Source organism: Duganella guangzhouensis (assembly GCF_009674535.1).
Classification (GTDB): Bacteria; Pseudomonadota; Gammaproteobacteria; order Burkholderiales; family Burkholderiaceae_D; genus Rugamonas; species Rugamonas guangzhouensis.
Genome location: NZ_WKJK01000003.1, coordinates 346,029 through 401,339, shown reverse-complemented (window position 1 = coordinate 401,339; position 55,311 = coordinate 346,029). Strand labels below are relative to the sequence as shown.

The following is a 55,311-nucleotide window of genomic DNA, read 5'->3' as shown; positions in this document are numbered from 1 at the left end:
GGCCAAAGGTCAGGAACACCCAGCACACGAAGATCACCACCATGCCGACCAGCGTCATGCACCACCAGGTGAAGAAGCAGGCCGACAGCACGGTCGCTTGCAGGCCGCGCTCGAACAGGAAGCCGAGTCCGAAGTCGAAGGTGGCCATGATGCTCCAGCGCCGCAGGTAGACCGGCAGGTAGCGGCTCATGTATTTGTTGTGCTGCAGCGCGGCGTGGCGCTCGAACAGGTTGCGCGCGGCGCTGACGTCGCGGAACAGCCAGTCGAAGAAGATGAAGCGGTACAACAGGGTGCGGAACGGCATCTCCGGCCGCGCCGGCGAGGATGGTGGTGGATCTGGCTGCTGGGTGTGCTGTGTCATGATCGCTCCCGCGGGGCGTGAACCGCTATGCCGATGATGCCATCATGACTGAACTCGCTGGCGCACGCCAGCCTGCAACGTTGTCGTCGCTCATAAACTGTTGCGATTTGGGATGCCGGCGCGCGACCGCGCCATGTTTTATACTCCAGCTTCCCGCATCCACCCGAAGGCGTCATTTTGGACCATCCCCTGGCATCGCTGAGCCGCTCAGCGCTGGAACAGCAACTCGCGCGCAGCAGTCTGCAGCGGCAAGCCTTGTTCGAGGCGATTGATGATGGCTTTTGCATCATTCAGTTCATCGATGGCCCGGACGGGCCGCTGTCGGATTATCTGCACGTCGAGGCCAATTCGGGCTATCAGCGCCACACCGGCATCGGTAACATCGTCGGCAAGCGCTTGCGCGAGATCGAGCCGGACAACGCGCAGACCTGGCTGGACTTGTACGGCCGGGTGCTGCGCACCGGCGAGACAGCGCGCTTCGAGCAGGAGTTCCGCGCGGTGGGCCGTCACATCGAGGTGTCGGCTATGCGGGTTGGCACGCCGGACTTGGGCCAGGTGTCGGTGCTGTTCCGCGACATCACCGCGCGCAAGCTGACCGAGGCGGCGCTGCGCGACAATGTGCAGCGGGTGCAACTGGCGCTGGCGGCCGGCGCCATCATCGGCACCTGGTTGTGGGATGTGCCGGCCGATTGTTTCAGCGTCGACGAGGGCTTCGCGCAGGCGTTCGGGCTGGCCGAGGGCACGCCGCTGAGCGGGCTCAGTCTGGCGCAACTGATGGCGACCGTGCATGCGGATGATCGCGCCGCGCTGGTGCGGGCGATGCAGGCGGCGCAGCAACGCGGCGGTGCGTATGCGCATCAGTTTCGTACCCGGCGCCGCGATGGCCAGTACCGCTGGCTGGAGGCGAATGGCCGGGTTGAGCTGGACGCGGAGGGGCGCGCCACCGACTTTCCCGGGGTGTTGATCGATCTGGAGGGGCGGCGCGCGCTGGAGGCGGAACGCGACCGTGCGCTGGCGGCGCTGCGCGCGCTTAACGAGACGCTGGAGCAGCGCGTCGAGCAGCGCACGGCGGCCTTGCTAAAGGCTGAGGATGCGTTGCGCCACGCCCAGAAGATGGATGCGGTGGGGCAGTTGACCGGCGGGCTGGCGCACGATTTCAATAATCTGCTGGCCGGCATCGGTGGCAGCCTGGAGCTGATGCAGCTGCGCTTGGCGCAGGGGCGGGTTGAGGAATTGGCGCGCCACGTCGACGGCGCTCAGACGGCGGTGCGGCGCGCGGCGGCGCTGACCCAGCGTCTGCTGGCGTTTTCGCGGCGCCAGACGCTGGACCCGCGCCCGGCCAATCTGAACCAGATTGTCGCCAGCATGGGCGCGCTGATTGGCGGCAGCGTGGGGCCGGCGATTCAGGTCGACAGCGCGGCGGACGAGGGCTTGTGGAATACGCTGGTGGATGTCGGCCAGATGGAAAACGCGTTGCTCAATCTGTGCCTGAACGCGCGCGACGCGATGCCGGATGGCGGCCGGCTGACCATTGCCACCAGCAACCGCACGCTGGTTGGCGCGCAGGCGGCGCAGTGCGAGGTGGCGGCGGGCGATTATGTGCAGTTGGCGGTGGTCGACACTGGCGTTGGCATGACGGCGGCGGTGCTGGCGCGCGCGGTCGAGCCGTTTTTCACCACCAAGCCGGCCGGCCAGGGGACTGGGCTGGGGCTGTCGATGGTGTATGGTTTTGCCGGCCAGTCTGGCGGCGCGCTGCAACTGGCGTCGACGCCGGGGCAGGGCAGTTGCGTCAGTCTGCTGTTGCCGCGCTATGCGGGCGTGGCGCAACCGATGGCGGCGGGCGCGCTGGCGGCTGCGGGAATGGACGCGGGGGCTGCGACGGCTTTGGCGTCCGCGTCCCCGTCGCCGTCGGCGGCGGCAGCGCCGTTATGGCGGCAGAAAATCCTGCTGGTGGACGATGAGGCGCTGGTGCGGGCGGTGACGCTGGAGGTGTTGACCGATCTGGGTTACGACGTGATCGAGGCCGCCGACGGCGCGGCCGGGCTGGCGCTGGCGGCCGCGCATGGCGATCTGGATTTGCTGATCACCGATGTCGGCCTGCCGCACGGCATGAACGGGCGCCAGCTGGCGGACGCGGTGCGGGCTCGCCTGCCGGCGCTGCCGGTACTGTTCATCACCGGCTTCGCCGAGCAGGCGGTGCTACATCACGGCAATCTGGCGCCCGGCATGCAGTTGTTGACCAAACCCTACAGCGCGGAGGCGCTGGCGCTGCGGGTCGGGCAGTTGTTGCGGGTGGCGCCGGCTCAGTGATCGGTGTGCAGGTAGGACGGGGTTTTCGGCAGCCGCAGGCTGACCAGGAAGGCGATCGCCATCATCACGGTGACGTAGATGAAGAACCAGTCTTCATGGCCGAGGTTTTTGAACGCCAGGCCGACGAATTCGGCGCTGCCGCCAAAGATGGCGTTGGCGATGGCATACGACAGGCCGACTCCGAGCGCACGCACTTCGGGCGGGAACATTTCCGCTTTGACCAGGCCGCTGATTGAGGTGTACAGGCTGACGATGGCCAGCGCCACGGTGATCAGCGCGAACGCCAGCACGGTGCTGGTGTTGCCGCGCAGGATTTCGAGGATGGGGTAGGTGGCCAGCACGCCCAGCGCGCCAAACAGCATCATCGAGTGGCGGCGGCCGATGCGGTCGGCCAGCATGCCGAACAGCGGCTGCATGCACATGTACAGGAATAGCGCGCCGGTCATCACCACGCTGGCGGTCTTGGCCGGCATGCCGGCGCTGTTGACCAGGTATTTCTGCATATAGGTGGTGAAGGTGTAGAAGATCAGCGAGCCGCCGGCGGTGTAGCCGAGCACGGTGAGGAAGGCGGCGCGGTGGTTGCGCCAGATGCCGGCCAGGCTGCCGGCGTCCTTGTTGTTCAGGTCTTCGGCCTTGCTGGTTTCGTGCAGCGTGCGGCGCAGCAGCAGCGACACCAGCGCGGCGATGGCGCCGACCACGAATGGCACCCGCCAGCCCCAGGCTTTGAGCTCGGGCTCGGTCAGGAATTGTTCCAGGATCACCACCGTCAGCACCGCCAGCAACTGGCCGCCGATCAGGGTGACGTACTGGAACGAGGAGAAGAAGCCGCGCTGGCCGCGCAGCGCCACTTCGCTCATGTAGGTGGCGGTGGTGCCGTATTCGCCACCCACCGACAAGCCCTGGAACATGCGGATCACCAGCAGCAGCAGGGGCGCGGCGACGCCGATGCTGGCGTAGGTGGGCAGCACCGCGATCGCCAGCGAGCCGCCGCACATCATCAGCACCGAGACCACCATCGATTTCTTGCGGCCGACGCGGTCGGCGATGCGGCCGAACAGCCAGCCGCCGATCGGGCGCATCAGGAAGCCGACCGCGAACACGGCGGCCGATTTGAGGAATTCGGCGGTGGCGTTGCCACTCGGGAAAAACTGGCTGGCGAAGTAGATCGAGGCGAACGAGTAGACGTAAAAGTCGAACCATTCCACCAGGTTGCCGGACGAGGCGCTGATGATGGCGAAGATGCGTTTGCGTTTTTCTTCGGGGGTGTAGTGGGCGGTCATGGCGCGCTCCTTTTGTTTCGATGGTGACTATAGGTAGCTTGCAATTGTAAAGCATCTGGCGTGATCAGGTCGCCCCGCCTAAGAGGGGGATCACTGGCGCGGCAGGGTGACGCTGACTTGCAGCCCGTGCGGCGCGCGGTCGCCCAGCGCCAGGCTGCCGCCGTGCGATTGGACGATGTCGCGCACGATGGCCAGCCCGAGTCCGACGTTGCCGCTGCGGCCGCCACGCGCCGGGTCCAGCATGACGAATGGTTCCAGCACGTCGGCGCGGCGCGCGGCGGGGATGCCGGGGCCGTCGTCGCATACCGCCACCACGATGTGCTCGGCGCCGACCGTGGCCATCACTTGCACCGTGTGGCCGAAGCGCAGCGCGTTGTCGATCAGGTTGCTGAACACGCGCTGGATCGCGTCCGGCCGGCAGAAGCAGCGGATCTGGGGCGGGCCGTGGTAGCTGATGGCGGCGCCGCCTTCCTCGTATTCGTCGCACAGGGTGGCGATCAGGGCGCCCAGGTCGAGCCATTCCTTGTGCTCCTGCTCGGCGCCGGTGCGCAGGAAGCCGAGCGCCGACACCACCATGCTTTGCATCAGGTCGAGGTCCTTGCGCAGCTTGTCGCGCATGGTGTCGCTGTGGTTGGTGTCGAGCTGCAGCCGCATCCGGGTCAGCGGGGTGCGCAGGTCGTGGCTGATGGCGGCCAGCATGCGGGTGCGGTTGCGCAGCGTGAGCGCGATGCGTTCCTGCATGATGTTGAAGGCGCGCGCGACGCGGCGGATTTCGTCCGGCCCCTGTTCGCTGATGGTGATGACGTCCATGTCGCGGCCGAAGGCGTCGGCCTTGTCGGCCAGCCGCGCCAGTGGCCGGATCACGCGCGCCAGCGCCCAGGCTGACATGCCGATCACGCCGGCGCACAGAAAGGTCAGGGCGGCGATGATCGGCAGTTTGAAGCCGGGCGGATGCAGGCCGGTGGCGTCCATCCGTACTTCCAGCCAGTAGTGGCCGATCGGCGCCAGCAGCTGGATGTTGCGGTCGGGGTCGCTGGCGTCGCAACCGTGCACGCTGGGCGTGGGGCCGTCCGGCAGGTCGGCCGCGAAGGCCTTGGAGAGTTCGACCGTGGCGCCGCTGGTCAGGGTGCACGGCACCGGGGCGGCGGTCAGGCGGAAGCTGATGCCGGCCTGGTCCTGGCTGGCGGCGACGGTGGCGCGCTGTTCTTCCGGGATGTGCTGCAGCACCCGCACCACGCTGGTGATACGGTAGGTCGGCTGCCACGGCCACGGCGGGTTGGCGGGGAAGAACAGCATGGCGACGAACAGGAAAAACGTCAGCAGCGAGGCGCAGGCGTTGATCAGCAGGATCTGGCCCAGCGTGCTGGCGAACAGGGAGGGCATCAGGCGCATGCGGGCGGCTTAGTGGCTGGCTTAGTTGAAGACGACGTCGGGCTGGAAGGCGTAGCCGTCGGCGCGGATGGTGCGGATGGTGTCTTCGTTGGCGCGCTCGCCAGCCAGTTTGCGGCGCAGCCGGCTGACCACCAGGTCGACCGAGCGAGCGGCGATCGGGAAGTTTTTGCCACGGGTCAGGCCGATCAGCGCTTCGCGCGACAGGATCTGGCGCGCGTGCTGGCAAAACACCAGCAGCAGGTCGGTTTCGGCGCCGGTCAGCGGGATGCGGACGCCGGACGGCGAGCGCACGAAGCGGCGGTAGGGGAAGAAGGTGTAGCCGGAGAATTGCATCGACAGTTCGGCCGGGGCGTCGCGTCCGGCGGCGCTGGCGGCCGCTGTGGCCGCCGCTGCGGCGGTGGCGGATTCTGGCGCGGCGCTGGCGGGACGGCGCAGCGCGGCGCGGATGCGCGCCAGCAGTTCGCGCAGGTCGAACGGTTTGGCGACATAGTCGTCGGCGCCCAGTTCGAGGCCGATCACTTTGTCGGTGGCTTCGGCCAGCGCGGTCAGCATGATGATGCGCGGGCCGTCGCTGGCGCGCAGGCGGCGGCACAGTTCCAGGCCGTCCATGCCGGGCAGCATCACGTCCAGCAGCGCCAGTTCGACGCTGTGCTGGGTTAGTAGTTGTAGCGCGGCTTCGGCGCTGGCGGCTTGGTGCACGCGGTAGCCTTTGCCTTCAAGGAAATCGGCCAGTGGGGCGCGGATTTCGGGGTCGTCTTCGACCAGCAGGATGGGGGTGGTGGTCATGTCTCGTGTTGGTTTGCTTGTTATGCCTGCAATTGTCCAACAAAACCGTCGACGATGGTTATGTCAATCCGGACACAATATTTCAATGTAACTATAAACCACTGATTTTATTGATTATTTTCATTCGCTCACTTATCTTTCGGCTCGTGCCGGCGGCTATGCCGGCCTTTGCGAAACAGGAGGATTGCGTGAGTAATGTTGTCATCATCGGCGCTGGCCATGCCGGCGTGGCTGCGGCGGCGGCCTTGCGCCAGTACGGCTACGGCGGCGCCGTGACCTTGATCGGCAACGAGGCCGAGTTGCCGTATCAGCGGCCGCCGTTGTCCAAGGGCTGGTTGCTGGGCAGCGTCGGGTTGGATGAGGTGCTGCTGCGTGGCGCCGATTTTTATGCCGAGCAGCAGATTACGCTGCGGCTGGGCTGCACCGTCAGCAGTATTGATCGCAGGAAGAAGTACGTGCATCTGAGTTCGGGCGAGCGGGTTGATTATGAGGCGCTGATTTTGGCCAGCGGCAGTCGCGCGATTCAGCCGGCAATCGCCGGCATCGCGCATGAGGGTGTGGTGTCGCTGCGCAGCGTGCGCGACGCCCAGAAGCTGCGCGCGCTGCTGACGGCACGCGCGGGGGGCGGACCGGGTACGGCGGCGTCTCCCGCATCGGCCGCGTCGCCGGCAGCGCCGACGTCGGCCGGGTTGCCGGCGGCGGGCGTGACCTTGGCCATCGTGGGGGCTGGCTATGTCGGGCTGGAGGTGGCGGCGTCGGCGCGCCAGTTGGGCGCGGAGGTGATTGTCATCGAGCGCGAGCCGCGTGTGCTGGCGCGGGTGGCGGCGCCGGCGATGTCGGCGTTTTTGATGGCCGAGCATGAGCGTCATGGCGTGCGCTTCGCGCTGGGCCGCGCGGTGGCCGCGATCGAGGCCGACGGCGGCCTGGTCAACGCGGTGGTGCTGGACAACGGCCGCCGACTGGCCGCCGACGCGGTGTTGATCGGTGTCGGCGGCACGCCCAACGATGCGCTGGCGCAGGCCGCCGGCTTGCGTTGCGATGGCGGCGTGCTGGTCGATCTGCAGGCGCGCACCGACGACCCGGCGATTTACGCGATCGGCGATGTCACGCGCCGGCCCATGCCGCTGTATGGCTGCCAGATGCGGCTTGAAAGCGTGCCCAACGCCACCGAGCAGGCGCGCCAGGCCGCTTGCGCCATCGTCGGCCGTGCGGCGCCGGCGCCGGAGGTGCCGTGGCAATGGTCGGACCAGTACGACTTGCGGATACAGATCGCCGGCCACGCGCTGGACGCCGATCAGCAGGTGGTGCGAGGCGACGTGGCGGCCGGCAAGTTCGCGATTTTCCATTTCAAGGGCGAGCAGTTGCGCGCGGTGGAGGCGGTTAACGCCACGCCGGAATTCATGGCCGGCCGCCAGTGGCTGGGCAAGCCGCTGCGCATTGACCGCGCGCGCCTGGCCGAGACGGCGATTCCGCTGCGCCAGCTGGCGGCCGCATAACACGATTCATTACAACAGGAGACAGCAGCACATGGTGCATATCACATTTATTCAGCCCGACGGCAGCAGCAAGAGCATGCAGGCGGTGGCCGGGCGTTCGCTGATGGAGGCGGCGGTGCGTCACAACGTGGCCGGCATCGCGGCCGAATGCGGCGGGTCGTGTTCGTGCGGCACTTGCCATGTGCACGTCGATCCGGCCTGGCAGGAGCGGCTGGGCGCGGCCGGCGGCGATGAGGCGGCCACGCTGGACTATGCCAGCAATCTGCAGCCTAACAGCCGGCTGGCGTGCCAGATCGTGGTGGGCGAGGCGCTGGACGGGCTGGTGGTCCGCGTTGCGGCCGCGGCGTAAGGAGGGGCTGAGCTTATGCGTACCGTTCACCGTATTCTGTCGATTTTCGCCGCGCTGCTGATGCTGTACCTGGGCGGCACCGGCACCCTGATCCAGCTGGAAGACCTGCGCGCGCTGCTGACGCACGCGCCGGAGCATGATCCGGTCATCCAGTCGATTGACGAGGGCCGTTATGGCAATGGCGATTTCCCCGCCATCTCGCAGCATGATCTGACCGCCGCCGCGCTGCCGGCGGCCACCGACTTCGGCGCCGCGTTCGAGGCGGTGCTAGCGGCGATGCACGCTGGCACGGCGCAGGCAACGCCGCCCAATTTTGTCGAAGTGCGCATGCTGGAGGGCCGGCTGGCCGGCCAGGTCAAGCACGGCAAGCAGGTGCGCGCCTATGACGTCGCCAGCGGCGCGGCCATGGCAACCACGCCGCAGGGCTGGATACCGATGCCGGATAGTCTGCGTCAGAGCACCAAGGAGTTGCATCGTTTCTGGAGCCGGCGCGATGTGCCGGGCGTCTATTTCGAGCTGGCCAGCGGCATTGTGTTGTGGGTGCTGCTGATTTCCGGCTACACCATGTATTACAAGCTGTGGAAGGCGCGTGCGCAAATGGGCCGCACGCAGGCGTTCTGGATGGGCGGCGAGCGTTGGCGCGCGCTGCACCGGGTGGTGGCGCTGGCCGCTTCGGTGTTCCTGTTGGCGGTGGCGTTTTCCGGCACTTTCCTCGGCTTCGAGAGCACTTATCACACCTTCGTCAAGATGGATTTCAACCATGATCCGACCACGCCGATGAGTGATCAGCAGGTGCGCTCGATGGCCGCCGTCACGCTGCGCGAGTTCCGCGCCGCCGAGCCTGAGACGCCGATCAAGGTGCTGCGGGTGCGCATTTACGGTGGCATGAAGCAGGGCTTGATCGTCACCGGCGGCGCCAGCACGCGTCAGCTAGTGTATGACACCGAGACTGGCCAGCCGGCCACCCTGGCCGAGCCGGGCTACCCGGTCAGCGGCTTCCCATTCGGCACCCAGATGCATGAGGACATCAAGCATTTCCACTCGGGCGATTTGTTTGGCCTGCCGGCGCGTTTCATGAATTTGCTGGCGGGGCTGGCGCTGATCTTCCTGTCCGGCTCGGGGGTTGCGATGTATGTGCAGCTGTGGCGTCGACGCGCGCAAAACGGCAAGCGCGCGTGGTTCTGGAAATAAAGGAGAGCAGATGAAGCGATTTACATGCATGCCAGGTTGGGCCGGTGCTGGTTTGCTGGCGTTGTCGGTGGCGCAGGGCGCGATGGCGGGCCAGTTGCTGGCGGGCGCGGCGCGGTTGCCGATCACGCCGCCGGCCAGCGATTTTCCGCAGCGCAGCGGCAATGAGAAACCGTTTGTCGGTGTGCACGACGAGGTGTATGTGCGGGCGCTGGCGCTGGATGATAGCGCCGGCCGGCGCGCGCTGCTGGTCAGTATGGAGGTGACCACGGTGCCGGAGCCGGCGCGCATGGTGGCCGCGATTGCGGAGGCTGCCGGCGTGCCGGCGGCCAGCGTGATGCTGCTGGCGACGCATACGCACAGTGAGCCGCTGGTGTTTTTCCATTCCGATCAGCCGGATGCGGTGCAGCGGCGTGGCATCGACCGTATCCGCGAGGCGGCGGCACAGGCGGCGCGGCAGGCGGTGTCGGCGTTGCAGCCGGCGCGGGTCAGCTTTGTGCGCGGTCAGGCGTTTGTCAACACCAACAACGGCGAGCAGGAGGGACGCAAGGATTGGTACGGCCCAGCCGGCGGCTCGGACAAGACGCTGGATGTGCTGCGGCTAACCAGCTTGTCCGGCCAGCCGCTGGCGCTGGTGATGAATTACGCCAATCATGCGGAGGTGATGTTCCGCAGCGTGACGCGCGATGGCGGTTATGAGGTGTCGGGTGATTTGCCGGGCGCGGTGTCGCGGCTGCTGGAGGCGCGGCAGGCGCCGGTGGTGTTGTTCACCAGCGCGGCCGAGGGCGATCAGCTGCCGCTGTTTAAGTCGCTGCAGCCGGAGGCGCAGCTGCCGGCCAGTGATCAGGGTGCGGGCGGCTGGGCTTTGCTCGATGTGCAGGCGCGCCGGCTGGCTGCGGCGGCGATCGATACGCTGGCGGGGGCACCAGCCGGTGAGGCCGAGGTGCGCTTGCAGACGGCGGCGGCGGCGGTCAGCTGTCCGGGTCAGCGCTACCGCGTCGATCGCGCCACGCGGCAGGTGCTGGGTGTGGATGCGACCGGGCCGGTGACGATACCAATGGCGCTGTTGCGCATCAATGACATCGTGCTGGCGGGCGTTGGCGCCGACATCGCCAGCGATATCGGGCAGACGCTGAAGGCGGGTTCGCCGGCGGCGCGCACTTCGCTGCTGACCATGCTTGCAGGCTCGGTCGGCTATGTGCTGAACGATGCGGCCTATGCGCAGCCCACCCACGGTGTGATGGGCTCGCCGGTGAGGCCGGGCTGCGCCCCGGCGGCGCTGGCCGGCGGCTTGCGGCAATTGCTGGCGCCGGCGGCTGGTGACGCGCGCTAGGCGCTGAGGTCCGGCTGGTGCTGGCTCATTGTTTGTTGCAGCGCTCCAGCGCTTCGAAGATGGCCATGCCGGCCAGCATCGCCAGCACGAACAGCAGCGCCGGCTGGCCGCCAGTGGTGAGCGAGGTCAGCGCCGGGCCGGGGCAGTAGCCGGCCAGTCCCCAGCCGATGCCGAACAGCAGGCTGCCGCCGATCAGGCGGCGGTCGATCACGCGGCTGGTTGGCAGTTGCATGGTATCGCCCAGCAGCGCATGGCTGCGGCGGCGCGCCAGCGCGAACGCCGGCAGCGCGACGCCGATGGCGCCGGCCATCACCAGTGCCAACGATGGGTCCCAGGCGCCGGCCAAATCGAGAAAGCCGAGTACTTTGGCCGGGTTGGTCATGCCGGCCAAGATCAGACCGATACCGAACAGCAGGCCGGTCAGGCCGGCGACGATGATGTGCATGTGGCGCTCCTCAATGCATCAGGTGGCGGATGATAAACACAGTGGCAAACCCGGCCAGCATGAAGGCGAGGGTGGCCGCCAGCGAGCGTGGCGACAGGCGCGACAGCCCACAGACGCCGTGGCCGCTGGTGCAGCCGGCGCCATAGCGGGTGCCGATGCCGACCACCAGTCCGGCCAGTAGCAGGGTGGTTGTGCTGGCATCGACCTGCGCCGGCGGCAGCGGCAGCGGGGCGAACTGCTGGTAGAGCAGCGGCGCCGCGATCAGGCCGCCGATGAAGGCGAGGCGCCAGCCGATGTCGCCGCCGCGTGGCCGTAATAGCCCGCCGAGGATGCCGCTGATGCCGGCGATGCGGCCGTTGAACAGTACGAACGCCGCCGAGGCGAGGCCGATCAGTACGCCACCAGCCAATGCTGACCAGGGGGTGAAGTGTGTCCAGTCTATCGTCATTACTTTTCTCCGTAGGGGCGCATCAGCGGCGCTGGCACCGCCGCGTCATGCGCAACGCGCTCAGTTTAAGCGCTGCGGCTGCGTTTGTGGCGGCGGCCGCGCCGGGATTTCTTTTTGCCGGTGGCCGCCGGGGCCGGGGCCAAGGTTGGTGCCGAGGCCGGCACCGAGGCTGGTGCTGGCGCGACTGCCGGCGGCGCCGCCACTGCACGCGGCGCCGCTCCGTTGCTAGCTTTGTCCTGGGGCTTGGCCTTGGCATCGGTGGCGGCGTCGGCGTCCGTACTGAACAGGCTTGCGGTTGCGGCTTTTTGCAGGGCGCGGCATTCGTCGGCCAATACCCATTGCGGGCTGCCGGGGAAGCGCAGCCAGACGGCTTTCCAGGCGTTGCGGTTGCCGCTGCCGCGCAGGTTGGCAAAAGCCGACGGCGAGATGCTTTGGCCGTCGCATTGGATCTCGCTGCCTTCGACCGACGCAAAGTAGGGCTGGCGGCGGAAGCTGGCGCGCAGGCGCGTACCGGCGGGAAGAAACACTTGCTTCCATTGGTAGCCGATGTCCGAGCGCGTAGCCGCTTCCTGCACCGGCGGAGCCGGCTTCATATAGGCGCGGATGGCGGCGGCGATGTGCGGCTCCTGTTCCCAGCTGGACCAGAAATTGCCGGTGAATTCAGCGAGCTCTTCGAGCACATCGCCCGGAATGCGCATGGGGAAGGTGCCTTTACTCATGGTGGGGGTCTCCGAAAAAGGGGTTTTACTAAAATCCGCTACCTGCTACCAGGCAGCGCTATCCAACTCTATCAATTACTAAATCGCCGAACCGGCGTAGTAATGATTAGAGTCGGATTAGCGGAAGTTAGTTCCGTCTATCGAAGGGTATTAATGTATCGAGCGTTTTAGTAAAACGCCCGAATACGACACCCCCACCACATATACTCCCCGGCTTAGCGCGCCGGCAGCACGGTGCCGGCGACGGCGCCGAAGCCGATGCGCGGCCGGCCCGGCTGGCGCGCCCAGCCACGCATTTCGATGGTATCGCCATCCTCCAGGAACACGCGTTGCTCGCCATTTGGCAGCGTCAACGGCTGTTTGCCGCCGGCGCTCAGCTCCAGCAGCGAACCGGCTTCCGAAGCATCCGGGCCGGACTGCGTGCCCGAGCCCAGCAGATCGCCGGCCCGCAGCGAGCAACCGTTGACAGTGTGATGCGCCAGCAATTGCGCCACGCTCCAATACGAGTGGCGGAAATTGGACAGCGACACCCGCGTCGGCGCCAGGCCATCGCGGCGCATGGCGGCGGTTTGCAGCAGCACTTCCAGCTCAACATCGAAACCACCGCTGGCGCGCAGCGCCGGATAATCGAGATAGGGCAGCGGCTGCGGATCGGCCGCATCGCGGGTCCACGCCGCGCGGTACGGCGCCAGCGCTTCCAGCGTCACGATCCAGGGCGAAATCGTGGTGGCGAAATTCTTCGACAGGAATGGCCCCAGCGGCTGATATTCCCATGCCTGCAGATCGCGCGCCGACCAATCGTTCAGCAGACACAGGCCAAACACATGTTGCTCGGCCTCGGCCACCGCGATCGGCGCGCCGGCCGCGTTGCCGCCGCCAACGAAGATGCCGACTTCCATTTCATAGTCCAGCCGCTTGCACGGGCCGAACGACGGCTCGACATCGTTGGGGCCACGGGTCTGGCCGCGCGGCCGCGCGAACTGCTGGCCCGAAACGCCGATGGTCGACGAGCGGCCGTGATAGCCGATCGGCACCCATTTGTAGTTGGGCAGCAGCGGATTATCCGGCCGGAACAGCTTGCCGACGGCGGTGGCGTGGTGCACCGACGTATAGAAATCGGTGTAGTCGCCGATCTGTGCCGGCACGGCGAATTCGGCTTCGGCCTGCGGCACCAGCAGTTCCTGGCGCGGCGTGGCATCGCCGCGCAACAGGCGCGACAGCGCCAAGCGCAGCGCCGACCAAGCCTGCGGCCCGGCATCCATCAGCGCGTTCAGCGACGACAGGGCGCCCAGTGCGGCGGCAGCGCGCGCGGCTGGCGCGGCGTCATCCAGCGCGTTGCCGATGGCGCCGAGATCGACGATCTGATCGCCAATCGCCACGCCGCCTCGGTATGCCTCATCGCGGCCGGCGCGGCGGAACAGGCAGAACGGCAAGTTCTGGAGCGGGAAATCAGTGTCCGCCGTGTTGGCGGATGCGACCCAGCTGCGCAGCGCCGGGTCGTGGGTTTCGTTCAGTTGCATGCTCATGCTTTCGGGTTGAAGTTGTGGGGGAAGCCCTGCCAGCACTGGTAGTAGTCAGGCTGCAGCTGCGGCGAGGCCAGCGCGTGCGCGGTGGGGCGGATCAACGCGATGGTCTCGAACATGAAGGCCATGGTGTTGTCCACCTTGTGCGGCACCGAGGTGTCGCTGGCGCTGGCCTTGTCGAAGGTTGGCGCGTCCGGGCCGTGGCCGCTCATGCAGTTGTGCAGACTGGCGCCGCCGGGCCGGAAGCCGCTCGACTTGGCGTCGTACTGGCCCTCGATCAGGCCCATGAATTCGCTGGCGACATTGCGGTGGAACCAGGGCGGGCGGAAAGTGTCCTCGGCCGCCAGCCAGCGCGGCGGGAAGATCACGAAGTCCAGCGTGTCGACGCCCGGCGTGTCGGACGGCGCGTGCAGCACCAGGAAGATCGACGGGTCCGGGTGGTCGTAGCTGATCGAGCCGATGGTGTTGAAGTGGCGCAGATCGTATTTGTAGGGCGCGTAGTTGCCGTGCCAGGCCACCACGTCCAGCGGCGAATGGCCGATGCGCGCGCTCCACAGGTTGCCGCCGAATTTGGCCAGCAGCTCGAACTCGCCTTCTTTGTCCTCATAGGCGGCGTGCGGGGTCAGGAAATCGCGCGGGTTGGCCAGACCGTTGGAGCCGATCGGCCCCAGGTCCGGCAGGCGCAGCAGCGCGCCAAAGTTTTCGCACAGATAGCCGCGCGCCGCGCCATCCGGCAGGCTGACCTGGAAGCGCACGCCGCGCGGGATCACGGCGATCTCCTGCGGTTCAAGCTCGATCACGCCCAGTTCGGTGGCCAGCCGCAGCCGGCCCTGTTGCGGCACGATCAGCAGCTCGGCGTCGGCGTTATAGAAATAGCGACCGTGCATGTCGCGGTTGGCGGCGTACAGGTGGATGGCGACACCGGCGTTGCCGGCCATCGTGACCCAGCCGTCTATGAAATCGGTCGGGGCGTCCGGCAGCGGCAGCGGGTCCCAGCGCAACTGGTTGGGCGGCGCCGCCAGCGCGCCGAAGTCGCTGACGATGCGGCCATTGCCGACCTGGCGGAACGGCTGGTGCATGGCGGCCGGGCGGATCCGGTACAGCCAGCTGCGCCGGTTATGCGCGCGCGGCGCAGTAAATGCGGTGCCGGACAGCTGCTCGGCATACAGGCCAAAGGGCGCGCGCTGCGGCGAATTGCGGTGCGCGGGCAGGGCACCGGGCAGCGCCTCGGTGGCGAATTCGTTGCCAAAGCCGGACTGATAACCGGCCGATGCTGGGTGGCTCACGGGGTCTCCTGATGAATCGAATATGCAGCAATGTAGTGCAGCCGGCCACACTTTGCGATATAAATACAAAAATGAAGACTATTTACAGTATGAATAATGGAATTGCGTGAGCTCGACCTCAACCTGCTGCTGGTATTCCGCGAAATCCACCGCGAGCGCCAGATCTCGGCCGCCGCGCGGCGCTTGCGGCTGACCCAGTCGGCGGTCAGCAACGCGCTGGCACGGCTGCGCGCCAGCACCGGCGACCAGCTGTTCGTGCGCACCGCCGACGGCATGCAGCCGACGCCCTACGCGGACAATATGGCCGAGCCGGTGGCGGCCGCGCTGGCGCAGCTGGAACTGGCGTTCCGGCCACCGCAAGCGTTCGCGCCCGCGCACACGGCGCGCCGCTTCACGCTGGCCATGACCGACGTCGGCGAAATGTACTTCATGCCGCGTCTGATCGCGCGCTGCGCCGCGCTGGCGCCGCAGGTGGAACTGGCCAGCGTGCGGCTGGGCGCGATCGACCTGCGCGCCGAGCTGGAGGCCGGCCGGGTCGACGTCGCGCTGGGCGCGTTCGAGGACGCGCCGGGCGCGTTGTTGCAACGCCGGCTGTTCCGCCAATCCTACGTCAACCTGTTCCGCGCCGGCCACGCGCTGGCCGAGGGCGCATTAACGGCGCCACGGCTGGCCGCCGCGCGCCACCTGATCGTCAGCGCCATGGACAGCCCCTACCACGGCATCAACGCCGCGCTGGCGGCGGCCGGAGTCGATCTGACGCGCGCCTTCAGCGTGCCGCATTTCGCCGCCGTACCCTACATCCTCAGCAGCACCGAACTGGTGGCGACGGTGCCGCTCAAGCTGGCCGAGCGCGCCGCCGCGCCATTCCAGCTGCGCTACGCCGACACCCCGCTGGCGCTGGCGCCGCTGCAGACCAATCTGTTCTGGCACCGGCGCTACCACCAGGACCAGGGCGGGCGCTGGTTGCGCGCGCTGCTGGTCGAGCTGTTCAGTGAATGAGGGCATGGCGGGCAGCCGTGCGCCAACGTACATACCGCCGCCGCCAGGCTGGCTAAGCTATCCAACATGCCTAAAAATGCCGACACAGCGGGGAGCGCGCATGAACCACTACACACCGCCGGGCAGCTTGCCGGGTAAATTCGGCCTGATCCACGGCGGCGGCCAACACCGGCCCGGTCGCGGCTGGAGCGCCGCGCCGCTGCGGCTGGTGGCGCGGCCGGACGCCCGCACCGCGCAAGTGATCGACTACGCGTTGCGCCTATACCACGCGCGCGGCCACCTGGAAGCGATCGACTACCTGGTCGAGGCCCAGGTGCCACTGCGCATCATCTCGCGCGTGTTGTGGCAGCCACGGCTGCGCCGCGTTACAAATTGAGTGTTCGATAAACGAACAGTGGGTTGATTATCGAACGTCGCTCCGATAAGCTGATTCAAACGGCGGATAAGCAGCCGTTGCGTCAACACGGAGACCACCATGAGCAAGCAGCTGGACGTACAAGAATTTATCAACCGCCACCCCTTTTCGCGCTACCAGTGGGGGGTGTTCGCACTGTGCTTCATCATCGTCCTGCTGGACGGTTTTGACACCGCCGCGATCGGCTTCATCGCGCCCTCGCTGCTCAAGGAGTGGGGCATCGGCAAGCCGGCGCTGGCGCCGGTGCTGAGCGCCGCGCTGTTCGGCCTGGCCGCCGGCGCGCTGATCGCCGGCCCGCTGGCCGACCGCCTCGGTCGCCGCATCGTGCTGCTCGGCTCAGTGCTGCTGTTTGGCCTGGCTTGCGGCGGTTCGGCGCTGGCCGGCAGCCTGCAGCAGTTGACCGTGCTGCGCTTCATCACCGGCGTCGGCCTCGGCGCCGCCATGCCCAACGCGGTCACCCTGATCAGCGAATTCAGCCCCGACGCGCGCCGTGCCACCCTGACCAACGCCATGTTTTGCGGCTTCCCGCTGGGTGCCGCGCTGGGCGGCTTCCTGGCGGCGTGGATGATCCCGCAGTGGGGCTGGCGCAGCGTGCTCGGCCTGGGCGGCGTGGCGCCGCTGCTGTTGCTGGTGGCGATGTTGCTGGTGTTGCCGGAGTCGGTGCGTCACCTGGTGGCGCGGCGCGCCCCGGCCGAGCGCATCCGCGCCGTGCTGCGCCGCATCCACGCCTCGGCCGCCGACGCCAGCGGCTTCGTCACCAGCGAAACCAATGCCGCCAATGCTGCCAACGCCCACGGCGGCGGCATCGCCATGCTGTTCGCGCCGCGCTTCCTGGCCGGCACCCTGATGCTGTGGCTGGCCTACTTCATGGGCCTGGTGATCTTTTACGCGCTGATCAACTGGATGCCGATCCTGTTCAAGGAAGCCGGGCTGCCACCGGCCAGCGCCACCCTGATCGCCGCGCTGTTCCCGCTGGGTGGCGTCGGCGCCATCCTGTTCGGCTGGCTGATGGACCGCTACAACGCCAACCGCGTGATCGCGATCGGTTTCGGCCTGACCGCGGTGGCGGTGTTCATGATCGGCCAGGTGGTCGGCAACCTTGGCGTGCTGACCGTCACCGTGTTCGTCGCCGGCGCGCTGATGAACACCGCGCAATCGTCGCTGCCGGCGCTGGCGGCCGGCTTCTACCCAACCGCCGCCCGCGCCACCGGCGTCGCCTGGATGCTGGGCGTGGGCCGCTTCGGCGGCATCGCCGGCTCGTTCCTGGTGGCCGAACTGGCGCGCCGCCAGCTGGCGTTCAGCCAGGTGTTCATGGTAGTGGCGCTCGCCGCGCTGGTGTCGATGGCGGCCTTGCTGGTCAAACTGGCCACCGACCGCCGCACCCCGGGCGAGGGCGGCGGCGTCGGCCAGGGCGCGCCCGGCCTGCGGCCGCAAGTCAACCTGCACTGAGCGCCCGCCAGATGGCGCGCACCAGTGTCCGCTTCACACGGGCCGAATAAGCGCATACTGGAGGCATCCCCCAAGGAGCCTCCAGTATGCCCACTTGCTGGATCATCGCCGGCCCCAACGGCGCAGGTAAAACCACGTTCGCTGTCGAGTACCTGCCGATCGTGGCTGGCTGTTCACGCTTCATCAACGCGGATGCCATCGCTGCGAAGTTGTTGCCGCAGGCTCCTGCCTTGCGGGCGCGGGCTGCCGGTCGTCAGTTCCTTCGTGTGATCGCCGAACATATCGCCCAAGGCGAAGATTTCGCTTTCGAGACCACGCTGGCCGGGCGCGGTCATTTGCAACTGGTCGCCGATCTGCGCGCGGTGGGTTGGCGCGTCGAGCTGATCTACCTGGCGCTGCCGAATCGCGCGATGTCGCGGATGCGCGTGGCTGAACGTGTGTCGCATGGCGGGCATGACATTCCGGTCGCGGATATCGAACGCCGTTTCTCTCGCAGCCTGGGAAATTTGCTAAACTGGTTTGGCTCGGCGGTCGACGCCTGTCATTGCATGATGAACAGTGGGCCATTCCCGGAGCCTATATTCGAGCAGCGCGGAACACAGCGGCTTGTGCTGCATGAGGAACGTTACGAACTCTTATTTGGACAAGCGATATCATGAAGACGACTACTATATCGCCATCGCCGGAAATGCAGGCGATGCTGAAAGCGCTGCAAAGTGCCGTTACCAAGGAGCTGGAGCGCAAGCGGCGCTTGGGACACTATGCGGTCGTATGGCAAGACGGCCGGCCGGCGTTGCTCGGCGGAGAGAACGATCCGGCGCGTAAGGACGCCATGCGACGGCTATAGTGATTTGCCAAGGAGCGCGGTGCGGCCCCGGCGGGTGCTGCTCCGCGCCGTGGACGCGGAGCAGGGCAGACCGGCTTAGACGCCCAGCAGCGACACCGACTTGGTGTTCAGATAGGCTTCCAGCGCCTCCGGACCGCCTTCCGAACCGTAGCCGGAATCCTTGATGCCGCCAAACGGCATCTCGGCGCTCGGCGTGGCCGGCTGGTTCAGCCACAGCATGCCGACTTCGACATTGTTCATCAGCAGGTGCGCGTTCTTGATCGACCGGGTAAAGGCATAACCGGCCAGACCGAACGGCAGGCGGTTGGCCTCGGCGATGGCATTTTCCAGCGCGTCGAAGCCGCGGATCGCCGCGACCGGGCCGAACGGCTCGTCATTGAACACACTGGCGTCCAGCGGCACATCGGCCAGAATGGTCGGCGCGAAGAAATTGCCCTCGCTGCCGACACGCTCGCCACCGGTGGCGATCCTGGCGCCCTTGGCGCGCGCATCGTTGACCACCTGCGTCATCGCGGTCACGCGGCGCGCGTTGGCCAGCGGCCCCAGCGTGGTGCCCTCGACCAGACCATTGCCCAGTTGCAGCCGCTCGGCGTGCTCCACCATGGCGCGGGTGAACTCGTCCTTGATGCTGTTATGCACCAGGAAGCGGGTCGGTGAAATGCACACCTGACCGGCGTTGCGGAACTTGGCGCCGCCAGCCGCTTCCACCGCCAGCCGGACATCGGCGTCTTCCGCCACGATCACCGGCGCATGACCGCCCAGCTCCATGGTGGCGCGCTTCATGTGCAGACCGGCCAGCGCGGCCAGCTGCTTGCCGACCGGGGTCGAACCGGTGAAGGTCACTTTGCGGATGGTCGGATGCGGAATCAGGTAGCCCGAAATCTCGGCCGGATCGCCAAACACCAGACCGACCACGCCCGGCGGCACGCCGGCGTCGACAAAGCACTGCAGCAGCGCGGCCGGCGAGGCCGGCGTCTCTTCCGGCGCCTTGCACAGGAAGGAGCAACCGGTGGTCAGCGCGGCGGCCAGCTTGCGCACCACCTGATTGATCGGGAAGTTCCACGGCGTGAAAGCGGCGACCGGACCGACCGGCTCCTTCAGCACCAGTTGCTGGGCCGCCGGATTGCGCGACGGCACGATGCGGCCATAGACGCGCATGCCCTCGGCGGCGAACCAGTCGATGATATCGGCGCCAGCCAGCGCCTCGGCGCGGGCCTGGGCCAGCGGCTTGCCTTGTTCCTGCGTCAGCAGGCGGCCGATCTCCTCGGCGCGCTCGCGCAGCAGCGCGGCGGCGCGGCGCAACACGGCGGTGCGCTCAAAGGCCGGCACCTTGCGCCAGACGTCAAAACCACGCTGGGCGGCGGCCAGCGCGCGATCGAGGTCGGCGATGCTGGCGTGGGCCACGGTGCCGATCGGCTTGCCGGTGGCCGGGTTCAGCACCGGAATCGTCTTGCCGCCGGCGGCATCGCTCCATTCATTGGCGATCAGCAGGCGGACATCAGGATAGCTGTTGGTAGTCATGAGGTTCTCCGGTTCATACATAGAAAAGTGGCGTAGCGACCCTGGGGCGCCAGACCAGACCGCTACTGTGCCAGAAAAACGCCAACTCCGTGCAGCCGCCCCCCCGCACACCACCCACGCAGCACCCGCACACCACGTTTTTGTTGTGATTCTTTCAGAAGTGAAATATAATTTTCGTTATCCGAACTTAAGTTCGCAATCCGAATAAAAGCGTCGGCGTCACCGGCGACTATAATTCGGTATCCGAACTTTTTTGATGGAGCAGTTATGAAACAAGGCACCGCCGCCCCGGCCGACGCCAAGAACACCGTGCAATCCCTGGCCAAAGGCTTCAAGGTATTGCAGGCGTTCAGCGCGCAGGAACCGGAGCTGACGATGGCCGAGGTGGCGCGCAAGGCCGGCCTGGACAATGCAACCGCGTTCCGCTTCCTCAACACCCTGGTCAACCTGGGCTATGTCGAGAAAGTGGATAACAGCCGTTTATTCCGGCTGACGCTGCAAGTGCTGGATCTGGGCTTTCACGCGATCGCCCGTTCCGACCTGCGCACCCGGGCCCGCCCGATCCTGCGCGGCCTGGTGGGCGAGGTCAATGAAGCGGCCTCGATCGGCGTGCTGGACGGCAGTAGTGTGATGTATGTGGAACGGGTGCAAGCCGGCCTGACCGCGCTCGGCGTTGACGTGCGCATCGGCAGCCGGGTGCCGGCCTATTCGACCGCGGTCGGCCAGGCGCTGCTGGCGTGGTTGCCGCGCGCCACGCAGCTGCAGGTGCTGCAAGGCCAGCCGATGCTGAAGCTGACCGAGTACACCATCACCGATATCGACGCGCTGCTGGCGCGGCTGGCGCAGATACGCGGCCTCGGCTACGCGCTGTCGAACCAGGAAACGGTGTCCGGCCTGTACGTGCTGGCGGCGCCGGTGCTGGACATCGACGGTCTGCCGGTGGCCGCGCTGAGCGTGGCCGCGCCGGCGCGTCGTAGTACGTTAGAACAATTTGAACAAAACACGTTGGCCGCTGTGCTGGAAGCCGCGCAGCAGCTGTCGAAATCATTACACGCAACCGGCGGCTATGCCGCCCAGCAGCTGACCCAGTGACGCTGCCTTGCCATGGCCGATTCCGGCGCTGGGGCAGGGCAGTAGCGCCAGGAATGGAAACCGACACATGGACACATTCGGAGTTGCAGGCAGCGTCATCATCGTCACGATGGTGGTGCTCTACATCGCCCTGACCGCCTGGCTGACGGCGCGCTCGCGCAGCCGCAACGCCAGCGAGTTCATGGTCGGCGCGCGCAGCCTGCCGGCGGTGGTGGTGGGCGTGCTGATGGTGTCCGAATTCGTCGGTGCCAAGTCCACCGTCGGCACCGCGCAGGCGGCGTTCGAATCCGGCATGGCCGCCGCCTGGGCGGTGCTGAGCGCGGCGGTCGGCTTCCCGCTGTTTGGCCTGGTGCTGGCGCGCAAGCTGTACAACTCCGGCGAATACACGATTTCCGGCGCCATCTTCCAGCGCTACGGCCGCTCGACCCAGCTGATCGTGTCGCTGATCATGATATACGCGCTGCTGCTGGTCAACGTCGGCAACTACCTGAGCGGCGCGGCGGTGCTGGCCACCGTGCTGAAAGTCGAGCTGCCGTGGGCGGCGCTGCTGATCGCCATCGTCAGCACCTTTTATTTCGCCTGGGGCGGCATGAAAAGCCTGGCCTATGTGAACATCTGGCACAGCGCGGTCAAATACCTGGGCGTGCTGGTGGTGCTGGCGGTGGCGCTGACGCTGACCGGCGGCATCCAGCCGATGGTGAGCGCGCTGCCAGCGTTCTATTTCAGCTGGGACGGCCAGATCGGCGCGTCCACCATTGTCGCCTTCTTCATCGGCAACGTCGGCGCCATCTTCTCCACCCAATACATCGTACAGGCGATTTCGTCCACCCGCAGCGCCGACGCCGCGCGCCGCGCCACCTTTATCGCCGCCGCGCTGGCGGTGCCGATCGGCATCGCGCTGGGCCTGATCGGGGTGGCCGCGCGCTATCTGTATCCCGACCTGCGCAGCCTGTACGCGCTGCCGATCTTCCTGCAAAGCATGAACATCTACCTGGCCGGCTTCGTCACCGTGTCGCTGGTGGCCGCCATCTTCGCCGCCGTCAGCACGGTGGCGCTGGCGATCGCCTCGCTGGTGGTGCGCGATTTCTATCTTCCCTACCGGCGGCCGACGCCGGAACAGCAATTCCGCGCCACCCGCTGGCTGGCGCTGGCGATCGGCTTCGTGCCGCTGCTGTTCGTGCTGTTCGCCCCCGGCCTGCTGCACCTGTCTTTTTTTACGCGCGCGCTGCGCTTGTCGATATCGGTGGTCGCCATCATCGGCTTGTACCTGCCTTTCTTCGGCGGCAATCGCGGCGCGACCTGCGGCCTGATCGGGGCCGCGCTGACAACCACGGTCTGGTACCTGCTGGGTAATCCCTACGGTATCGACAATATGTATATCGCGCTGGTGACGCCGGCGCTCGTGATTCTGGTCGAGCGGGTGCTCGGCTGGTCCGGCAGCTCCGCCCGGCGGCGCTGATGTTTTTAGCCGCCAGAAGGCGGCTTCACTTGGAAGGGGCAACACCATGCCACGGCCGAAGCGGCCCTGGCGCAGGCTGTCATACAATATGAAGCAAACTCAATTCCTGATCCTGGGCGGCATGCTGCTGTCCGGCGCTTGCGGCAGCGCGGCCGCACAATCCGATGTGACCATGTACGGCATCATCGACGTGGGCGTCACCCACATCGACAACCTGCCGGGCGGCTCCAAGACCTATATGCGCCCCGGCTCCAAGGACGGCAGCCGGCTCGGCTTCCTGGGCAGCGAGGATCTGGGCGGCGGCCTGAAAGCCATCTTCAAGCTGGAAGCCGGCTTCAACCCGGACGACGGCACCGCCGGCCAGGCCGGCAGCCTGTTCAACCGCGCCGCCTACCTCGGCCTCAGCGACCGCAAGCTGGGCACGCTGACGCTGGGCCGCCAGTACTCGTCCTACTTCGACGCCATCAACCCGCTGGGTCCGGTGCCTGTGGTGACCGGCGCCGCCGGCGACCACCCGGGCGATATCGACGGCTTCGACATCACCATCCGCAGCAACAACGCCATCAAGTACACCTCGCCAACCTGGCACGGCATCACCGCCAGCGCCATGGTGGCGACCGGCGAGCAGGCCGGCCACAACGGCAGCGGTGGCGAGCACAGCGCCTCGATCAAGTACGAAGGCGGCGGCTGGCGCCACGCGCTGGCCTACCAGATGCTGAAGAACGGCCCGAGCCAGACCGGCTGGGACAGCACCGCGTCGACCAGCTTCTCGAAATCGGCCGTCAACGCCGGCTACCTGTCGGCCGCCGACGTGCAATACATCGCCGCCGCCAGCCGCTACGGCCAGGACAACTGGACCCTGGGCGGCTCGTTCAGCAATGTGCAATACCACGCCAACGCCGCCTCGCTGTTCCGCGACACCGCCATCTTCAACACCGGCGCCGTGCTGGCCAGCTGGAAGACGCAATCGCCGTGGGTGCTGGGCGCCGGCTTCAGCTACACCCGCGCCAGCCGCGCCAACGGCATCAGCGACAACGCCAACTACCGCCAGTTCTCGCTGCAGCAGGCTTACTGGCTGTCGAGCCGCACCTCGATCTACATCCTGGAAGCGACCCAGCGCGCGCGCGGCAAGACCCTGGGCACCGACGGTGTCAGCGTGATCGATGCCGGCGCCACCATCGGCGTGTCGCAGTCGGGCAACGTCGCATCGGATGCGCACCAGACCCTGCTGGGTATCGGTCTGCGTCACGCATTCTAAGCACGGACGGCGTCCGCGCCGCGCGCGCGGACGCCGCACAGTGGGGGAAATATGGCTATATCAAGACGCAAATTTTTGCTCGGCGGCGGCGTGGTCGCGGCCAGCTGGATCACCTGGAGCGGCGTGCCGGCCTGGGGCCTGGCGCCGGCGCCGTCGGCGGCGCAATTCATGGAGTTGTCCAGCCTGCTGGTCAACCACCGGCTGGACGCCGCCATCGGCGCCCGCATGGCGGCCTGGGCCGCGCAGCAGCATGCCGACTACGCGCAGATGACGGCGTCCATCGTCGGCATCGCGCAGGCGCGCCGCGCCGGCCAGGTCGAGGACTTCTTCGACGCGATTCCGGCCGGGCCGTTGCAGGAGTTCGCCCACTGGGTGATTTTCGCCTGGTACACCGGCTGCTCCGGACCGCAGAAGAACGCCGCCGTGTTCACCTACGAGGACGCGCTGACTTACAAGACCACGGCCGACGCGGTGGCGATTCCATCGTATGGCTTCTCCGGTCCCAACCAATGGGGCCGGCCGCTGGCGCCGTTGTCGCCGCTGCCCAGTTTTTGAAAGACCCTGACATGACTACATCAACAAGCGCCGACGTCGTCATCGTCGGCACCGGCGTCGTCGGCGTGGCGATCGCCGAAACGCTGCTGGACGCCGGCATTTCCGTGCTGATGCTGGAAGCTGGCCCGCGCGTCGACCGCGCCGAGGTGGTGGAGAACTTCCGCAACCTGCCGCTCGCGCTCAAGGGCGATCCGTCGTCGTGCTATCCGCCGGCGCCGTGGGCGCCGCATCCGATGCCAGCCACCGAAGCGGCGGACGACGCCTATTTGCAACTGAGCGGCCCCGACAAATACGCGCAAACCTTCATCCGCTACGCCGGCGGCTCGACCTGGCACTGGGCCGGCACCTGCTGGCGATTGACGCCGGACGACATGCGGCTGCAAACGCTGTACGGCGTCGGCCGCGACTGGGCGTTTGATTACGCCACGCTGGAGCCGTACTACGCCCGCACCGAGCACACGCTGGGCATTTGCGGCCCGGCCGATCCGTCGCTGCAATGGCCGCCGGGCGGCGACGCCACCCTGCGCTCCAAGCCGTACCCGATGCCGCCACTGCCGTTCGGTCCCGGCGAGCAGCGCTTCACCGAGGTGGTGAAGACGCTCGGCTACAACAACATCCCGACCGCGCAGGCGCGCAACAGCGGCATGCCCTACGATGATCGTCCGGCCTGCTGCGCCAACAACAACTGCGTGCCGGTGTGCCCGGTCGGCGCCAAATACGACGCCGCCACCGCCTTGTCGCGGCTGGAGGCCAAGGGCGCGGTGATCACCGCCAATGCCGTGGTCTACCGCGTCGAAACCAATGCTGCCAACAAGATCGAGGCGGTGCATTACTTCGACCAGAACAAGCAGCCGCACCGCATCACCGGCAAGTTGTTCGTGCTGGCCTGCAATGGCATCGAAACGCCGAAGCTGCTGCTGATGTCCAAGGACGAGCGCAATCCGAACGGCCTGGCCAACAGCTCGGACCAGGTTGGCCGCAACATGATGGACCATCCGCAACTGACCATGACGGTGACGCTGGAGGAGCCGTACTGGGCCGGCGTTGGCCCGGTGGTCAACAGCGGCATCATGGAAACCTCGCAGGGCGCGTTCCGCGCGCAGCACGCCGGTGCTTACTTCCGCTTCAATAACTTTGCGCGCAATCGCTTCGTGACCGTGGCGGCGCTGAAGAAGGGTTTGGTCGGCAAGGCGCTGGATAGCGAAATCCGCCGCATGACCGCTTGCACCGCCGACATCGTGCTGGCGCACGAAGTGCTGCCGTCCGCCGACAACCGCCTGACGCTGTCCGACAAGAAGGACTGGCTGGGCTTGCCCAAGCCGGCGATTCATTACGACGTCGGCGACTACGTGCGCAAATCGGCCGAAGTGTATTCGGTGCCGATCGGCAAACGCATCGCGGCCGCGATGGGCGCGACCGATATCAAGCTCAGCCCGAAGTTCAACCAGAGCAAGCACATCATGGGCGGCACCATCATGGGCCTCGATCCGCACGACTCGGTGGTGGACGCCGATTGCCGCGCGCACGATCACGAGAACCTGTTCCTGCCCGGCGGTGGCGCCATGGCCAGCACGGCCTGCGGCAACAGCACCATCACCATGGTGTCGCTGGGCTTCAAGGCAGCCGACGCCATGGTGCGCCAGCTGAAGGGGGTATGATGCGCAAGCTGATTTTCGCCATCCTCCAACTGACCGCCGCTGCCGCCTTCGCCGGCGCGCCGGACGCCGCGCTGATCGAGCGCGGCCGCTATCTGGCCACCGCCAGCGATTGTGTGGCTTGCCACACCGCGCACCGTGGCGCGCCGATGGCTGGCGGCCTGGTGCTGTCCTCGCCGGTGGGCGACATCGTCTCGACCAACATCACGCCATCCAGGCAGTACGGCATCGGCAACTACAGCGAACAGCAGTTCAGCGACGCCCTGCGCAAGGGCATCCGCGCTGACGGCCAGAACCTGTACCCGGCCATGCCGTACACCGCCTACGCCGTGATGACCGACGACGACGTGCACGCCCTGTACGCCTACTTCATGCACGGCGTGACACCAGTCGACAAAGCCAGCGAGCCGACCAAGCTGCCATTCCCGATGAATATCCGCGCCTCCATGAAACCCTGGAACGCGCTATTCCTCGACCAGCAGCCCGCCGTGCCCGCATCGGCCCCAGCCCCAGCCGCAGCCCCAGGCCGTTCGGCCGAATGGCTGCGCGGCCAATACCTGGCCGACGGCGCCGCCCACTGCAGCACCTGCCACACCCCGCGCGGCTTCCTGATGCAAGAGAAAAAGGAGCTGTACATGGCCGGCGCCCAAGTCGGCCCCTGGTACGCACCCAACATCACCTCCGACCACGCCGCCGGCATCGGCAGCTGGACCGAGGCCGAACTGGTGCAGTACCTGCGTACCGGCCGCATCGCCGGCAAAGCGCAAGCCGCCGGCAGCATGGCCGAAGCCATCAGCTACAGCTTCAGCAAGCTGACCGACACCGACCTGAAAGCCATCGCCGTCTACATCAAGACGCTGCCAGCCGTGGCCGGCGACGGCCCGTCGCGCTTCGAGCAGGGCAAACCAGGCAACGCGCTGGCCAACCTGCGCGGCAAACCGTACGCCGATAACATGAAAGGCCCACATCTGGGCGCCCAAGTGTATTCGGCCAACTGCGCATCGTGCCACGGCGCCAGCGGGCAGGGCACGTCAGACGGCTATTACCCCAGCCTGTTCCACAACTCGGCCACCGTCAGCAACAGCAACCTGCTGGCGACCATCCTGCTGGGCGTGAACCGCGAAACCAAAGACGGCCACGTCTTCATGCCGCCATTTGGCGACCAGCCGAACGCCGTCAACCACCTGTCCAACGACGACATCGCGGCATTGGCCAACTACATCCAGGTGCAATACGCGACCGGCGCCCCGACCATCAAGGCCGACGACGTCGCGCAGATCCGCCAGGGCGGCCCGCAATCCAACCTGCTGTTGCTGGCGCGCCTGGGCATGGTGGCCGGCGGACTGCTGCTGGCGGCGCTGGTCATCATCGTACTGCGCCGCCGCGATCAACAGAACAAGGAATGAATATGACTACACCAACCATCTCTCGCCGCAGCGCGCTCAAAGCGCTGGGCGTGGCGACGCTGGCCAGCGTCGCCGGACAGCTGCTGCTGGCCACGCGCGCCAAGGCCGCGCTGGAGCCGGCCGGGCAAGGCTTGAAAGACTTCCTTGCCGTGTCGACCACGCTGACCGGCAAAAACGACCTGAATCCCACGCTGGCACTGGCGTTGTACAAAGCCATGCAGCAGACCCAGCCCGAGCTCGACGGCGCGCTGCTCAAGCTGAAGACCGCGCTTGCGCAGGACACCGTGCTGGCCGGCGGCGACAAAACCGCCTTCGCCGACGAGCAAAAAGCCGAACATGCGCTGAGCCAGGCCATCCTGCAAGGCTGGTATCTGGGCACCGTGGGCAAGGGCAAGAAAGCCGTCTGCGTCACCTACGTCGACGCGCTGTCGAATCGCGCCGTGGCCGACACGCTGGTGCCGCCGAGTTACTCCTATGGTCCTTGCGGCGCGTGGCAGGTCAAGCCGTAATTTACTGAAGAACATCCCTATGAATAACAATCTCTCAGCCGATGTAGTTGTCATCGGCGGCGGCATCAGCGGCTCGCTGCTGGCGCGCAAACTGGCACTGGCTGGCCAGTCCGTCCTGATGCTGGAATCCGGCCCGCGCAAGCAGCGCGGCGAACTGGTCCAGAACTACCGTCACTCCGCCTTCAAGGCCGATTTCATGGCGCCGTATCCGTTCTCGGAAAAAGCGCCGCATCCTGTGTTCACGCCGGAGCCCAACAAATATATCGAACAGACCGGTCCGCACGCCTTCCAGGCGCAGTACATCCGCATGCTGGGCGGCACCAGCTGGCACTGGGCGGCGCAGATGTGGCGCTACCTGCCGTCCGACTTCCGCACGCAATCGCTGTATGGCGTCGGCAAGGACTGGCCGATCAGCTATGACGATCTGGAGCCGTACTACTACGAAGCGGAAGTGATTTGCGGCGTCGGCGGCGCACCGGATACCGGCTCGCCGCGCGCCAAGCCATTCCCGATGGAGCGCGTGCCGGCCTCGTACTTCCAGCAGCGTGTGACCGAGCGTCTGGCGCCGAAGTTCAATGTGCAGGATGACTGCACCGCGCGCAACAGCCGCAGCTTCGATGGCCGTCCGGCCTGCTGTGGCAATAACAACTGCATGCCGTTGTGCCCGATCGACGCGCAGTATCACGGTGGCATCGCCGCCGCCAGCGCCGAGCAGGCCGGCGTGCAGGTGGTGACCGAGGCCGTGGTGTATCAGCTGGAGCATGACGACCAGGGCCGCATCACGGCCGTCAACTACTACGACTGGAACAAGACCTCGCACCGCGTCACCGGCAAGACCTTTGTGCTGGCCGCGAACGCGATTGAGTCCGCCAAGCTGTTGCTGATGTCGACCAGCGCGCAATTCCCGGATGGTGTGGCCAACCGCAGCGGCAATGTGGGCCGCAATCTGTGCGACCACCCGGCGATCGGCGTCACGTTCGATATGGACGAACCGGTGTGGCCGGGCCGTGGTCCGGTCAGCCCATGCTCGATCGGCCAGTTCCGCGATGGCGCGTTCCGTTCGCAGCACTCGGCGTTCCGGATTGATATTTCGAACGCGTCGCAGGTGGCGTCGGTGACCAAGGAATTGATTGGTGAGGGTTACTACGGCATCAAGCTGGAAGGGGCGATTCGCGACCGCGCATCGCGCCGGGTCAGCATCAAGAATGCGCTGGAGCAGTTGCCCGATCCGAATAATCGTGTGACCTTGAGTGCGAAGAAAGACGCGCTGGGCTTGCCTGCGCCGAGTATCTACTGGAATGTGGATGATTACGTGCTGAAGGGCACGGAGGAGACGCGCAAGCGCTACGACGAGATCGCCGCGCAGCTGGGTGCCACCAACGTCAAGCACAGCAAGGAGGGCGCGTTCAGCAACCGCCAGCACATCATCGGCACGCTGTCGATGGGCAAGGATGTGGCGACCAGCGTGACCGACCAGTGGGGCCGGGCGCACGATCACGCCAACCTGTACATGGTGGGCACCGGCGTGATGCCGACCGTCGGTACCGTCAACGTGACGCTGACCGCGGTCGCGCTGGCATTGCGTACCGCTGACAAGATCCTGTCGGAGGTGCGTCATGGCTAAATTCATGCTGAAACCATTGGCCTGGCTCGCCTGCGCGAGCGCACTGCTGGCCGGCGGCGCTGCGGCGGCGCAGGAAGCCGCCCCTGTCCGCGCGGCCGCAGCCCATGCGGGCAGCGCGGCGCCGGCGCAACTGGCGGTCGCAACTGGCGCGCCGGGCGCGCAAGCTGGCGCGGCGGCCGCATCGTCGCAAATCGAGCGCGGCAAGTATCTGGCCACGGCGGGCGACTGCGTGGCCTGCCACACCGCATCCGGCAAGGCACCATTCGCCGGCGGCGTCGCGATCGAAAGCCCGCTGGGCCTGATCTACTCGACCAACATCACGCCATCGAAAACCGCCGGCATCGGCAACTACACGCTGGAGCAGTTCAGCCGCGCCGTGCGCCACGGCGTGCGCGCCGACGGCAGCCATCTGTACCCGGCGATGCCATACACCGCCTACGCCAAGCTGAGCGACGACGACACCGCCGCCCTGTACGCCTACTTCACCCAAGGCGTCAAGGCCGACGACAGCAAGCCGCCGCAAACGCAGCTGCCATTCCCGTTCAACATCCGCGCCTCCATGGGCGTATGGAACGCGCTGTTCCTGGACGACAAACCGTACGTGGCCGACAAATCCAAGTCCGTCGAATGGAATCGCGGCGCCTACCTGGCGCAAGGGCTGGCGCACTGCAGCACCTGCCACACCCCGCGTAACTTCCTGATGGCCGAAAAGCACGACCTGTACCTGCAAGGCGCCTCGCTCGGCACCTGGTACGCCCCTGCCATCACGCCGGGCCGCAACGGCTGGAACCAGCAAACCCTGGCCGACTACCTGCGTACCGGTCACGCCAGCAACGGCGCCACCGCCGCCGGCCCGATGCTGGAAGCGATCGACAAAAGCTTCTCCAAGCTGGACCAGCAAGACATCCTGGCGCTGTCGGTCTACCTGAGCGACTTGCCGCAACATGAGCACGCCGCTGCAGCAGCGCCAGTGGTGCCGCCAGTGTCCGGCAGCGACATCGCGGAAATGGCCGGCCAGATCAGCGCCGGCGAACAGCTGTATCGCAGCAATTGCGCCTCCTGCCACCAGAACACCGGTGACGGCATGCGAGGCCTGCCGGCGCTGCGCAACCACAGCGTGCTGCACCACCCAAGCGCCGACAACGTCAGCATGGCCATTCTGCAAGGCGTCTGGCCCGAGCACGGCCAAGGCATGCCCGGTTTTGCCAACGAACTCAGCGACCGCGAGATCGCCGAAATCAGCAACTACGTGATGACCACCTTCGGCCAAAACAAAGCCAGTGTGGACGAACACCGCGTGGCCGCCTTGCGCCAGGGCGGCGACACCTCGCCGCTGTTGCTGTTGTCGCGCATCGGCATGGTGGGCGGCGCGCTGCTGGTGCTGGCCGCGCTGATCGCCATCCTGCGCCGCAAGAAGAAACAGGCATAACAAACCAGCGCCCGCAGCGGCAGCCGGCGGCGGGCGCTTTTAACCGATAAGGAATGCATGATGAAGTGGTTTTACGATCTGAAAATCGCGAAGAAATTGATCTTGTCGTTCAGCCTGGTGCTGGGGCTGACCATGATCCTCGGCGTGTTGACCGTGCAGGGCATGGGACGACTGAACGCGGCCTCCAACAAGCTGTCCGCGCAATGGCTGCCGAGCATGCGCTACATCCTGGCGCTGAAAGCCGCCGTCAACACCACCCGCCGTTACGAAATGGAACAGCTGCTGAGCAACGATCCAGCGCGCGTGGAGAAATTCGACCAGATGATCGCCAAGATGGTTGGCAAGGTCGACAAGCTGCAAAAGCAATATGAGGACACGCTGTCCAGCGCCGAGGACCGCAAGCTGCTTGACCAGCTGGTGCGGCTGCGCGCGGCCTATGCCGTTGAGCGCGGCAAGATGCTTGCGCTGCAGCGCGAGGGCAAGAAGGCGGAAGCGCTGACGCTGGCCGAGGGCCATTCGTTCGACCTGATGAACCAGATCGCCTCTACCATCGACGACATCGCCCAGCGCACGCAGGACGGCGGCGAGGCCGCCAGCGCCGATGCCGAGGAAGCCTACCTCAGCGCCCGCGCCCAGGCGATGGGGCTGCTGGCGGCCGACATCGTCATCGGCCTGCTGCTGGCGGTCTGGATCGCGCGCATCGTGTCGCAGCCGCTGCAGCGTGCCGTGACGGTGGCACGGCAGGTGGCCGATGGCGACCTGAGCGCCGACGTGCGCGCCACCTCGGCCGATGAAACCGGCCAACTGATGGACGCGCTGGCGCACATGAACAACGGCTTGCGCCAGCTGGTGGGCCAGGTGCGCGGCAGCACCGACACCATCGCCACCGCCTCGACCCAGATCGAGGCCGGCAACCAGGATCTGTCGGCGCGCACCGAGCAGCAGGCCAGTTCGCTGGAAGAGACCGCGTCGTCGATGGAGGAACTGACCTCGACCGTCAAGCAGAATGCCGATAACGCGCGCCAGGCGAACGGGCTGGCGCTGTCGGCGTCGCAGATCGCCGCGCGCGGTGGTGACGTGGTGGGGCAGGTGGTGGACACCATGGCATCGATCAACGCCTCGTCGAATAAAATCGTCGACATCATCGCCGTGATTGACGGCATCGCGTTCCAGACCAATATCCTGGCGCTGAACGCGGCGGTGGAGGCCGCGCGCGCAGGCGAGCAGGGCAGGGGCTTTGCAGTCGTGGCCACCGAAGTGCGCAATCTGGCGCAACGCTCGGCCGCCGCCGCCAAGGACATCAAACTGCTGATTGGCGATTCGGTGGAGCAGGTGGAGGCCGGCTCGCGGCTGGTCGACCAGGCTGGCGCCACCATGGGTGAAGTGGTGGCCAGCATCACCCGCGTGGCCGACATCATGAGCGAAATCACCGCCGCCAGCCAGGAGCAGAGCGCCGGCATCGAGCAAGTCAACCAGGCCATCACCCAGATGGATCAGGTGACGCAGCAGAATGCCGCGCTGGTCGAAGAAGCGGCGGCCGCCGCCGAGGCGATGCAGGATCAGGCGAACGGGCTGAGCCAGCTAGTCAGCACCTTCAAACTCGGGCCGGGCAGCGCGCTGATTCGTTTGCCAGGTTAGCACCACCTGCCAAGATTTGGCCCGGCGAGAGAGGCCGGGCCATTGGCGGCTTGCGCCTGCGGATTCAACTGATCGACGCAACGCACTCTTCAAATCTGTGAGCCGGTGTCTGGTAGTGTAATGTTTTCCTAGGGCGCTCGTTCAATCTTCTGGCTACCTCGTCCAACTTCTCTTGCGAGTAGGTAGAGAGGTCCAGTCCCTTGGGAAAATATTGCCGCAGTAGTCCATTCGTATTTTCGTTGGAACCTCGCTGCCAGGGATTCTGCGGGTCGCAGAAGTAGACTTGAATTTCGGTCGCCATGGTAAAACGCTTGTGGCCGGCCATCTCCTTGCCCCGGTCCCAGGTCAGCGATTTATAAAGCTCATGCGGCAATCTCTTGGCGTTGCCGATCAGAGCATTCACCACCGTCGCAGTATCCTTGCCATCCACTTTCACTAACATGACATAGCGAGTTTGGCGTTCGACCCAGGTCGCAATCTGGCTGTTGTGGCTGCCGAATAATAAATCACCTTCCCAGTGCCCTGGCACCGCCCGATCCTCGGCAGTTGCCGGCCGTTCGCTGATCGATATCGCGTCGCAGATCCTGCCGTGGTTATCCATCTTCTGGGTGTGGTGGCGTGAACGGCGCATGGCCCGGGTGCGTCGCAAGTGCGCCAGCAGTTCTTTCTTTAGAGCGCCACGAGCTTGAATATAAAGACTACGGTAGATGGTTTCGCGCGACACGTAGTACTCCTTATCGCCTTCAAAAAACTGCTTGAGCCACCCAGCGATCTGCTCCGGCGACCATTCCAACTGTAATTTGCTGGCGACCATATGGGCAAGCATCCCGCCTTTCGCCAGCTTACAGCGTTTCGGGCGACGCGCTCGATCCCACGCAGACTGGTCGGCCTGATTTGCACGATATCCTTCTTGACCGCCATTACGTTTGATCTCTCGACTCAGCGTAGATGGTGCGCGGCCCAGGCATGTAGCAATCGAACGCAGCGACTTTCCTTCTACTAGACCACGCGAAATTTCCTCTCGCTCGGCCAGTGTTAACGCCAACCTGGAACGGCATCGCGGAGCTGGACGGATACCTCCCGTCTCAGCAAGAATGCGCTGCACTGACGAATGGTTTCGATCGAACATCTGTGCGATCATTTGAAGAGAGTCACCTTTTTTCCAGCGTTCCCACATCAACGCTTTCTGGCTCTCCGTGTAGTAGATTCGCGGCTTCTGTTTCATGGTCAACACTCCTTCTGCTTACGCATTTAGGTTAGAGTGTTGCAATCACCGATTGAATCCGCAGCCGATTGCCGCAGTTTTGGTCCCAAGCGCATCATGATCTTAGCAGCCGCTACCGATGCCTGAAATATCCTGCACCGCCACTTGCTTTGCTGACTCTCGCAGTAAGTCCGACATGTACGTCTGGTCCGAAAGCATTATCACATTCGATTGCTTCTGATCTACGTCGTGATTGTAAATCTGTAGAGATTTAACTCCGTTCAGATCTGTAGAGGCAATCTTAATCTCAATTTGCCGAAGAAATTCGCATTTCGTGGAAAACAATGCAAAACGAGCCTTGGTATCGATGTGTACAACTCCTTGGCCTAAGCTGTTCACGCTCAGATATGGATGAGCAAGCGGCCCCGAATTGTAGAAATACTCTCTCATAACAATTCGCAGACCATCTGGCTCCTTGAACACATGGAAAAATGGTGTGAGTGGCTTGCCCTTAGTGTCATATGCATCCAAAGAACCTGTTGCCGACGTCAGTAGTATCGGCTTGCCAGCACTATACGCAATCAATTCGTCGCCAAACTGACACCCTGCAAAAATCAGCATTGCAGCACCAAGTACGAAATTTCTTGTTCGCGGCATCATCTTCGATATAGAGGTTTTCGATTCAATACTAAAGTCAGCGTCAGCTAGTGGCCGTTTTCTGACCGAATTTCAAAGGATCGAAGAGTATGATAAGGAAAAATCAACTAATTATTTTAATAATACCAAAATTTCCTTTAAGCGCCTTTTCGAGTTCCTCAATATATGTAAAACAATTTACATAAATGCCAAAGGACTCAATGACGACTTCTAGGTCTGGCGAAGGTTGGTTGCCTACCCTATTGCTATGGGAAATAAATATGTAAGCATTAGCATTTTTTTCTTCGACTCCATCAATATAATAACCGTAGTCAGATGATCTGGCATAAAAAGAAGGAAGAGAAATAAGAATTCTATGGATTTCTTGTTTCGATGCATGTGCGAACTGAATACTATATTTGTGTGACATGGTAAGGCCAAATTATAGGATACAAATGTTCAGAGGCCGCTTTTGGCCGAACTCGGCCGACGGCGTACAGAATAGCAGCTTGCCATCAGCAAAATTCACGAATTCTCACTTTAGGCTGAAGCCGCCCCCAAGCTGACTTTCAATGTGAAAAGTAACTGGCTACCGGAACGCGCAGCGTGGCGGTAGTCCAGTTGACTGCTGGGTTAGTGGATTCGCCGATTAAGCGCGGCAAGTACACGATCAAGAGAGGTGACGTCAATCTCCCCAGCCTTGTCGCGCGTCAGTTTAGGGATCACGCGATCTCTGACTTGGATCGCTAAATCAGGGCGCTTTGGTGCCCAATCTTGGTAGACGAAATCGTCGAGGGCAACCGGAATCAAAATTGTCCCTCCCCCTTCTCGGGCCTCCCGCTCAAGGACACGTTCAATCTCGTTCAATACTCCGGGCCTGACAAGGGAGTGCTGAGAGCAAAGTAACAAAACGCGTGCGTGACTGTTGATGCCCTCCGACATGGTACGGTGCAGTTTTTCACCGGGGACAGAATCCTTCGGGAAGAACCAAGTTTTCACGCCATGAGAAGCGAGATAGCTGTTTATACTAGCAGCAGCTTTTTCATCCGGGCCACCGTAAGAAATAAAAAGAGTGTCGTACATTTCGTTTTCGGCTACAAATTCAACAAAAAGACCTTGGGCAAGACAGGCTTGGCTTATTGCCTCTTGGTTGACGCGTACCGCGTCGGCGTAGAAAACTAGCCTTGGAGAAAAAGGCATATCGATTGTAGAAATTTCGGGCTCGTGAGGCCGATATACATTACTACTCCTTACCTCTGTTGCCGCATCTAACTTTCCGAAATCCCCATGTAGATTGGCGATGACGACCGGAATTGCATCATCAGGAATGAATGATGGCACCACAATAGCTCTTAATTTCAAGCCTGCCTGTGGGTCCTGGACTATCACACGCCAGAATTCGAACGATGGACCGCCTGCGCTTGTGAGCGTTGCCGCCTCGTGGAGCACAATAGCTTGCGGGTGCCGCTTCTGCAGAAAGCTAACGGCGCGAGTAACTATGGATGTGGACACGGCTGTTATCTCCCTCGATTTTTTAACTTTTTATAGATCGCAAAATTGCGACATAACATGGGACTCTAAAATATAGTGTAGCATGCCAATTTTAATGAATGCCTGATTTAAACTATGACTTGCTGTAGTTTTACGCTCCGTAAGGCTGAATTAGGAAACTGAAAAATGCCACAGCCCTGCGAATGTCGGCTCGTAGCCAAAGGCGGTATCCGCCTTGCTCGACGCTAGCTTTCGTCTTTATTTTCCTCGAAAAGATAGAGGTATTTGGCTTCGACCTCATCACGGCCTAGCAACCTAGGAACTGCAACTTTCACATCTGTACGCTGCCGCCACTCGTGAAGAAAGCCACCAGCGCGATTCAACGATACCTTATCATTTTTGAGAGGGGCGGTAGTTGCATTAACAAAAGCCCGTGCCGCCATGAACATTTGAAACTGCTCGGGCGTCATACCTGAATGATAGCCAGCTACATAAAGTGCAAAAACGTAACGTGGAACTTCAAAGAGGGGTACGTCACCCCATCCGAGTTCATTGACCTTACGTGCCCAATCGTCAAAATCCATGCCACTCATCTTTCATTTCTCTACCGCCCAGGATGTCTGCTTGTGGCCGGTTGCAGAAATGCTCTGACTAAAGATGCCGCACTTCTTCGGGCGGCGTTTCCCAGTTGTCGTTCTTACCATCCAAATACGTAATAGGCGCAGCCACTAGTTCTTCAGGCGTCACATCGTCCAAGCAGGTTAGATTGACCGCGTAGAACTCCCCCCACCGAGGTGAGCGTCCAATTCCGAAAGAGCGAACTCCACAATGTTTACAAAAAAGATGTTGGTCAGTCTTTGTCAGAAATTGGTATTTTGTTAGCTCAGCCTCGCCAGACAGCAATCGGAAAGAGCTTGGCTTAACTATGGCTGGCCAGAACCTCACTTTGGAACAGATTGAGCAATTGCAGCGTATGGTCCCTTGCTTCAGGTCGATATCTGCCTCAAATCGAACTGCACCGCAATGGCAACTGCCATGATATGTCTTCACTGTCGCTCCAGTCATCTTGGACGACAACGACTTTAGCAGAGTGTTGCATATTGAGCAAGTGCCCTCGACTGACTGCTTCCGGCCGGTTATTGCCGGGTTAACGCTTCATGGGCAATTATGAGTGGAACGATACACGCAAAGGCACCTAATGCAAAAGAGCTCCAAGAAACCTGGTTCCGATAAGCCAAGTACACCAGGCGCCAGCAGTACACTCCCAAAAGCGCGCCGACGATGATAAGCAGCAGGGACACGACACTAAGCGCAAAAAATCCCTGGTAATTAGAAATCGTTACGGCTAGAAACGCACATCCAACAGCCAAAGCGACGGTCAGCAAGCTGCTAGTTCCGTAGATTTTCAAACGTTTATCGAGATCGTTATGTTTATGTTTCATTAAATTCCTTTTTACCATATAGCAGGCTACTACCAATTAAACCACTGCAGCGCTGAACGACTCGGGTCGTCGCGCAAGCAGATGAGAAAGCCGTTGCAGACCCGCTTGTAATCGGGCACGGTCCTTTATGCTCCCCAAACAGATTCGAATCGCATTCACGGAGTCGTTGGCAGTTGCGAATGCCTCCGCAGGCGTGACCGCGATGCCCTCGCTGTCAGCGGCACGCGCAAGCTGCGAGGAGTTCCAGTACGCCGGCAATTCGAGCCAGATATGCAGACCGTCTCCGGCGCCGCTGTAGCGCCCAGCGAGAATATCCCGCGCCATGCGATGGCGCAGCCGCGCCTCGTTGCGGACGCCTCCCATCAAGCCGGCCGCCGAACCATCGAGTATCCACTGCGTGGCCAGGGCGGCCGTCAGCGGCGCGACCATCAGCGCAAATGATCTCAGCGCGACCAGGAAACGCTCGCGTTCCTGAAGGTCGCGTATCAGCACGAAGGCGACGCGCAAGCCCGGTGTCAGGCATTTCGACAGGGTTGAGATGTAGTACACCTGTTCCGGCGCCAAGGTGGCAATCGGTGGCGGCGGGGCGTCGGCAAGTAGCCAGTAGGGATCGTCCTCGATGATGCGTACCTTGTAGCGCTTGGCGATGCTGGCGAGCTGCTTGCGCCGGCGTTCTGGCATTGTGGTGGCGGTTGGGTTCTGCAAGGTGGGATTGAGGTAGACCAGCGCAGGCTGGTGCTGGCGGCAGGCTTGTTCCAGCATTTCAGGCAGCATCCCGTGTTGGTCAGCTTCTACCGCAATCAGGCGCCGGCCGAATTGGCTCGCTGCGGCACGTAAGCCGGGATAACTGCTTGGCTCGGCCAGGATGATATCGCCAGGTGCCGTCAGCGCCAGGATCAAGGCTGCGATCGCCGCTTGCGCTCCCGGGCAGACCACCACCTGTTGGGCATCCAGCCGTCCAAACATCGGTTCCAGCCATTTGGCGCCGGCCTGACGGTCGGAGTCGCTGCCGCCGGCCAGGTGGTAGGTCATCAACAATTCGCTATCTGCCCGCATCAATACTTGCGACAAACCTTGTTTCAACATATCGTCGAAGTCCACGCCGGCTGGCGGTGGCGGGGTATTCATGCTCAGATCAAGAATCGAGCTTAATTCGACTTTTGGCGCCGCGACGTAAGTGCCGCGCGCGCCGCGTCCCTCCAGCAAGTTGCGGCGTTTGGCTTCGTCGTAGGCGCGTGTGATTGTCGTCAGGTCGACGTCCAGCTGAGCTGCGAGCTGGCGCTGCGGCGGCAGACGGTCGCCCGGTTTCAGCGCTCCGTCGGCCAGCGCTGCCTGCAAGGCATCCGCAATCTGCAAAAAACGTGGCCCGCCGTGCATGGCCAAACGCGGCAACCAGATCGGCAGACTGTCATCTTGTATGGATTTCAACTGGGACATTTTGTCTCAATGTATGGAAATTGCTTTCAAGTAGTATGCCTTATTAATAGCCTGGAAATACGCAAAATGATCGACTGGATCCCTGTAGTGTTCGTTATCTTCAAGTTTCTCGTGCTTGGCACGGGCATGTTCTACGCCATCAAGTGGCATTACGATCAAGGGAAGAAGGGGCGGGAGAAGGAGCGGCGCGCGGTGTTACGCGCGGCCGCCAAGGTGGTCGTACTCTTCGTGCTAGCGCTGCTGGCTGTGGGGCTGGTGACCTTCGTCCTGGTCAGGACGCTCGGCATGGATTTGACCTACCCATGAAATAGTCGGCCGCAGCGCGTAAGCTGACGGCCGCCCATGTATTGCTTACTGCGTCTGCAGCGCGGCGATGCGGGCTTCGATTGGTGGATGGCTGGAGAACAGGGCCAGCGCCGATTTGCCGGAGATGCCGGACGCTGCCATATTCTTCGGCAGATCACCTTCGGCCACGCCGCCCAGACGGCGCAGCGCCGCGATCATCGGTTGTGGTCGGCCGAGAATGCGGGCGGCGCCACGGTCGGCGCGGAACTCGCGCTGGCGCGAGAAGTAGGCGACGATGACGCTGGCCAAAATACCGAACAGGATTTCGCAGATAACCACGGTGATCATGTAGCCGATGCCCGGTCCGCTGTGTTCCTCATCGTTCTTGCGCAGCATCTGGTCGACCAGATAGCCGACGATCCGCGCCAGGAAGATGACGAAGGTGTTGACCACGCCTTGAATCAAGGTCAGCGTGACCATGTCGCCATTCGCGATGTGCGCCACTTCGTGCGCCAGCACGGCTTCGACTTCTTCTTTCGACATCGCGTCGAGCAGGCCGGTGGAGACGGCGACCAGTGAGCTGTTCTTGCTGGCGCCAGTGGCGAAGGCGTTCGGTTCGCCGGGATAGACCGCGACCTCGGGCATGCCGATGCCGGCCCGCTGCGCTTGGGCGGCGACGGTGTTGATCAGCCATAGTTCGGTCGAGTTGCGCGGTTGGGTGATGACCTGGGCGCCGGTCGACCACTTGGCGATAGGCTTGGACATCAGTAGCGAGATGAAGGCGCCGCCAAAGCCCATCAGCGCGGCGAAGGCCAGCAGCATGCCGAGGTTGAGACCGTTCGCGGTCAGGAAGCGATTTACGCCCAGCAGGCTGGCGGTGACGCTCAGCACGAGCATGACCGCCAGGTTGGTGACGAGGAAGAGGATGATGCGTTTCATGTTGTTCCTTTTTTTAGTGGGTGTTGCAATAAGCGCCGCGCGATCAATCCGCGGGCACGGTTTCTAAAACGATGCGGCTGATCCGGACCTTGGCGATGCGCCTGTCCTCGACCGCGAGGATTTCGTAACGAAGGCCGTCCAGTTCCAGCGTGGCGCCCAGCGCTGGCAGGGTTTCGAAATTCGCCAGCAGGAAGCCGGCCAGCGAGGTGTAGTCGGCGTTGTCGCTGGTCAGACTGCTGGTCTCCAGCACCTGTTCAAGGTGATGCAGGTCGGCGGCGCCGTCGACGTGCCACTGACCGGTGGCCACCAGTTCGACGCTCGGTTGCTCATCTTCGTCCGGGAACTCGCCGGCGATCGCTTCCAGAATATCGACCGGTGTCAGCAAGCCCTGCACGGCGCCGTATTCATCGGCGACGAGGATCAGCTGGCCATGGGCGCGTTTCAGCATCTCGATGGCGCGCAGCACGCCGGCCGTCTCCGGCAGGAAGATCGGCTGGCGCAGCGGCCCGGTTTTCAGCGACGCGTCGATACGGCGATGCAGCGCCAGATCGCGGATCAAATCCTTGGTGCGGGCGATGCCGAGCAGGTTGTCGGCATGGCCGCGGCACACCAGCAACTGGCTGTGGGGCGTGCTCTGCAATTGCTGCAGCAGACGCTCGGCGTCATGATCGAGGTCGACCCACGAGATATCGGTGCGCGGCGTCATCACCGAACGCAGCGAGCGGCCAGCCAGGGTGAGCACGCCGCTGACCATATTGCGCTCTTCGGCGGCGAAGTCTTGACCTGCGGCCGGCGCCGGCTCGGGTTGTGCGACGCCGTGGCGGTGGCTGCCCAGCAGCTGCAACACGGCGTGCGCGGTGCGTTCGCGGAACGGCTTGCGCGCTTCGCTGCGGAGGAAATTACGGCGCGCGAACTGGTTCAGCGTTTCAATCAACACCGAGAAGCCGATCGCCGCGTACAGATAGCCTTTCGGGATGTGGAAGCCGAGTCCTTCGGCGACCAGGCTGAGGCCAATCATCAGCAGGAAGCTCAGGCACAGCACCACTACCGTGGGATGAGCGTTGACAAAGCGCGTCAGCGGTTTCGACGCCAGCATCATGACGGCGATGGACACAATGACCGCCGCCATCATCACGCCGAGTTGATCCACCATGCCAACGGCGGTGATGACGGCGTCGAGCGAGAACACCGCGTCCAGCACCACGATTTGCGCCACCACCGCCGAGAAGCTGGCGTAGGCCGGCGACTGCGCCTGTGTGTGCATGACGCCTTCCAGCCGCTCGTGCAATTCGACGGTGGCCTTGAACAGCAGGAACAGGCCGCCGGCCAGCAGGATCAGGTCGCGGCCGGAAAACGCCAGCGGACCAACGCTGAACAGCGGTGTGGTGAGTGTGACCAGCCAGGACACGATGGTCAGCAAGCCGAGGCGCATCGCCATCGCCAGGGACAGGCCCAGCAGGCGCGCCTTGTCGCGCTGATGCGGCGGCAGCTTTTCCGCCAGGATGGCGATAAAGATGAGGTTGTCGATACCCAGGACCATTTCCAAGATAATCAACGTGATTAAGCCGACCCAGATGGTGGGGTCAAGTAGCCATTCCATGGGCTTCCTTTTGAGATGCGTTACTTTTTCGGGAAACGGGCGCAGCATGTCCTCCGGCGCGGCGCGCGCGAGGACGAAGGTGGGGGCCCGCAGCGGAGGCGCTTAGCGGGTGGGAGGCGGCTTCAGAGGCGCGTAATCGACGCCAGTCGGGCTGGCGCGCGGCGGCGCAAATGACAAGGTGCCTTGCGGTGTGGCGGGCGAGACCAGCGTCAGCCCATCGACCACATCATGATGATCGCTGGGGGAGGGCTCATCGAGCTCGTCGCAGCTGTAGCTGGTGCAGTCTTGCAGGCAGGTCGTGTTGATGTCGTGCTCGGCGTCCAGCGTCGACACGGTGTGGGAGCGGGATTCGCACGGGAAAAGGCTCACTGCGGCGGCCGCAGACAGCGGCAGCAAGAGGATGAAGAATGCGAGGATCAGCTTTCGCATGGTACTTGCAGGAGACATGCGGCGGATTTTACCACACCGATTCCAATCTCGCGCCACGTCCGGTATTATCTATTTATTATCGAATCTTCAACTATCGATTGGGGGATTTGGATGAACTGGACCGCAGGATACGCTTCAGATATCGAATACATCACCGGCTTTTACCGCGAACAAAGCCCAGCCTGGCTTAATTTCGTCTGTCTGCTGAATGGCGGCGAGCCGCTGGATTTGTGCCAGCCTTACAGTTATTGCGAGCTGGGCTTTGGCCGTGGCCTGACCGCGGAATTGCTGGCGGCCGGCAATCCGCACGCGCAGTTCTACGCCGCCGACTTCAATCCCGCCCACGTGGCAGGCGCCGCCCGCATGGCCGCCGCCGCCCAGTTGCACAATCTGACGCTGCTGGAAAACAGCTTCGAAGAGCTGGCCAGCGGCGCCACCGAATTGCCGCATTTCGATTTCATCACCCTGCACGGCATCTACACCTGGGTGACGGCGGAAAACCGCCAGCACATCGTCGACTTCATCAACCGCCACCTGAAGCCGGGCGGCCTGGTCTATGTCAGCTACAACGCCATGCCCGGCTGGACCGCGGCCTTGCCGCTGCAACGGCTGCTGGTCGAACACGCCGACCTGCATCCCGGCCGCAACGACGCCCAGCTCAAGGCCGGCGCCGAATTCGTCAAACAGCTGGAGCAGGCGCAGGCGGCCTATCTGACGCAGAATCCGGCGCTGAAAACCCGGTTGACCTCACTGGCCAACGCCTCGCCCAACTATCTGGTGCACGAATATCTGCACAAGCACTGGCAGCCGCTGTACCACGCTGACGTGGCGCGCGACCTGGCGCGGGCCAAGATGAGCTATGCCGGCTCGGCCGAGCTATCGATGAATTTCCCGCCGCTGTACCTGAGCGAAGAACGGCGCGCGCTGCTGGAGCAGGTGGCCGATCCCGACATGCGCGAGACGCTGAAAGACTACTTCCTCAACAGCGCTTTCCGCAAGGACGTGTTTGTGCGCGGCGCCACCCGCGTCAGCACGCTGCGGCAGACCGAGCTGCTGGGGCAGGTGGGGGCGGTGCTGACGGTGCCGCGCGCCCGCGCCAGCACAAAAATGAAACTGCACATCGGCGAGATGACCGGCCATGCCGACTTGTACGGCGCGGTGCTGGACGCGCTGGGAACGCGGCCGCACACACTGGCGGAACTGGCCAAGCTGCCGCCGCTGGCGTCGCAAAGCATGCAGAGCGTGGCGCAGATTGTGGCGTTGCTGACGGCGTCCAACCAGGCCGAGTTCTATTTCCCGGCCGGCAGTAGCGGCCATGATCCGGCGACGCGCCTGAACCGCGCGCTGGCGGCGCAGACCCGCTACGGCGACGATTACGCCGCCCTGTGCGCGCCATTGCTGGGCAACGGGCTGGCGGCGCCCTATCTGGAGCGGATGTTCTATCTGGCCCTGGTCGACCAGCCGCAGCAACAGACCGCGATGAGCCTGGCACTGCGCGCATGGGAAATCATGTCACCCACCGGTCGCCGCATGCAGCGCGACGGCACCGTGTTGCAGACGCCGGAAGACAATCTGCAGGAACTGAAACATCAGGCCGAGGTGTTCCTGGCCGACAGACTGCCGGTGTGGCGTCAATTGGGCATTATTTAGCCGCGTTCGACGATGACATAGTGCTTGCGGACCGGCTCCACCACCTCAAACACGCCCTTGAAGCCGGCCGGGATCACCATCGCGTCGCCCGGTCCGGCCTCGGCCGCGTAACCCTGTTCATCGATAACGCGGCAGCGTCCTTCCAGCACACAGAAATACTCATCCTTGTTAGGCGCGAAGGCGATGCGCCAACTGCCTCTTTCGCAAGCCCAGATACCCGCACTAACTTCGCCGCTGTCATTGGTGAAATGATTCCAGGTAGTGCGCAGCGGATTGCCATCGAGCCGGCGCTCCTCGCGCGGATGATCATATTCGGGCTGTGGCGTTTGTCGTTTGAATTCGGTAATCATGGCAGTAAGATCGAAAGTTCCTGGGCGCCGCGCAGCAGGACTGGCAGCACTTCCTTGCGCAGCTGGTCGACGCTGACGCGCGCGGCCTGGACGCCGACGTTGAGCGCGGCGTGCACCATGCCGGAGGCGCCGCGCACCGGCACGGCGACCGAGCGCAGGCCGACTTCCAGTTCCTCGTCGTTGATGGCGTAGCCGTCCTGGCGCACGCCGGCCAGCACGGCGCGCAGCCGGGTCGGATCGGCCACGGTTTTCGGCGTCATCGGCTTGAGTTTGGTGCGGGCCAGATAGTCTTCCAGCTCGGCGGCCGGCAGGTGCGCCAGCAGAACCCGGCCCAGCGAGGTGCAATAGGCCGGCAGCCGGCTGCCGGTGTTCAGCGCCACCGACATCACGCGCGAGGTGGCGGCGCGCGCCACGTACAGGATTTCGCCATCGTCCAGCACCGCCAGCGAGCTCGATTCGTTGAGCTGGCGGCTGATGCTGTTCAGGTAAGGCTGGGCCGACACCGTCAGCGGCGTCGACGATAAATAGGAGTAGCCTAGCGTTAGCACTTTCGGCCGCAGCGAGAAGTTGTTCAGTTCCGCGTCCACGTAGCCTAGCTCGCGCAGCGTGTGCAGGCAGCGCCGCACCGCCGCGCGCGGGATGCCGGTCTTCTGGCTGATGCTGGCGATGGTCTGCGGCTTGCGCGCGTCGCTGAACGCCTGCAGCACGGCCAGGCCGCGCGCCAGCGAAGTCATGAAACTCGGATCGGTGAGCGCGTCGATTTGCTCGGAAATGGAGGGTTCGTCGCTGCGCGGAGGTGGTTGTGTTAGAGGCATGGCGTGATTTTAATGTGTTTTTCCTTGACCCGGCGGGTTTAGAGTTCTACACTGGGTGTGCGGTAATCAGTCATATGTTCGATTATCGCACAACTTCGAGACACAAAGGTTAAAAACATGATCGATAAGACTTTTGAATCACTGGAGCGCGCCGTGGCTGATATCCACGACGGCGCCACCGTCATGATCGGCGGCTTCGGCAACGCCGGCATGCCATCCGCGTTGATCGACGCGCTGATCGCCCAGGGCGCGCGCGACCTGACCATCGTCAACAACAACGCCGGCAACGGCGAAACCGGTCTGGCGGCGCTGCTGAAAGCCAAGCGCGTGCGCAAGATCATCTGTTCGTTCCCGCGCCAGGCCGACTCGCATCATTTCGACGCGCTGTACCGCGCCGGCGAAATCGAGCTGGAACTGACGCCGCAGGGCAATCTGGCTGAGCGCATCCGCGCCGCCGGCGCCGGCATCGGCGGCTTCTTCACCCCAACCGGCTACGGCACCCAACTGGCCGAAGGCAAGGAAACCCGCGTCATCGACGGCCGCCACTATGTGCTGGAATCGCCGATCCACGCTGACTTCGCGCTGATCAAGGCGCTGCGCGGCGACCGCTGGGGCAATCTGGTGTACCGCAAGACCGCGCGCAACTTCGGCCCGATCATGGCGATGGCCGCCAAAACCACCATCGCGCAAGTGCAGCAGGTGGTGGCGCTGGGCGAGCTCGATCCGGAAGTAATCGTCACCCCAGGTATCTTTGTCCAGCGCGTCGTGAAGGAGGCAGCATGACTAACCGTTATACCCGCGACCAGATGGCCGCCCGCGTCGCCCAGGACATCCAGGAAGGCGCGTACGTCAACCTCGGCATCGGCTTGCCGACCAAGGTCGCCAACTACCTGCCGGCCGACCGCGAAGTATTCCTGCACAGCGAGAACGGCCTGCTGGGCATGGGCCCGGCGCCAGCCGCCGGCGAAGAGGACGATGATCTGATCAACGCCGGCAAGCAGCCGGTGACGCTGCTGACCGGCGGCGCTTTCTTCCACCACGCCGATTCGTTCGCGATGATGCGCGGTGGTCACCTCGACATCTGCGTGCTGGGCGCGTTCCAGGTCTCGGCCAAGGGCGACCTGGCCAACTGGCACACCGGCGCACCGGACGCGATTCCGGCCGTGGGCGGCGCGATGGACCTGGCGCTGGGCGCCAAGCAGGTGTTCGTGATGATGGAACATCAGACCAAGACCGGCGAGAGCAAAATCGTGGAAGCGTGCAGCTACCCGCTGACCGCGATGACTTGCGTCAGCCGCATCTACACCGACATGGCGGTGCTGGACGTGACCAAGGACGGCCTGGTGGTGCGCGAAATGGCGCCCGGCCTGAGCTTCGAAGAACTGCAGGCCGCCACCGCGGCCCCGCTGAAGAAAGGATAATCGAATGACTGACGCATTTATCTGCGACGCGATTCGCACTCCGATCGGCCGTTACGGCGGCACCTTGAAAGACGTGCGTGCCGATGATCTGGGCGCGGTGCCGCTGCGCGCGCTGGTCGAGCGCAATCCCGGTGTGAAGTGGGATCAGGTCGACGACGTGTTCTACGGCTGCGCCAACCAGGCCGGCGAGGATAACCGCAACGTGGCGCGCATGTCCCTGCTGCTGGCCGGCCTGCCGCAGGAAGTCCCCGGCACCACTATCAACCGCCTGTGCGGCTCGGGCATGGACGCTATCGGCAATGCCGCCCGCGCCATCCAGTCCGGCCAGGCCAGTCTGATGATCGCGGGCGGTGTGGAATCGATGACGCGCGCACCGTTCGTCATGGGCAAGGCCGACAGCGCGTATTCGCGCGCCGCCAAGCTGGAAGACACCACTATGGGCTGGCGCTTCGTCAACAAGGCGCTGAAGGAAGTCTACGGCACCGAGACCATGCCGGAAACGGCGGAAAACGTCGCCACCGATTTCAAGATCAGCCGCGAAGATCAGGACAAGTTCGCGCTGGCCAGCCAGACCAAGACTGCTGCTGCTATCGCCGAAGGCACTTTCAAGCAGGAGATCGTGCCGGTGACGATCCCGCAGAAAAAAGGCGATCCGCTGGTGTTCGCGCAGGATGAACATCCACGTGCCACCACCACCGAAGCGCTGGCCAAGCTGAAAGGCGTGGTTCGCGCCGATGGTTCGGTCACTGCAGGTAACGCCTCCGGCATCAACGACGGCGCCTGCGCGGTGCTGATCGCCAGTGCCGAAGCGGCGAAAGAGCATGGTCTGAAGCCGCTGGCGCGCATCGTCGGCATGGCCACGGCCGGCGTGGCGCCGCGCGTGATGGGCATCGGCCCGGTGCCGGCAGTGCAAAAGCTGCTGCGCCAGACCGGCCTGACGCTGGACCAGATGGACCTGATCGAGCTGAATGAAGCGTTTGCGGCGCAAGGCCTGGCCGTGCTGCGCGAACTGGGCTTGCAGGACAACGATCCGCGCGTGAATCCGAACGGCGGGGCGATCGCACTGGGCCACCCGCTGGGCATGAGCGGTGCGCGCCTGGTCACCACCGCAACCTATCAGCTGCATCGTACCGGCGGCCGCTATGCGCTGTGCACCATGTGCATCGGCGTCGGTCAGGGCATTGCGCTGATTATCGAGCGCGTTTAATCGCACGTTAATAACCCCTTAATCATTTTGCTATTAAAATAAGCAATTTTGGTTAAGGGGATTCCGATGGAAGATTTGCTGGCCACCTTTGTGGCCATGTTCCTGCACCTGGACACGCACCTGATGCAGCTGATCGATACCCACGGCGACTGGGTCTATCTGATCCTGTTCCTGGTGATCTTTATTGAAACCGGCGTGGTCATCATGCCGTTCCTACCTGGCGACTCGTTGTTGTTCATCGCCGGCGCGCTGGCCGCCAAAGGCTTGCTGGACCCTGTTACCGTATTTGTGCTGTTGTTTGTGGCCGCCGTTGCCGGTGACGCGCTCAATTTCAGCATCGGCGCGTGGTTCAAGAACAGGGCGCTGGATACCAGCCGCATCCCCTTCGTCAAACCCGAGCATCTGCGGCACACGCAGGCGTTCTTCGATAAGCATGGCGGCAAGACCATCATCCTGGCGCGCTTTGTGCCGATTGTGCGCACGCTGGCGCCGTTCGTAGCCGCGTTGGGTGCTATGCCGCGTCGCGTTTTCCTCGGCTATAACGTCACTGGTGCTTTCATCTGGATCGGCAGTCTGCTGGCAGCCGGTTACCTGTTTGGGAACATCCCGTGGATCAGCAAGAATCTGACGGCGGTGGTGATGGCGATTGTGGTGTTGTCGATCATGCCTGGCGTGGTGGCTTGGCTGCGCGCTCGTAGTGCCGCATCCACGCGCTGAATAGACGCAATCGATATAAACAATTTTACAGAGACGCGTCCGCTGCTTAACATTCTCGCTTCGCAGATTTGAATAACAAGGAGTCGCAATGAGGAGCATGATGTTAGCCGCGCTGGCGCTGTTGGCCGTGAACGCGCAAGCCAATCCGGATCTGGCCAAGGCCAAAAACTGCACGGCATGCCATGCGGTGTCGAGCAAGCTGGTTGGCCCGGCGTTCAAGGATATCGCTGCGAAGTATGCGGCCGAGAAGGGTGCGGACAAGAAGCTGGCGCTGAAGATTCAGAAGGGCGGCTCCGGCGTGTGGGGAGCGATCCCGATGCCACCGAATCCGCAGGTCAGCGAAGCGGAAGCGGCGACGCTGGCGAAGTGGGTGTTGAGTTTAAAATAAAATGAGGCCGCACGCTGGTGGTCGAGCCATTGCAGTGCGTACAATATGCTTCTTCAACATAGGGCCGCGAGTTTTTCCAAACGCGGCAATTATGATTGACGGCTGCTGTTATTACTTGCCAGATGAGCCTGCCTGTAGGAGTACTCCTCAACGAGATCCTCCACCAGAAAAGCCTTCGCGATTCTCGCAACGACCAATTTAGCGAATGCTGCCACGAGCTCTCTCAGCTCACGTGCAGAGCGAGAAAATGATAAGCCGGTAGATGAAATACTTTCCATCGACGCACGCAAAACCATGTACAGCGCCACAAACGGGAAGAGCACTGCTGTTATTAATGCCAGCGGGAAAGAGCTCAGTATCATATGGCTCATCATTACGCGTCGGGCTTCCTTACGCAGACCAATGGCAAAGTGACGCTGCTCTTCATCCATACCAGCAAAAACCTTCTCGAATCGAGCCTTCATTTCAGCTTGGAGCTCTGGATTGCGCTGTATTCCCGTCTCGATGACGATGAACTCGATGAATTGAAAACTTTCCGTATAGCGAAGGTAGCCGTTGAGAAGATCTCGAAGCTGCTTATACACAGGGCCGCCCATGTCCCACCCTGAAGCATGAAATTTGTCGCGCAGCTCGTCACGCAGATCAAACAATTTGTCGCGGTGGGTATCTAGCAACGAGCGCTTGACGATATAGCGCCATACAGGAAGTATTAATAGTAAACCGATGCCGCTCAGAACAAGATCCATTTTAATTTCCCTCAGATGTTGGCGTGTCGCCAGTCGGAGTCAGTCCACATGCAGGGTTGTACGGGTCATTCTGTTCCAGCCTGTGCCGCTCCGCTGCCTTCTTGCGAAGCAGTCGCTTTTTGCCTTTTCGCTCCATGTACCAACCGCTACCGCAAAAGGCAGCGAGAACATAGCCCGTAATGGTGCTAATCTTCAACTCTTTCACCAATCCTGCCAGTGCTTTGATAGCCGCAGGATTTGCTCCAGCAATCTCCCGTAAGCCTTCCATAATAATATAAATTATGGCGACTAGAGCGATAAGCTTGAAAGCAGATGTAAGGAAATTTAGGGTTACCTTGTACTTGTCTGCCGAAATCTTGAGTGTCTCTAGCGTCAACTCATTCTTATTCATTATTTAACTTGTGGTGCCAATTATGCATTCAAGAATAGCATGCAATGGCATTGAAGCAAGGTCGGAATTGGAGATTTGTTATCTAATTTCGCTATTGCACAACACCAACAGGCAGTTGATCTGATGGTACTCTAGTGCCCCTTTTTCACCGTGAGATAGTTCACAAATCCTTGAGATTGATCAAACTAGGCGGCGGGGACAGCTCTTTCACGGTTCCGGGCGAACATTCGGTTCTCGTGGCTGCATATAGCCCTTGATCTGTAGCAGTTCATCGTCTCTGATTTCCGTTCTGCGGAAGAAGGGCATGGCGCTGGCGCCGTATCGTACAAACACCTTCACCAGTTCTGACGACGGGTCTTTGCGTTCCTGTAGCACCGCAGGCTGCTCCGTGTCTTTGTATTTGATCGCCAGCGCCATGGTGCCGGGGTGTCCCGGCCCGGCGGCGTGGCAGGACAGGCAGTGCTTGGCGAACAGCGCGGCGCGGCTGGCTGGTGCTGTGTCTTTCACGACGGCGAACGTGGCGCCAGTGAGCGTCGCGGCCAGGGTGGTCAATGCGGCTGTTGTAGCTGTAGGTGGCGCGCACGGCGTCCTGGAACATCGGCGGCTGCGGTATTCGCCCCAGCCGTTTTCGGTGACGACCTTGATCAGATGTTTAAACGCGTTGCGGATCTTGCGGTTACCTTCAACGTCGCTGCGCGAAATCAGAAACACCAGTATGCAGGCGTGAGCGCGATCACCGAAATTCCCCTGCGCGAACAGGCCGTCGACAGTGGGACCGAAGCCGTATGGATATTCGGCCCAGGTTTCTGCACCGGGCTGGGCGCCCATGCCGGTGCGGACCAGCGTGCCGTCGGCCAGCACCACCTTCATGCCGCAGTGACTGGGAAGTGATTGCGGTAGTGGCCCCAGGTGTCGCCCAGGCCGGGGTTCAGCGCATTGCCGTTCTGGTTACCCTAAACCGGGCCGGGACCGTCGACCCACACTTTGAGCTGATGCTGCTGGATATATTCGTACAAATCGAAATAGCTGACGCCCGGTTCGACGATGCAGAAGTGACGCTTATCGTCGACTTGACTCACGCGTTTGAGGCGCTTCAGGTCCAGCACCACGCTGCCGCGTAGATTGTGTGGGGGGTGTCCCTATGTCCTTCGTCAAGCGTTGACCAGTGGCGCGGGGCAATAAAGCGTCCCGTCCCGCATCATGGCGTACATGACATCGCAGCGACGCCTAGCGAGCGCGATCAGCGCTTGGTTGTGCCGTTTGCCTTGGCTGATCTTTCGGGCATAGTAAGCCCGCGATATCGGGTCTCGTAGCGCCGCAAAGGCGGATAAGAACAACGCTCGCTTGAGTACCTTATTTCCTCGTCGTGATGGGTGTTCACCTCGAATCGATGAGCCGGATCTACGGGTAACTGGCGCCAGCCCAGCATAAGCCGCAAGATGAGCAGCAGAGGAAAACGCTTTTGCGGCGACCTCTGTAAGGAGTCGGGCAGCTGTCCTGACGCCGACTCCAGGCATGCTGGTCAGGACTGAGTAAAGAGGGTGTGCTTGCACCAGTCGTTCAACCTCTTGTGCGACTTCACCGCGCTGACCGCGTAATGCCGCGAGCTGGTGCGCCAGGCGCGGCAAGACAATTGTGGCGGCGTTTGTTCCTGGCACAACCACCGTCTGCTCGGAAAGAGCCAGAAAAATTTCATGGGCCAAGCCTTTTCCCATTCGCGGTGCAAGCTTGCTGAGTTTGTTCGCAAGGCTCTTTTCGCTGGTGGCGGCAAGGCTAGCCGGTGAAGGATGTCGTTGCAGCAGATCCAGCACAGCCGGGTGATCAAGTCGCGGGCCAAGAACGCGCTCCAGCGCTGGATGAATTTGTGTCAGAAGTCCGCGAATTCGGTTACTTGTCTGGGTAATATGGTCTGCCAGATCATCGTCAAAACCACAGAGCATAGTTAGCTCCGCCAGCTGCTCATCGTCGAGACGAAGTGAGCGCAGCGCATGCGGTATTGAGCGTGCCGCTTCCGCGATGATGGCGGCATCTCGTGCATCGGTCTTGGCTTCGCCAACGTGCAGATCCGCAATTCGGCGCATGGCAAGGCCGGGGAGGTAGGCCACCAGAATGCCTTCAGCTCTGGCGACGGTCACCGGCAGCGCACCAATGGTGGATGGCTGGTCAACAACCAGCAGTAGTTTGCCATGTTCCTTGAGGCTGCAAATTAGTGCGCGCAGTCTCGTTTCGTCATTCGGAAGGGTCTTATCGAACAAGCGTTTACCAGCTCTGCTAAGTGCAACGGCATGGTGTTCGCCCTTGCCGACGTCAACGCCAATAAAGACATCTACAGCATCGTAATGTTCAATCGCGTCCATGCGACCTCCCGCTACAAGAGGTTCTAATGGCCAACGGCTTGCGGTAGCAGGTCTCGGCATCCACGTTACGGATGGCCTCAGAATGTCCTCTGGACCAAGTCCCTATCAGCGATCACCAGCCACCCACCAAGTTCGGTGACAACACCCCCCGGATCATGGGCGACTGGGGGGCAACAATCATGCCGAACTTGGCTGGCCAAAACCTTGAGGATCAAGGTCTGTATATAGTAACGGGGGCGCTGCCGCCGTAGCCGAGATTTTTGCCAGTCGAGACAGGGTAGATGACATTGGCGCCGGGAGGTGGCATGCTAGTCCCCTCGTCTCAAGTTGTTATTAGCCGGGCGTGCAGGCCGGCTTGTGTGGAGGCCAGCGGTGCGTGGCGCGCGGCTTCCAGTTGCGTCTCCGGCGCCCACAGCGCGGCCAGATCGCTCTCGCCCAGCGGTGCCTGATAGCACAAGCGCCTGCCTGCATCGCGCGCCAGCAGATCGAGGCAGAACAGGGTGTCGGTACCGGTGATGCTGGCCAGGATGGCGTTTTCGGCGCGCCAGAAGCTGCGCAGATATTGTCGCCAAAGGGTGCCGACGTCGCCATCGATTGGCAGCGTGGGTGTGCCGGCGTGTAGTACCGCTTGCGCGATGGTCAGCGCTGGCGCTTGCCGAGCGTCGTACAAGAATAAGTGCTGGCTGGAGCGGGGAGATGCCGTGATCTGCCCCGGCGCGGACCCTGTCGCCGCGCCAGCCCCGGTCTCCGCAGCGGGCCACGCGCGCGCCACTGCCCCTGGCGTGGAGGGCGCCGCAAACGCGGATGTACCGACGACAAACTGCGCCAACGGCGGCGTGGCCAGCAACCACTGCGCGGCGCGACGGCGGGATAAGGAGATCGTCATGCTGACCTCCTCAATCTATGCGCTTCAAGACCAGCAAGCCGCAGCCCAGCAGTCCAAGAAACAGCGGCAGCGTATGCAGAAACTGCACGCCCGCGTTGCCGCCGCCATGGAAGTACAACAACCCGCCCAGCGCCACGCCCAGCGCGCCGGCCATCTGCTGCACCGCCGTCAACAGCCCGGATGCGACGCCGGCATCGCGCAGCGGCACATCCTGCAAGGTGACGTTGGACAGCGGCGGCCCGCTCAACCCCAGCCCGAGACCCATGCACAGCTGCCCCACAATCAACGCCCACTGCGGCAGCGCGGCCTGATTGACAGTCCAGCCAAGCACGCACAGACCGATCATCTGCGCCAGCACGCCCGGAATCACGGCGCGCACGCCCAGCCGCTTGTGCAAACGTGGCCCGAGCAGACTGATGCCCAGCATCGCACCCAGCGCAATCGGCGCGCAGGCATACGCCATCTGTGACGCCGATAAACCGTACCCGCCTTGCAGCACCAGCGTCATCACCAGCAGATAGCCTGGAATAATCGGATTGATGCACAGGCAGCACAGCAACCCAAGCGCCACGCGACGCTGTCGCAGCAATGCAGGACGCACCAGCGCATCGTCATGCTTGCGATCGCGCCAGACCAGATAGCGAGCGGTCAGCCACGCCAGCGGCGCCGCCGCCAGCAGCGCGGCCACGCTCCACCATGGCCAATGCAGGCTCGGACCTTCGATCAGCGGCAGCAGAATCGCCAGCGCCACCGCGATGGTCAGCAGTGTGCCGCCCCAATCCACGCGCACCGGATGCACGCTGCGCCCGGCCGGCAGCATCAACGCGCCAGCCACCACGCTAATCAACCCAATCGGCAGATTGATCAGGAAGGCCAGACGCCAGCCCAGATCAAACCAGTTAGCCTCGATCAGCAGGCCACCAATGATCGGTCCCAGCGCGGCCGAGAAGCCGCCGAGGAAACCGAAGGTCGCATACACTTTGTGGCGCTGCTCGGGCGGATACATCACCTGCACCAACGCCATCACCTGCGGCACCATCAGCGCCGCGCTGGCTCCTTGCAGCAGGCGGCCAATATCCAGCATGTGCATGCTGGTGGCGGCGCCGCAGCACAGCGAGGCGGCGGTGAACAGCACGATCCCGAGCAGGAACATGCGCTTGTAGCCCTGGCTGTCGCCCAGCCGGCCGCCGACGATCAGCAGCACCGAGAACGCAATCGCGTAGCCGGCCACAATCCACTCCAGCGCCGCCGGTCCCGCACCCAGATCGTTGTCAATCGAGGGCAGGGCGACGTTGACGATGGTGGTGTCCACCAGATCCATCACAAACGCCAGCGCCACCGCGATCAGGGCGGCGGTGCGACGGCGCGGCGTATAGGCGGCAGCAGCCTGGAAAGCAGAGCCTTCCGCTTCAATTTGGGTCGGCTGCATCTCAGGCCGACTCGCGAACGACCAGCGTATGCTGCAAGGTGCGCGAGGTCGGCGTGCCGCCGGCCAGGCGTTCCAATAAGAGTTGCGCGGCCGCCGCACCTAGTTCGTGCATTGGCTGTGCGATGGTGGTCAGCGCCGGCTCAAACACCTGCGATAGCGGCACGTTGTCGAAGCCGACCACCGCGATATCTTCCGGCACCCGCAAACCGGCGCGGCGGAAGGCTTTGATGGCGCCGATGGCCAGCGTGTCCGATACCGCAAACAGCGCGGTCGGCGCGTTCTTCTGCGCCAGCAGCGCGCCGGCGGCCTCCATGCCGAACACATAATCAGTACCGCGCGCGATCCGCACCAACTGCGGATCAATCGCGATGCCAGCGCGCTGCATCGCCACCTCATAACCAAGGTGACGCTGGCGCGCCCACAAATAATTCTCGTCGGCGCTGAGCAGGGCGATGCGTTCGTGGCCACGGTTAATCAGATACTGCACCGCGTCCACCGCCGCCTGCTGGTGATCGATGCTGGCGTGCGGCACATCGCTGTCGGGAATGAACTCCGAGCACGACACCCACGGCAGCCCAGGCATTTCGCGCAGCAGCGGTTGCAGGTCGTGGTAGTGCGCCAGGCTGATGACGCCATCGGCCAGGCGGTTATATAAAGTGTCCAGCGCCTGGCTGTCGCGCGACAGCGTGTCCGGCGCGCCGCCCAGCACCAGGCTGTAG

Annotated in this window: 57 protein-coding genes (2 of these 57 running past the window's edge); 27 read left to right on the top strand and 30 right to left on the bottom strand. The window is 63.5% G+C overall.

Annotation, left to right across the window (positions count from 1 at the left end; genetic code table 11):
* On the bottom strand, positions 1 to 361 hold the 5' portion of the coding sequence (locus GJ699_RS07730; RefSeq protein ID WP_154374762.1) for a hypothetical protein. Its footprint begins 11 nt before the window's first position; 361 of the gene's 372 nt are visible here — the first part of the coding sequence; the start codon lies at positions 359 to 361; its stop codon lies off the left edge, out of view.
* A 177-nt stretch (positions 362 to 538) separates the two neighbouring features.
* Here GJ699_RS07730 and GJ699_RS07725 point away from each other — a divergent pair, with 177 nt between their 5' ends.
* Positions 539 to 2,671 (top strand): response regulator, encoded by a 2,133-nt coding sequence (locus GJ699_RS07725; RefSeq protein ID WP_371867488.1) that lies wholly within the window; start codon positions 539 to 541, stop codon positions 2,669 to 2,671.
* Here the strand turns inward: GJ699_RS07725 and GJ699_RS07720 are convergent.
* The 3 genes from GJ699_RS07720 to GJ699_RS07710 all read right to left on the bottom strand — a co-directional run bounded on the left by GJ699_RS07720 (position 2,665) and on the right by GJ699_RS07710 (position 6,129).
* Positions 2,665 to 3,951: an MFS family transporter gene (locus GJ699_RS07720; protein ID WP_154374760.1), complete on the bottom strand. Its 1,287-nt coding sequence runs from the start codon at positions 3,949 to 3,951 to the stop codon at positions 2,665 to 2,667. The genes GJ699_RS07725 and GJ699_RS07720 overlap by 7 nt on opposite strands.
* Before the next feature lie 90 nt (positions 3,952 to 4,041).
* Positions 4,042 to 5,334, bottom strand: a complete 1,293-nt coding sequence (locus GJ699_RS07715) for an ATP-binding protein (protein ID WP_229261987.1) — start codon at positions 5,332 to 5,334, stop codon at positions 4,042 to 4,044.
* Positions 5,335 to 5,364: 30 nt separating this feature from the next.
* Positions 5,365 to 6,129: a response regulator transcription factor gene (locus GJ699_RS07710; RefSeq protein ID WP_154374756.1), complete on the bottom strand. Its 765-nt coding sequence runs from the start codon at positions 6,127 to 6,129 to the stop codon at positions 5,365 to 5,367.
* A 188-nt stretch (positions 6,130 to 6,317) separates the two neighbouring features.
* Between GJ699_RS07710 and GJ699_RS07705 the strand changes: the two genes are divergently transcribed.
* From GJ699_RS07705 to GJ699_RS07690, 4 genes are read left to right on the top strand one after another with little or no spacing between them, the layout of a single operon-like run.
* Positions 6,318 to 7,625: an NAD(P)/FAD-dependent oxidoreductase gene (locus tag GJ699_RS07705; protein ID WP_371867487.1), complete on the top strand. Its 1,308-nt coding sequence runs from the start codon at positions 6,318 to 6,320 to the stop codon at positions 7,623 to 7,625.
* 31 nt (positions 7,626 to 7,656) lie between these two features.
* A complete protein-coding gene (locus GJ699_RS07700; protein WP_154374752.1) occupies positions 7,657 to 7,974 on the top strand; it encodes a 2Fe-2S iron-sulfur cluster-binding protein in 318 nt (105 codons plus the stop codon).
* A 15-nt stretch (positions 7,975 to 7,989) separates the two neighbouring features.
* A complete protein-coding gene (locus tag GJ699_RS07695; RefSeq protein WP_154374750.1) occupies positions 7,990 to 9,165 on the top strand; it encodes a PepSY domain-containing protein in 1,176 nt (391 codons plus the stop codon).
* Positions 9,166 to 9,175: 10 nt separating this feature from the next.
* Positions 9,176 to 10,495, top strand: a complete 1,320-nt coding sequence (locus GJ699_RS07690) for a hypothetical protein (protein WP_154374748.1) — start codon at positions 9,176 to 9,178, stop codon at positions 10,493 to 10,495.
* Positions 10,496 to 10,520: 25 nt separating this feature from the next.
* On the opposite strand, the gene GJ699_RS07685 is transcribed toward GJ699_RS07690, so the two are convergent.
* The 5 genes from GJ699_RS07685 to hmgA all read right to left on the bottom strand — a co-directional run bounded on the left by GJ699_RS07685 (position 10,521) and on the right by hmgA (position 14,916).
* A complete protein-coding gene (locus tag GJ699_RS07685) occupies positions 10,521 to 10,940 on the bottom strand; it encodes a YeeE/YedE family protein (protein WP_154374745.1) in 420 nt (139 codons plus the stop codon).
* 10 nt (positions 10,941 to 10,950) lie between these two features.
* Positions 10,951 to 11,388, bottom strand: a complete 438-nt coding sequence (locus GJ699_RS07680) for a YeeE/YedE family protein (protein WP_154374743.1) — start codon at positions 11,386 to 11,388, stop codon at positions 10,951 to 10,953.
* A 65-nt stretch (positions 11,389 to 11,453) separates the two neighbouring features.
* Positions 11,454 to 12,107, bottom strand: a complete 654-nt coding sequence (locus tag GJ699_RS07675) for a hypothetical protein (protein WP_154374741.1) — start codon at positions 12,105 to 12,107, stop codon at positions 11,454 to 11,456.
* A gap of 215 nt (positions 12,108 to 12,322) precedes the next feature.
* The gene (gene fahA / locus GJ699_RS07670; RefSeq protein ID WP_154374740.1) at positions 12,323 to 13,633 is read right to left on the bottom strand and encodes a fumarylacetoacetase; all 1,311 of its coding nucleotides are present in this window, start codon (positions 13,631 to 13,633) and stop codon (positions 12,323 to 12,325) included.
* Entirely contained in the window at positions 13,630 to 14,916 is a 1,287-nt protein-coding gene (hmgA, locus tag GJ699_RS07665; protein ID WP_371867486.1) for a homogentisate 1,2-dioxygenase, read from the bottom strand. The genes fahA and hmgA overlap by 4 nt, the downstream gene beginning before the upstream one ends.
* 96 nt (positions 14,917 to 15,012) lie before the next feature.
* Here hmgA and GJ699_RS07660 point away from each other — a divergent pair, with 96 nt between their 5' ends.
* From GJ699_RS07660 to GJ699_RS07640, 5 genes are all read left to right on the top strand, one after another.
* Positions 15,013 to 15,915, top strand: coding sequence for a LysR family transcriptional regulator (locus tag GJ699_RS07660; RefSeq protein ID WP_154374735.1), 903 nt, complete (start codon positions 15,013 to 15,015; stop codon positions 15,913 to 15,915).
* A 100-nt stretch (positions 15,916 to 16,015) separates the two neighbouring features.
* Positions 16,016 to 16,291 (top strand): hypothetical protein, encoded by a 276-nt coding sequence (locus GJ699_RS07655; RefSeq protein ID WP_154374733.1) that lies wholly within the window; start codon positions 16,016 to 16,018, stop codon positions 16,289 to 16,291.
* A 99-nt stretch (positions 16,292 to 16,390) separates the two neighbouring features.
* A complete protein-coding gene (locus tag GJ699_RS07650; RefSeq protein ID WP_154374731.1) occupies positions 16,391 to 17,779 on the top strand; it encodes an MFS transporter in 1,389 nt (462 codons plus the stop codon).
* A gap of 86 nt (positions 17,780 to 17,865) precedes the next feature.
* Positions 17,866 to 18,438, top strand: a complete 573-nt coding sequence (locus GJ699_RS07645) for an ATPase (RefSeq protein ID WP_154374729.1) — start codon at positions 17,866 to 17,868, stop codon at positions 18,436 to 18,438.
* Entirely contained in the window at positions 18,435 to 18,626 is a 192-nt protein-coding gene (locus GJ699_RS07640; protein ID WP_154374727.1) for a hypothetical protein, read from the top strand. Before GJ699_RS07645 ends, GJ699_RS07640 begins: the two co-directional genes overlap by 4 nt.
* A gap of 75 nt (positions 18,627 to 18,701) precedes the next feature.
* Here GJ699_RS07640 and GJ699_RS07635 read toward each other — a convergent pair whose 3' ends face one another.
* Entirely contained in the window at positions 18,702 to 20,147 is a 1,446-nt protein-coding gene (locus GJ699_RS07635) for an NAD-dependent succinate-semialdehyde dehydrogenase (protein ID WP_154374725.1), read from the bottom strand.
* A 267-nt stretch (positions 20,148 to 20,414) separates the two neighbouring features.
* On the opposite strand from GJ699_RS07635, the gene GJ699_RS07630 reads away from it, so the two are divergent.
* The 10 genes from GJ699_RS07630 to GJ699_RS07585 all read left to right on the top strand — a co-directional run bounded on the left by GJ699_RS07630 (position 20,415) and on the right by GJ699_RS07585 (position 32,772).
* Positions 20,415 to 21,239 (top strand): IclR family transcriptional regulator, encoded by an 825-nt coding sequence (locus GJ699_RS07630; protein ID WP_154374723.1) that lies wholly within the window; start codon positions 20,415 to 20,417, stop codon positions 21,237 to 21,239.
* Positions 21,240 to 21,306: 67 nt separating this feature from the next.
* Positions 21,307 to 22,698 (top strand): sodium:solute symporter family protein, encoded by a 1,392-nt coding sequence (locus GJ699_RS07625; RefSeq protein ID WP_154374720.1) that lies wholly within the window; start codon positions 21,307 to 21,309, stop codon positions 22,696 to 22,698.
* A gap of 88 nt (positions 22,699 to 22,786) precedes the next feature.
* Positions 22,787 to 23,956, top strand: a complete 1,170-nt coding sequence (locus GJ699_RS07620) for a porin (protein WP_154374718.1) — start codon at positions 22,787 to 22,789, stop codon at positions 23,954 to 23,956.
* Between the two features lie 51 nt (positions 23,957 to 24,007).
* Positions 24,008 to 24,511 carry a sugar dehydrogenase complex small subunit gene (locus GJ699_RS07615; protein WP_154374716.1) on the top strand — a complete coding sequence of 168 codons (504 nt, stop codon included), beginning with the start codon at positions 24,008 to 24,010 and terminating at the stop codon, positions 24,509 to 24,511.
* A gap of 11 nt (positions 24,512 to 24,522) precedes the next feature.
* Positions 24,523 to 26,169 carry a GMC family oxidoreductase gene (locus GJ699_RS07610; RefSeq protein WP_154374714.1) on the top strand — a complete coding sequence of 549 codons (1,647 nt, stop codon included), beginning with the start codon at positions 24,523 to 24,525 and terminating at the stop codon, positions 26,167 to 26,169.
* Complete coding sequence (locus GJ699_RS07605; RefSeq protein WP_154374712.1) at positions 26,166 to 27,572, top strand: cytochrome c; 1,407 nt, start codon at positions 26,166 to 26,168, stop codon at positions 27,570 to 27,572. The genes GJ699_RS07610 and GJ699_RS07605 overlap by 4 nt, the downstream gene beginning before the upstream one ends.
* 2 nt (positions 27,573 to 27,574) lie before the next feature.
* On the top strand, positions 27,575 to 28,081 hold the full coding sequence (locus GJ699_RS07600) for a sugar dehydrogenase complex small subunit (protein ID WP_195763486.1): 507 nt from the start codon (positions 27,575 to 27,577) through the stop codon (positions 28,079 to 28,081).
* A gap of 19 nt (positions 28,082 to 28,100) precedes the next feature.
* Positions 28,101 to 29,705, top strand: coding sequence for a GMC family oxidoreductase (locus GJ699_RS07595; protein ID WP_154374708.1), 1,605 nt, complete (start codon positions 28,101 to 28,103; stop codon positions 29,703 to 29,705).
* A complete protein-coding gene (locus GJ699_RS07590) occupies positions 29,698 to 31,134 on the top strand; it encodes a cytochrome c (RefSeq protein ID WP_229261986.1) in 1,437 nt (478 codons plus the stop codon). The genes GJ699_RS07595 and GJ699_RS07590 overlap by 8 nt, the downstream gene beginning before the upstream one ends.
* Before the next feature lie 57 nt (positions 31,135 to 31,191).
* Positions 31,192 to 32,772, top strand: coding sequence for a methyl-accepting chemotaxis protein (locus tag GJ699_RS07585; protein WP_308495506.1), 1,581 nt, complete (start codon positions 31,192 to 31,194; stop codon positions 32,770 to 32,772).
* Between the two features lie 64 nt (positions 32,773 to 32,836).
* On the opposite strand, the gene GJ699_RS07580 is transcribed toward GJ699_RS07585, so the two are convergent.
* The 7 genes from GJ699_RS07580 to GJ699_RS07550 form a co-directional block, all read right to left on the bottom strand.
* A complete protein-coding gene (locus GJ699_RS07580; protein ID WP_154374707.1) occupies positions 32,837 to 33,997 on the bottom strand; it encodes an IS30 family transposase in 1,161 nt (386 codons plus the stop codon).
* Between the two features lie 102 nt (positions 33,998 to 34,099).
* The gene (locus tag GJ699_RS07575) at positions 34,100 to 34,597 is read right to left on the bottom strand and encodes a hypothetical protein (protein ID WP_154374705.1); all 498 of its coding nucleotides are present in this window, start codon (positions 34,595 to 34,597) and stop codon (positions 34,100 to 34,102) included.
* A 648-nt stretch (positions 34,598 to 35,245) separates the two neighbouring features.
* Positions 35,246 to 36,124 carry a toll/interleukin-1 receptor domain-containing protein gene (locus tag GJ699_RS35275; protein WP_154374703.1) on the bottom strand — a complete coding sequence of 293 codons (879 nt, stop codon included), beginning with the start codon at positions 36,122 to 36,124 and terminating at the stop codon, positions 35,246 to 35,248.
* Between the two features lie 224 nt (positions 36,125 to 36,348).
* Positions 36,349 to 36,687, bottom strand: coding sequence for a hypothetical protein (locus GJ699_RS07565; RefSeq protein WP_154374701.1), 339 nt, complete (start codon positions 36,685 to 36,687; stop codon positions 36,349 to 36,351).
* 67 nt (positions 36,688 to 36,754) lie between these two features.
* Positions 36,755 to 37,168 carry a GFA family protein gene (locus GJ699_RS07560; RefSeq protein ID WP_154374699.1) on the bottom strand — a complete coding sequence of 138 codons (414 nt, stop codon included), beginning with the start codon at positions 37,166 to 37,168 and terminating at the stop codon, positions 36,755 to 36,757.
* A gap of 71 nt (positions 37,169 to 37,239) precedes the next feature.
* On the bottom strand, positions 37,240 to 37,545 hold the full coding sequence (locus GJ699_RS07555; protein ID WP_154374697.1) for a hypothetical protein: 306 nt from the start codon (positions 37,543 to 37,545) through the stop codon (positions 37,240 to 37,242).
* A 36-nt stretch (positions 37,546 to 37,581) separates the two neighbouring features.
* Complete coding sequence (locus GJ699_RS07550; RefSeq protein ID WP_154374696.1) at positions 37,582 to 38,982, bottom strand: aminotransferase-like domain-containing protein; 1,401 nt, start codon at positions 38,980 to 38,982, stop codon at positions 37,582 to 37,584.
* Positions 38,983 to 39,048: 66 nt separating this feature from the next.
* On the opposite strand from GJ699_RS07550, the gene GJ699_RS07545 reads away from it, so the two are divergent.
* Positions 39,049 to 39,288 (top strand): hypothetical protein, encoded by a 240-nt coding sequence (locus tag GJ699_RS07545; RefSeq protein WP_154374693.1) that lies wholly within the window; start codon positions 39,049 to 39,051, stop codon positions 39,286 to 39,288.
* A 45-nt stretch (positions 39,289 to 39,333) separates the two neighbouring features.
* On the opposite strand, the gene htpX is transcribed toward GJ699_RS07545, so the two are convergent.
* The 3 genes from htpX to GJ699_RS34125 all read right to left on the bottom strand — a co-directional run bounded on the left by htpX (position 39,334) and on the right by GJ699_RS34125 (position 42,235).
* Positions 39,334 to 40,206, bottom strand: a complete 873-nt coding sequence (gene htpX / locus GJ699_RS07540) for a protease HtpX (protein ID WP_154374691.1) — start codon at positions 40,204 to 40,206, stop codon at positions 39,334 to 39,336.
* Positions 40,207 to 40,249: 43 nt separating this feature from the next.
* Positions 40,250 to 41,806 carry a TerC family protein gene (locus tag GJ699_RS07535; protein ID WP_154374689.1) on the bottom strand — a complete coding sequence of 519 codons (1,557 nt, stop codon included), beginning with the start codon at positions 41,804 to 41,806 and terminating at the stop codon, positions 40,250 to 40,252.
* Positions 41,807 to 41,908: 102 nt separating this feature from the next.
* Positions 41,909 to 42,235: a hypothetical protein gene (locus GJ699_RS34125; RefSeq protein ID WP_195763485.1), complete on the bottom strand. Its 327-nt coding sequence runs from the start codon at positions 42,233 to 42,235 to the stop codon at positions 41,909 to 41,911.
* Between the two features lie 111 nt (positions 42,236 to 42,346).
* On the opposite strand from GJ699_RS34125, the gene GJ699_RS07530 reads away from it, so the two are divergent.
* Positions 42,347 to 43,885, top strand: coding sequence for a class I SAM-dependent methyltransferase (locus tag GJ699_RS07530; protein WP_195763484.1), 1,539 nt, complete (start codon positions 42,347 to 42,349; stop codon positions 43,883 to 43,885).
* Here GJ699_RS07530 and GJ699_RS07525 read toward each other — a convergent pair.
* The gene (locus tag GJ699_RS07525; RefSeq protein ID WP_154374685.1) at positions 43,882 to 44,235 is read right to left on the bottom strand and encodes a cupin domain-containing protein; all 354 of its coding nucleotides are present in this window, start codon (positions 44,233 to 44,235) and stop codon (positions 43,882 to 43,884) included. The two genes, GJ699_RS07530 and GJ699_RS07525, sit on opposite strands and share 4 nt — an antisense overlap.
* Positions 44,232 to 45,050 (bottom strand): IclR family transcriptional regulator domain-containing protein, encoded by an 819-nt coding sequence (locus GJ699_RS07520; protein WP_154374683.1) that lies wholly within the window; start codon positions 45,048 to 45,050, stop codon positions 44,232 to 44,234. Before GJ699_RS07520 ends, GJ699_RS07525 begins: the two co-directional genes overlap by 4 nt.
* Before the next feature lie 117 nt (positions 45,051 to 45,167).
* Between GJ699_RS07520 and GJ699_RS07515 the strand changes: the two genes are divergently transcribed.
* The 5 genes from GJ699_RS07515 to GJ699_RS07495 all read left to right on the top strand — a co-directional run bounded on the left by GJ699_RS07515 (position 45,168) and on the right by GJ699_RS07495 (position 48,783).
* Entirely contained in the window at positions 45,168 to 45,833 is a 666-nt protein-coding gene (locus GJ699_RS07515) for a 3-oxoacid CoA-transferase subunit A (protein WP_154374681.1), read from the top strand.
* Positions 45,830 to 46,471 carry a CoA transferase subunit B gene (locus GJ699_RS07510; RefSeq protein WP_154374679.1) on the top strand — a complete coding sequence of 214 codons (642 nt, stop codon included), beginning with the start codon at positions 45,830 to 45,832 and terminating at the stop codon, positions 46,469 to 46,471. The genes GJ699_RS07515 and GJ699_RS07510 overlap by 4 nt, the downstream gene beginning before the upstream one ends.
* Positions 46,472 to 46,475: 4 nt before the next feature.
* Positions 46,476 to 47,678, top strand: a complete 1,203-nt coding sequence (pcaF, locus tag GJ699_RS07505) for a 3-oxoadipyl-CoA thiolase (protein ID WP_154374677.1) — start codon at positions 46,476 to 46,478, stop codon at positions 47,676 to 47,678.
* 66 nt (positions 47,679 to 47,744) lie between these two features.
* The gene (locus tag GJ699_RS07500) at positions 47,745 to 48,395 is read left to right on the top strand and encodes a VTT domain-containing protein (RefSeq protein ID WP_154374675.1); all 651 of its coding nucleotides are present in this window, start codon (positions 47,745 to 47,747) and stop codon (positions 48,393 to 48,395) included.
* An 88-nt stretch (positions 48,396 to 48,483) separates the two neighbouring features.
* On the top strand, positions 48,484 to 48,783 hold the full coding sequence (locus GJ699_RS07495; protein ID WP_154374673.1) for a c-type cytochrome: 300 nt from the start codon (positions 48,484 to 48,486) through the stop codon (positions 48,781 to 48,783).
* A gap of 89 nt (positions 48,784 to 48,872) precedes the next feature.
* Here the strand turns inward: GJ699_RS07495 and GJ699_RS07490 are convergent, their stop codons facing one another.
* From GJ699_RS07490 to GJ699_RS07460, 8 genes are all read right to left on the bottom strand, one after another.
* Entirely contained in the window at positions 48,873 to 49,529 is a 657-nt protein-coding gene (locus tag GJ699_RS07490; RefSeq protein WP_154374671.1) for a hypothetical protein, read from the bottom strand.
* A 1-nt stretch (position 49,530) separates the two neighbouring features.
* A complete protein-coding gene (locus GJ699_RS07485) occupies positions 49,531 to 49,920 on the bottom strand; it encodes a hypothetical protein (protein WP_154374669.1) in 390 nt (129 codons plus the stop codon).
* 207 nt (positions 49,921 to 50,127) lie between these two features.
* Positions 50,128 to 50,790: a c-type cytochrome gene (locus GJ699_RS34460; RefSeq protein ID WP_229261985.1), complete on the bottom strand. Its 663-nt coding sequence runs from the start codon at positions 50,788 to 50,790 to the stop codon at positions 50,128 to 50,130.
* 83 nt (positions 50,791 to 50,873) lie between these two features.
* Entirely contained in the window at positions 50,874 to 51,026 is a 153-nt protein-coding gene (locus tag GJ699_RS34455; RefSeq protein WP_371867485.1) for an FAD-binding protein, read from the bottom strand.
* A gap of 45 nt (positions 51,027 to 51,071) precedes the next feature.
* Positions 51,072 to 52,277 carry an IS110 family RNA-guided transposase gene (locus GJ699_RS07475; protein ID WP_154374667.1) on the bottom strand — a complete coding sequence of 402 codons (1,206 nt, stop codon included), beginning with the start codon at positions 52,275 to 52,277 and terminating at the stop codon, positions 51,072 to 51,074.
* Between the two features lie 322 nt (positions 52,278 to 52,599).
* The gene (locus GJ699_RS07470; RefSeq protein ID WP_154374665.1) at positions 52,600 to 53,163 is read right to left on the bottom strand and encodes a hypothetical protein; all 564 of its coding nucleotides are present in this window, start codon (positions 53,161 to 53,163) and stop codon (positions 52,600 to 52,602) included.
* 10 nt (positions 53,164 to 53,173) lie between these two features.
* Entirely contained in the window at positions 53,174 to 54,592 is a 1,419-nt protein-coding gene (locus GJ699_RS07465; protein ID WP_154374663.1) for an MFS transporter, read from the bottom strand.
* 1 nt (position 54,593) lies between these two features.
* Positions 54,594 to 55,311, bottom strand: the 3' portion of a protein-coding gene (locus GJ699_RS07460; protein ID WP_154374661.1) for a LacI family DNA-binding transcriptional regulator. 287 nt of this gene lie beyond the right edge of the window; the window shows 718 of its 1,005 coding nt (coding positions 288-1,005); its start codon lies beyond the right edge, outside the window — the gene reads right to left on this strand; its stop codon occupies positions 54,594 to 54,596.

Bases quoted from the DNA above. Each gene is read 5' to 3' on its own strand.
- GJ699_RS07720 (WP_154374760.1), bottom strand. From the start codon at position 3,951: ATGACCGCCCACTACACCCCCGAAGAAAAACGCAAACGCATCTTCGCC.
- GJ699_RS07715 (WP_229261987.1), bottom strand. From the start codon at position 5,334: ATGCCCTCCCTGTTCGCCAGCACGCTGGGCCAGATCCTGCTGATCAAC.
- GJ699_RS07710 (WP_154374756.1), bottom strand. From the start codon at position 6,129: ATGACCACCACCCCCATCCTGCTGGTCGAAGACGACCCCGAAATCCGC.
- GJ699_RS07700 (WP_154374752.1), top strand. From the start codon at position 7,657: ATGGTGCATATCACATTTATTCAGCCCGACGGCAGCAGCAAGAGCATG.
- GJ699_RS07695 (WP_154374750.1), top strand. From the start codon at position 7,990: ATGCGTACCGTTCACCGTATTCTGTCGATTTTCGCCGCGCTGCTGATG.
- GJ699_RS07690 (WP_154374748.1), top strand. From the start codon at position 9,176: ATGAAGCGATTTACATGCATGCCAGGTTGGGCCGGTGCTGGTTTGCTG.
- GJ699_RS07685 (WP_154374745.1), bottom strand. From the start codon at position 10,940: ATGCACATCATCGTCGCCGGCCTGACCGGCCTGCTGTTCGGTATCGGT.
- GJ699_RS07680 (WP_154374743.1), bottom strand. From the start codon at position 11,388: ATGACGATAGACTGGACACACTTCACCCCCTGGTCAGCATTGGCTGGT.
- GJ699_RS07675 (WP_154374741.1), bottom strand. From the start codon at position 12,107: ATGAGTAAAGGCACCTTCCCCATGCGCATTCCGGGCGATGTGCTCGAA.
- fahA (WP_154374740.1), bottom strand. From the start codon at position 13,633: ATGAGCATGCAACTGAACGAAACCCACGACCCGGCGCTGCGCAGCTGG.
- GJ699_RS07660 (WP_154374735.1), top strand. From the start codon at position 15,013: ATGGAATTGCGTGAGCTCGACCTCAACCTGCTGCTGGTATTCCGCGAA.
- GJ699_RS07655 (WP_154374733.1), top strand. From the start codon at position 16,016: ATGAACCACTACACACCGCCGGGCAGCTTGCCGGGTAAATTCGGCCTG.
- GJ699_RS07650 (WP_154374731.1), top strand. From the start codon at position 16,391: ATGAGCAAGCAGCTGGACGTACAAGAATTTATCAACCGCCACCCCTTT.
- GJ699_RS07645 (WP_154374729.1), top strand. From the start codon at position 17,866: ATGCCCACTTGCTGGATCATCGCCGGCCCCAACGGCGCAGGTAAAACC.
- GJ699_RS07640 (WP_154374727.1), top strand. From the start codon at position 18,435: ATGAAGACGACTACTATATCGCCATCGCCGGAAATGCAGGCGATGCTG.
- GJ699_RS07635 (WP_154374725.1), bottom strand. From the start codon at position 20,147: ATGACTACCAACAGCTATCCTGATGTCCGCCTGCTGATCGCCAATGAA.
- GJ699_RS07630 (WP_154374723.1), top strand. From the start codon at position 20,415: ATGAAACAAGGCACCGCCGCCCCGGCCGACGCCAAGAACACCGTGCAA.
- GJ699_RS07625 (WP_154374720.1), top strand. From the start codon at position 21,307: ATGGACACATTCGGAGTTGCAGGCAGCGTCATCATCGTCACGATGGTG.
- GJ699_RS07620 (WP_154374718.1), top strand. From the start codon at position 22,787: ATGAAGCAAACTCAATTCCTGATCCTGGGCGGCATGCTGCTGTCCGGC.
- GJ699_RS07615 (WP_154374716.1), top strand. From the start codon at position 24,008: ATGGCTATATCAAGACGCAAATTTTTGCTCGGCGGCGGCGTGGTCGCG.
- GJ699_RS07610 (WP_154374714.1), top strand. From the start codon at position 24,523: ATGACTACATCAACAAGCGCCGACGTCGTCATCGTCGGCACCGGCGTC.
- GJ699_RS07605 (WP_154374712.1), top strand. From the start codon at position 26,166: ATGATGCGCAAGCTGATTTTCGCCATCCTCCAACTGACCGCCGCTGCC.
- GJ699_RS07600 (WP_195763486.1), top strand. From the start codon at position 27,575: ATGACTACACCAACCATCTCTCGCCGCAGCGCGCTCAAAGCGCTGGGC.
- GJ699_RS07595 (WP_154374708.1), top strand. From the start codon at position 28,101: ATGAATAACAATCTCTCAGCCGATGTAGTTGTCATCGGCGGCGGCATC.
- GJ699_RS07590 (WP_229261986.1), top strand. From the start codon at position 29,698: ATGGCTAAATTCATGCTGAAACCATTGGCCTGGCTCGCCTGCGCGAGC.
- GJ699_RS07585 (WP_308495506.1), top strand. From the start codon at position 31,192: ATGATGAAGTGGTTTTACGATCTGAAAATCGCGAAGAAATTGATCTTG.
- GJ699_RS07580 (WP_154374707.1), bottom strand. From the start codon at position 33,997: ATGAAACAGAAGCCGCGAATCTACTACACGGAGAGCCAGAAAGCGTTG.
- GJ699_RS07575 (WP_154374705.1), bottom strand. From the start codon at position 34,597: ATGCTGATTTTTGCAGGGTGTCAGTTTGGCGACGAATTGATTGCGTAT.
- GJ699_RS07565 (WP_154374701.1), bottom strand. From the start codon at position 36,687: ATGGATTTTGACGATTGGGCACGTAAGGTCAATGAACTCGGATGGGGT.
- GJ699_RS07560 (WP_154374699.1), bottom strand. From the start codon at position 37,168: ATGACTGGAGCGACAGTGAAGACATATCATGGCAGTTGCCATTGCGGT.
- GJ699_RS07555 (WP_154374697.1), bottom strand. From the start codon at position 37,545: ATGAAACATAAACATAACGATCTCGATAAACGTTTGAAAATCTACGGA.
- GJ699_RS07550 (WP_154374696.1), bottom strand. From the start codon at position 38,982: ATGTCCCAGTTGAAATCCATACAAGATGACAGTCTGCCGATCTGGTTG.
- GJ699_RS07545 (WP_154374693.1), top strand. From the start codon at position 39,049: ATGATCGACTGGATCCCTGTAGTGTTCGTTATCTTCAAGTTTCTCGTG.
- htpX (WP_154374691.1), bottom strand. From the start codon at position 40,206: ATGAAACGCATCATCCTCTTCCTCGTCACCAACCTGGCGGTCATGCTC.
- GJ699_RS07535 (WP_154374689.1), bottom strand. From the start codon at position 41,806: ATGGAATGGCTACTTGACCCCACCATCTGGGTCGGCTTAATCACGTTG.
- GJ699_RS34125 (WP_195763485.1), bottom strand. From the start codon at position 42,235: ATGCGAAAGCTGATCCTCGCATTCTTCATCCTCTTGCTGCCGCTGTCT.
- GJ699_RS07530 (WP_195763484.1), top strand. From the start codon at position 42,347: ATGAACTGGACCGCAGGATACGCTTCAGATATCGAATACATCACCGGC.
- GJ699_RS07525 (WP_154374685.1), bottom strand. From the start codon at position 44,235: ATGATTACCGAATTCAAACGACAAACGCCACAGCCCGAATATGATCAT.
- GJ699_RS07520 (WP_154374683.1), bottom strand. From the start codon at position 45,050: ATGCCTCTAACACAACCACCTCCGCGCAGCGACGAACCCTCCATTTCC.
- GJ699_RS07515 (WP_154374681.1), top strand. From the start codon at position 45,168: ATGATCGATAAGACTTTTGAATCACTGGAGCGCGCCGTGGCTGATATC.
- GJ699_RS07510 (WP_154374679.1), top strand. From the start codon at position 45,830: ATGACTAACCGTTATACCCGCGACCAGATGGCCGCCCGCGTCGCCCAG.
- pcaF (WP_154374677.1), top strand. From the start codon at position 46,476: ATGACTGACGCATTTATCTGCGACGCGATTCGCACTCCGATCGGCCGT.
- GJ699_RS07500 (WP_154374675.1), top strand. From the start codon at position 47,745: ATGGAAGATTTGCTGGCCACCTTTGTGGCCATGTTCCTGCACCTGGAC.
- GJ699_RS07495 (WP_154374673.1), top strand. From the start codon at position 48,484: ATGAGGAGCATGATGTTAGCCGCGCTGGCGCTGTTGGCCGTGAACGCG.
- GJ699_RS07490 (WP_154374671.1), bottom strand. From the start codon at position 49,529: ATGGATCTTGTTCTGAGCGGCATCGGTTTACTATTAATACTTCCTGTA.
- GJ699_RS07485 (WP_154374669.1), bottom strand. From the start codon at position 49,920: ATGAATAAGAATGAGTTGACGCTAGAGACACTCAAGATTTCGGCAGAC.
- GJ699_RS34460 (WP_229261985.1), bottom strand. From the start codon at position 50,790: ATGAAGGTGGTGCTGGCCGACGGCACGCTGGTCCGCACCGGCATGGGC.
- GJ699_RS07475 (WP_154374667.1), bottom strand. From the start codon at position 52,277: ATGGACGCGATTGAACATTACGATGCTGTAGATGTCTTTATTGGCGTT.
- GJ699_RS07470 (WP_154374665.1), bottom strand. From the start codon at position 53,163: ATGACGATCTCCTTATCCCGCCGTCGCGCCGCGCAGTGGTTGCTGGCC.
- GJ699_RS07465 (WP_154374663.1), bottom strand. From the start codon at position 54,592: ATGCAGCCGACCCAAATTGAAGCGGAAGGCTCTGCTTTCCAGGCTGCT.